This is a genomic window from Gordonia sp. CPCC 205515, assembly GCF_048537925.1.
Classification (GTDB): Bacteria; Actinomycetota; Actinomycetes; order Mycobacteriales; family Mycobacteriaceae; genus Gordonia.
The window spans coordinates 229,025-285,200 of the sequence record NZ_JBCLVJ010000004.1 but is presented as its reverse complement, the minus strand read 5'-3'; the positions used below and the strand labels follow the sequence as shown (position 1 = coordinate 285,200).

The window sequence follows — 56,176 nt, the reverse complement described above, 5'->3', positions numbered from 1 at the left end:
GAGGGCGCGGACGGCGCGGTCGGCGTCGGCCACGATGCCGACGGTGGCCGGGTAGACCCGTCCGACGGTGTCGGCCTCGATGTCGATCTGGATCATCTTCTCGGGCAACGGGAGGTGGTACGACGCGGTCTCGTTGGAGCGGAAGTGGGTGCCGATCGCGAGGAGCACGTCGGCGTCGGCGAGGAGTTCCCGAACCGCGGGGGTGGTGGCGAAGTTGCCGATGACCAGTGCATCGTTCTCGGTGACGACGCCGCGACCGGAGTTGCTGGTGAGGATGCCGGCGCCGAGACGGTGGGCGAGGTCGGTGATCGCCGCGGTGGCACCGGCAGCACCGCCGCCGAGCCAGATCAGCGGTGCGTTGGCCTGCGCGAGAAGCTCTGCCGCGCTCGTGATCTGGTTCGCAGCGGGTTCGACAGTCGGCTCGACAGCGATGTCGTAGGGGCGCTGCGCGTCCGGGGTGGCCAGGTACTGTAGGTCGGTGGGCCATTCGACGCTGGCCGGCCCGGTGGGTGCGGTCCCGATCCGGGCGATCGCCGCTTCGAGTTCGGCGGCAACATCTTTGGCGTCGGTGATGGTGGCCGAGTAGGCGGAGATCGCCTCGAGCATCGCCGGTTGCGCCGGGAACTCGTGGATGACCCCGCGGCTGGTGGCGGGTCGTCCGGGAGTGAGGTACTCGCTCTCGATCTGCCCGGTGATGTGCAGGACGCGGCTGCCGGCGGTGAGTGCCTCGACCATCGATCCGGCCGCGTTGCCGGCACCGGTTCCGGTGCTGGTCAACGCGATTCCGATGCCGCCGGAGGCGCGGGCGAAGGCGTCGGCGGCGTTGACCGCAGCGGCTTCGTGGCGCATCTCGACGAAGGTCAGGTCGCGGTCGACGGCCTCGACGAGGGGCAGATTGTGGATGCTGATGACGCCGAAGGCGGTGGTGATGCCGTGGCGGCGCATCACCTCGACGAGGACGTCACCGCCGGTGGGGCGCTTCCCCCCGCTGGTTGAGCCGCCCGAAGCGCTAGCGGAGGGCGAGTCGAAACCCGGTGAGTCGACGGTATTCTCAGGCTGATCGGTCATTGGTGTGCTCCTGGAGTGAGGCGTGGGTGTCAGACGTACCGGTGGACGCCGCCACCCACGTCGAGGGAGGCGCCGGTCATGTAGCTGTTGCGCGGCGAGAGCAGGGTGGTGATCGGGAAGGCGAGTTCGTCGGCGGTACCGAAGCGGCCCAACGCGATTCCGCGGTCGCGGGCGATCTCGGCGCTCCACGCGTCGAAGTCGACGCCCGAGTCTGCTTCGGTGTAGCGGCGCTGCCACTGTCCGGTGTCGATGAGCCCGAGAAGCACCGAGTTGACCCGGATGCCGTCATCGGCGAGGTCACCGGCCAGCGACCGGGACAGGTTGAGCAGTGCGGCGCGGGCGGCGGCGGTGGCCGCCAGGCGCAGTTCCGGCTGCCGGGAGAGGATCGCGTTGACGATGACGATCGATCCGACGCCGGAGTCGGCCAACGCTTTCCGGGTGGCGCGGACGAGGTTGAGGGCCCCGAAGATCTTCAGGTCGAACTCGTCGCGGATCTCCTCGTCGGTGGTCTCGTCGAGGGTGCGCATGAGCGAGCGGCCCGCGTTGCAGACGAGTCCGTCGAGGCCACCGAAGCGGTCGGTCGCCTGCCCGACGAAGGTGTCGACGGAGGCGCGGTCGGTGACGTCGCAGGATGCGGTCAGCACGTCGGTGATCTCGGCGAGGTCGGCGGTGGCGGCGCGCAGGCGTTGCTCGTCGCGCGCGCAGAGGGCCAGGCGCGCACCTTCTTCGGCGAGCATGCGGGCGGTGGCGAGTCCGATGCCGGAGCTGGCGCCGGTGATCAGAATCCGGCGGCCGGTCAGCTGCAGATCCATGAGTTCTCCTGTGGGTTGGGCTGAGTGGGGGGCTGGGCTGGGTGATCAGCGGAAGATGAATCCGCCGTCGACGACGATGGTCTGTCCGGTGACGAACGCGGCGTCGTTGGAGAGCAGGAAGCGTACGACGCCGGCCACATCCTCGGGGGTCTGCTCGCGTTTGAGGGCGCGGCCCTCGGAGTAGGTGCGGTAGCGCTCGTCGGGGACCGACTCGGTTGCTTCCACCCGGATCAGGCCGGGTGCCACCGCATTCACACGGACGCCGTGCTCGCCGGCGTCGCGGGCCATCGAGCGGGTCATGCCGATCACCGCGGCCTTCGACGAGACGTAGTGCACCAGTCGCGGTGAGCCGTACATCGCGACATCGGAGGCGATGTTGACGATGGCGCCCTGCGCCGACGACAGCAGCGGCCACAGGTACTTGGTGACGGCCCAGGTGCCCTTGACGTTGACCTCGGTGAGGCGGTCGAACTCGTCGTCGGCGAGGTCGAAGAACGTTGCGCCACCGACCCCGTCGGCGATTGCGGCATTGTTGACCAGACCCACGACCCGCTCGTTGTCGCGCTCGAGGCGGGCGGCCAGCGACTTCACCGACTCGATGTCGCCGATGTCGGTGACGACGGCGGTGACGTCGTATCCCGCTGCGGTGAGCTCATTTTCGGTGGTCCGAGCGGTGTCCGGGTTGCGCTCGGCGATCACGACGCGATAGCTGTCACGGCAGAGCCGTTCGGCAATCGCACGGCCGAGGCCGCGTCCGCCGCCGGTGACGACGATGGTGCCGGCGTTCATGAAAGTCCTCCGAGAAAAGCACCGACGAGGTCGGCGATGGCTGCGGGTTGTTCCTGGATGGCGACGTGGCCGGCCGCATCGATGATGTGCAGGGTGGCGCCGGGAATCCGGTCGGCGAGCAATCGGGATTCGTCGACGCCGGTGATGGCGTCGTGTTCGCCGACGAGAACCAAGGTGGGGCAGGCGATCTCGGCGAGTCGAGGGCCGAGGTCGGTGGCCGCCATGAACTCGGCGGCGGCACCGAATCCGGTGGGACGCAGGGCCGCCATCGAGGTGCGGACCGCGGCGGCGATCGCCGGATCGGCATCGGGTGCGGTCAGACGCGGTGCCCGTGCGGCGGCGACCTGGTAGGCGCCCTGCTCGAACAGCTCGGTGACCCGGGCCCGCATCGCAGTGGCCTTCTGCTCGGTGGTGCCCGAGCCACGGGTGCTGTCGGCGAGCACCAGGCCGGCCACCAGGTCGGGTCGACGCAGTGCGACGGTCATCGCCACGACACCACCGAAAGACGTGCCGAGCAGCACCACCGGCCGACCGGCCCACTGCTGCTCGAGCAGTTCGCTGATCTCGTCGGCAGTGTCGGTACCGGTGATCGGGTCGGCGGACTGCCCGTATCCGGGGGCGTCGACACACCAGGCCGGGTGTCCCTGTGCCGCCAGCCGTTCGGCAAGCGGGGCGCACGACTGTGCGGAACCGCCGATGCCGTGCAGCAGCACGACCGGGACCTCGCTGCGGATCTCCCGGCGCGACGGGTGCGCGACGACGTGGAGTCGAGCGACGGCCGTGGTCATGATGCGGCCACCAGTTCCGTTGCACCGTAGAAGTAGTCGGCGTTGGCGGTGACAAGAGCGCGGGCACCCAGATCCGGGACACCGGCCATCGCGGTACGGATCGTGGTGGTGGGCGGACCGGCGGTGCCCCACTGGTCGGACAGTTCCGGGGTGCGTCGCCAGGTGCGGCACAGCCAGGCGTCCTCGTCGACCTGTGCGACCTCGGAGGTGTACTCGCACACCAGGCCGGCGGGATCGGTGAAGTAGGAGAAGGTGTTGTCGCCGGGTCCGTGGCGGCCGGGGCCCCACTGTGGCGCGATGCCATGGGTTTTCAGGCTGCCGATGCCGCGCATGAAGTGATCGATCGAGGTCATCTCGTAGGCGATGTGGTTGATCGACGGCCACGCCGCCTGATTCAGCGCGATGACATGGTGGTCGGAGTTGCAGCGCAGGAACGTCATCTGGCGTTCAGACCAGTCGGATATCCGCATGCCGAGGATCTGGGTGTAGAACTGCGCGGTGCGTTCGATGTCGGTGGTGTTGAGCACAACGTGCGCGATCTTGCGCGGGATCGCCCGGCGTCCGGCCGGTTCTTGCTCGGCGACGGCGAAGGTATCCGCGGACAGTTCCACCACGCGACCTTCCGGATCCACGAGCTGCAGGCCGTAACCGCCGCCGGCGTCGTCGAGCAGGCCGGGTGCCCGTAGCAACGGCACACCGAGGCGCTCGAGGGCGATCGCGGCCTCGTCGACCTCGCGGGGGGTGCCGAGCGCAAAGCTGATGCCGCCCAACGCGTTGATGTCGCCGGCGCGCAGATCCAGGACGTGATGCTCGGAGCCGGTGGCGCGTAGCCAGAACCGGTCGCGGTCCTCGTCGACGGTGGTCAGGCCCCACACCTCGTGGTAGAAGTCGGCCGAGGCCTGCGGGTCCGGGACGGTCAGCGCGACCGACCGCAGGCTCCGCATCCGGCAGACGGGCTGCTCGGCGAGTGGGGGTAGCTGTGAGTAGAGCACGGTGGTCCTTTGCGTTGAATCAGAGGTCGAGGACGAGTTCGGCGGAGCGGCAGCGGGATACGCACGGGAACATGGTCTTGTTCGCGGCGTGTTCGCCCTCGCTGAGCAGGAAGTCGCGGTGGTCGACGTCACCCTTGATGACACCGACTTCACAGGTGCCGCAGATGCCTTCGGTGCAGGAGCTGTCAACGTCGATGCCGGCGTCGAGCAGGGCGTCGAGGACCGAGATGTCCGGGCCGACGGTGATACGGTCGCCGGTGCGGTCGAGGACGACGTCGAAGGCGGTGTCGTCGCTGGTCGGGGCGGCGGCAACGGGTGCGGCGAACCGCTCGGTGCGCAGCGTCGCGCCCTCGGGGACGACCGCGGTGACGGCGTCGAGCAGCGGCGCGGGTCCGCAGCAGTAGACGACGGCGCCGCGTGCGGCGGAGCCGATGACGGCGGCGAGATCGGGCAGTCCGCCCTGCTCGTCGTCAGCGTGGATGATCGAATGGGGCTGTGCGGCAACTTCGTCGATGAAGGCCATGGTGGCGCGGGACCGTCCGGCGTAGAGCATGCGCCAGGACTTGCCCTCGGTGTGCAGTCGTCGCATCATCGCGACGATGGGGGTGATGCCGACGCCCCCGGCGACGAGCACGTGCTCGTCGGCATCCGCGTCGAGCGCGAACGCGTTCCGGGGTCCGTCGACCTCGATCTCCGCACCGACCGACAACCGATCGTGGACCAGAGTGCTTCCGCCCCTGGACTGTTCGGCCCGCAGCACGGCGACGGTCCATTGGCTGGTATCAGCCGGGTCCGAGCAGAGGGAGTACTCGCGGGTCAGCCCGCCTGGGAGCTGCAGCGCGATGTGCGCTCCGGGCTCCCAGGTCGGCAGCGGAGCACCGGTCGGGTCGACAAAGGTGATGCTGGTGATTCCCTCTGCCTCCCAGGTCTTCTGGTGGACGCGAAGGACTCTCGTGGTGTCCGTGCTCATGGCGGGCGTTCCTTAACGGTCGGTTGGGTCGGTGTGGCGGGTCAGCGGGTGACGCCGAACATTTCCGAGCTCGGCGGGTAGGTCGGCAGTTCCGGCTTCTTGGAGCCGATGATCACGCAGAACAGGGCGTCGACGTCGCCGACGTTGGCCAGGCTGCGGGGCACTCCGGCGGGCACGCGGATCAGGTCGCGGTAGCCCAGGCGACGCACGGCCTTTCGGGTGCCGTCCTCGACGTCGTGCACGGCCACCTCGAGCTCACCTTCGAGGACGAAGAAGACCTCTTCGACGTCGTGGTGGGTGTGCTCGGGGCCGACGGCGCCGACGGGGAGCCGCATGTTGGAGAAGGTGAAGTGCTCCGACGGAAGGGTGCGGTTGTCACCGTCGTGGTTGCCGGTGGCGCCGGAGCCGATGTAGCGAACCTGGGCGCGCTTGAAGCGATCTCCGCCGGCGGCGGCCTGGAAACCCAGGGTGTCCCAGTCCTCGAAGCGGGTCTCCCGGCTGGCGATGCAGGAGTCGATGAGGGCGTCGAGGTCGACGGCGGTCTTCTCGGGTGCGGTCATGATGTGTGTCCTTTCGATGTGTTCTAACCGGGCGGCTGTCGGACGCCGTTGTCCGACAAACGTTTACTCAGGCGACGTGCGCGATGGCTTCGATCTCGACAGTGGCGCCGTAGGGCAGGGCGGCCACCTCGACGAAGGAGCGGGCGGGCCGCGGTGCGTCGAAAATCTTCTGGTAGTGGCGGTTTGCTGCGTCGCGCAGGGTGACGTCGGTGACGAAGTAGGTGGTCTTGACGACGTCCTCGAGTCGCATGTCTATGGTCGCGAGGCGTTCGGTGAGGCGGGCGACGGCGGCGTCGAGGGCGGGTTCGATGCCGTCGACCGCGGTGCCGTTCTCGTCGACCGACAGTGCGCCGGAGACGAATCCGAATCCGGCCACCTTGTAGGCGGGGCTGTAGGGGTGGGCGTCGGTGGCGACGGTGGTGGTCATGTCGGAGATGTCCTTTCCTTGGAGGGCTTGGTTTCAGCGGGCCCGGCCCCAGCCGAGCGGGGAGTCGCTGCGGTCGAGGTAGAAGCTCTTCTGGTCGCAGTATTGGCGGACGGCGTCGCGGCCCTTTTCGGTGCCGAGTCCGCTGTCGCGCAGGCCGGTGAACGGCGTCGAGATGGAGAACTGCTTGTAGGTGTTGACCCAGACGGTGCCGGCGTCGATGGCCTCGCCGACCCGCAGCGCGCGGCGGTAGTCCTCGGTCCAGATGCCGCTGGCGAGTCCGAACACGGTGTCGTTGGCCTGGGCGATGACGTCGGCCTCGTCGTCGAACGGCATGATCACCGCGACCGGTCCGAACACCTCGTCTTGGGCGATGGTGTCGGCGTTGGTGACCCCGGCCAGGATGGTCGGCGGGTAGAAGCTGCCGGCGGCGAGCGCCGGGTCGTCGGGAATGGCACCACCGCAAAGGATCTGGGCGCCGGCGCGAACCGCGTCATCGACCATGGTGGCGACGGAGTCGCGGTGGGCGCGGGTGATCATCGGGGCGACATCGGTGGCGGGGTCGGCGCCCGGGCCGACGCGCAGTGCGGAGGCGCGCCGCACGAGTTCTGCGGTGAAGTTGTCGAAGATGCTGCGCTGCACAAAGATCCGCGACCCGGCGATGCAGCTTTGACCGCTCGAGGAGAAGACGCCGAACAAGATGCCCTGTAGCGCGCGATCGATGTCGGCGTCGTCGAAGACGATGGTGGGCGACTTGCCGCCGAGTTCCAGGGTGATCGGCATCAGCTTGTCGGCGGCGACGTGGGCGAGGTGCCGGCCGGTCGTGGTGCCGCCGGTGAAGCTGACTTTGGCGACCTGCGGGTGGCGTACCAGGGCTTCGCCGACGGTGCGGCCGGGGCCGGGGAGCACGGAGAGCAGGCCGCGCGGCAGGCCGGCGTCCTCGGCCAGGCGGGCGAGCAGCAGCGTGACCCAGGGCGCCCACACCGGCGGCTTGCTGACCACGGCGTTGCCGGCGGCCAGGGCCGGCGCGATCTTCTGCGCGTCCGACGCGATGGGCGAGTTCCACGGGGTGATGGCGCCGATGACGCCCATCGGACGGAAGGTGGACAGGGTCATCCAGGGGCCGCGCGGGGTGGTCAGCGAGCCGTCCATGGTCTCGAGGGCGGCCGCCATGTAGCGGAAGGTGTTGGCGGCGCTGCCGGCCAGGGCGCGGGTCTCGGTGAGCGTCTTACCGGTGTCGAGGGTCTGTAGTGCGGCGATGCGGTCCGCGTTCGCCTCGATGGCGTTGCCGATGCGGTGCAGCACCGCGGCCCGCTCATGCGGCAGCATCGTCGTCCAACCGCTCTGCTGCGCGGCAGCGAGACCTTCGCGGACGGCGACGTCGACGGTGTCGGCGGTGGCGCCGTGCAGCGTGGCGAACACCTGGCCGGTCGCCGGGTTCACCGACTCGATGATGTCGCCGGTGCCGATCTCCCACCGACCGGCGACGAAGATCCGGTCGAGGAGGTCTCGGTCGGCGTCGACGGTCGAGGTGGAGGCGATTTCGGCGGTGCTCGCGACAAGCGACATGCGATGTCCATTCACGGGGGCTGACTGTGGGGGCTGGGTGCGCTCCGAACCATTTATCTTTGCGCTAAGACATGTCTAACGTCTTAGCGCTAAGAGGTCAACCCCAAGAAGTGCCTGCGCAGAGCTTTGTTACACCCGATTTACCCGCCAGAAATAGAAGCGATGCAGGTCACAGTGCATGTGTCGGCCGTCACGGCCGTCGCGAAAAGAGTTGAGAAATTCTCGTCAGGCCGAGGCAGCGGGGTCCGATTGCCCCGGATCCATGCCGTCGCCCAGCACCGCGGACCGCGCCGAGTCCTCCAACCGACCGAGCAACTGCGTGAGTTCCGTGGCGTCGACATCGGAGAGACCGTCGAGCATGATCTGCAGTTTGGCGAAGTGGTCGTCGGCGATGCGGTCGACCAGCGCGGCGCCCTCGGGGGTCAGTTTGACGTACACGACCCGCGCGTCGGTGGCATCGCGGCTACGGGTGACCAATCCGGCTTCTTCGAGTCGCTTGACCCGCAAGGTGAGGCCCCCGGTGGTGACCAGGGTCTGCTCGGCGAGTTCGCCCGCGGTCAGCCGATGGTCGGGCACGGACCGGCGCAGGCAGGCCAGCACGTCGAAGCCCGACTCGGTGATGTTGTAGTGCTCGAAGGTCTCGGCGATTCGCGCACGGTAGACCAGGAAGCTGCGGTGCAGGCGTCCGAACACCTTCATCGCGGACACATCCAGCTCCGGACGCGCCACCGCCCAGTTCGACACGATCACATCGACTCCATCCATGATGGGACGAGAGTACCCAAGCGACAGGCTTATCCGAGCGTTTGCGGTGCCGTGGGCGTCGGATCGGACAGTCGCGAGTGCAGTGCCTCGGACGCCTCGTTGAGCCCGCGGAAGGTGACCGACTTGCCCAGGACGTGGTAGCGGTCGCGGATTCCGTCGAGTGTCGCGACGGTCGTCGCGTCCCAGATGTGGGAGCCCGAGAAGTCGATGATCACCTGGTCGGGGTCGCCCGTGTAGTCGAACTGATCGGTGAGCCCATGGCTGGACGCGAAGAACAGATTTCCGGTGATGCGGTAGGTGCGGACCGGCCCAGATGCCGTCTCGTCGTCGTGGTGGTCGACGCCCTCGACCGACGCCCGACCGGCCGCACGCTTGACGAAGATGGTCATCGCGCCGATCACCCCGACGATGACGCCGTAGGCGAGGTTGTGCGTGACCACCGTGACGACGACTGTCGAGGCCATCACCAGTGACTCGCCCAGCGGCATGCGGCGCAAGGTCTTCGGTGAGATCGACGACCAGTCCATCGTCGCGAACGCCACCATGATCATGACGGCGACGAGCGCCGCCATCGGGATCGCGGCGAGCACGTCGCTGCCGAACGCGACCATGCACAGCAACGCAGCGCCCGCGACGAACGTCGAGATCCGGGTGCGACCGCCGGTCTTGACGTTCATGATGGTCTGGCCGATCATCGCGCAGCCGCCCATGCCGCCGAAGAAGCCGGTGACGATGTTGCCGACGCCCTGTCCCCAGCTCTCGCGCTTCGGATCCGAGGTGGTGTCGGTGAGGTCGTCGACGAGTTGCGCGGTGATCAGCGACTCCAGCAGTCCGACCAGCGCCACCGCGATCGCGTACGGGAAGATGATGCGCAGTGTCTCCAGGGTGAACGGCACCCCGGGAATCCCTAGCGTCGGCATCGCCGACGACACCGTTCCTTCGTCGCCGACCCGGGGGACGCCGAACCCGAAGACCACCGCGACGACGGTCAGGATCGCGGTCGCGATCAGGGGGGCGGGGATCGTTGTGGTCAACTTCGGCAGCAGCACCATCATGATCAGTCCCGCGGCGACCATCGGATAGACCAGCCACGGCACCCCGATCAGGTGCGGCAGTTGCGCGGTGAAGATGAGGATGGCGAGGGCGTTGACGAAGCCGGTCATCACGCTGTGCGGCACGAACCGCATGAGTTTCGCGACCCCGAGCCAGGCCATGACCATCTGGAGCAGCCCGGCGAGGATCACCGTGGCTATGAGGTAATCGACACCGTGGTCGCGCACGACGGGCGCGACCACCAGGGCCACCGAACCGGCCGCCGCCGACACCATCGCCGGACGTCCGCCGACCACCGCGATGGTCATCGCGAAGATGAACGACGTGAACAGGCCGACTGCCGGCCCGACCCCTGCGATCAGCGAAAACGAGATGGTTTCCGGGATCAGGGCGAGCGCGGTGACCAGTCCGGCGAAGATCTCGGTGCGGAACTGTCGCGGGCTGCGCAGCGCCGCGATCGTCGATGACCCCCTCATCGTTTAGCCTTCCTTACTTCTTATGCAGACGGTGGATCGTTTCACGACCGACGGTGCGGAAGCCAATCGGTGATGGTCGGTAGCCAAAACCGCCCCGTAGGTCCGCCCTCGCCAGAGGTGTCGTGCCGGATGGGTTGATGGCGTCGTTGTCTGGGGCGGTTTTCGACGATGGGCGGGTTTGTCGGGCGGGTTTGCGGGGCGGAAGTGCTGTCGCCCGGGTATGCACATCCGACGACCTGTCCACAGATCTCCGGACTTCGCCGGTTCCGCGCCCACTTCGCTCTCGGTGAGCTGCACCCTCGAACTCATGGACTTCGAGGCACTCGTGACCAGATACTGCGGCGTCATGTCCACCCGCCAACTGCTGCAGGCCGGGTACGCCGCGAAGGATATCCACGACGCCGTCGACAGCGGCGCACTCGACCGCCTCCGACACGGCTGGTACGCGACACCGGATGCCGTGCCCGGCGTCGTCGAATCGGTCCGCGATCACCATGGTGTGCACTCATGCATCTCCGGCCTCCGAACACACGGCGTGTGGATACCGCAGGGCTACGACGGCACTCACTCACGTATCACCCGGGATCGACGACGATCCGCCCCGAACCGCTGCCTACGCTATGGGCGACCAACGCCGCCGGTGGGCGCCATCGATGACCCGCTGACGTGCGTCCAGTACTGCGCGCGATGCCTGAGCGAAGAAGACTTCATCATCGTCTGCGACTCCGCGATGCAACTCGGGAAGTTCACCCCCGCCGACCTTGCCCACGCCTTCCGTCACGCCCCCGATCAGATTCGCCGCGCGATCACGAAGTGTGACCGCCTCGCCGGGTCCGGGACCGAGACTGCCGCACGTCTCCGACTCCGCAGCGCCGGAATGAAAGTGGAAGTGCAGCACCATGTCCCGGGTGTCGGGTATGTCGACCTGCTCGTTGGCGACTGTCTCACGCTCGAGCTCGACAGCCGCGATCACCACACCGGCGAAGAGAATTATGAATCCGATCGGGAACGCGACCGGAAACTGATCGCACAGCACTACATACCGCTGCACCTCACCTACCGTCAGGTGTTCCGCGAGTGGGCGGAAACCTTCGCCGACATTCAATTGATCGTTCGGCAGCGCATTCATCGGGGGCGACGATCCGCTTGATGGAACGCGAAAACCACCCGGGCAACCCGCCCCGCAAACCCGCCCAGTGGCAAAAACCGCCCTCACCAGCGTGGCCAGAGGGAAGACGACGATGACGTTCCGCAGGAGGGCGGAGTTCCTGGGTGGTTTTCGCCCACCCTAACGGCTCGCTCAGCCTGCCGCGGCCGGCACCGGGAACCCACCCGCATGCAACACCGACGACGGGAGTCGGCGTCCGAAGCGCTCCTCGAGCCACTGCCCCGCCTCGGCCAAGGCTGCGGTGTCCAGGCCGTGCGACACACCGGAGCGTTCGAGTGCGTAGGCGAGGTCGTCGGTGGCGATATTGCCGGTCGCGTTGGGCGCGAACGGGCATCCGCCGATGCCGCCGAGGCTGGCGTCGAGAATGCGGACCCCGGATTCGACGGCCTCCAGCGCGTTGCCGATGCCGACACCCCGGGTGTCGTGGAAGTGGGCGCGCAGGGCGGTGGCCGGGGAGACGAGGCCGGTGGCGACGGCGAACCGTTCCCGCACATCCCGCGGCACCGCGACGCCGATGGTGTCCGCCAGCGACAGCTCGGCCGGTGGCGCCTCCAGCACCCGCTCCAGGATCGACGCCAGGCGCAGCACCGGCACCTCGCCCTCGAACGGACAGCCGAAGGCGACCGCGAGAGTGAGGTTGGCGGTGACCCCGGCGTCGGCGGCGGCGCGGGCGATGTTCTGCCAGATCGTGATGCCGCCGTCGATGTCGGTGCCCTGGTTACGCCCGCTGAAGGTGTCGGTGCAATGCACCACCGCGTTGACCTCACGGACACCGGCAGCGATCGCGCGATCCAGTCCGCGTTCGTTGAGAATCAGTGCGCTGTAGGTGATTCCGTCGTCGTCGGGCAGCCCGGCGACGACGTCCTCGGCATCGGCCATGGCCGGTACCTTCTTCGGGTGGACGAAGCTGGTGACCTCGACGTTGCGCGCACCGAAGGCCACCGACCGCCGGATCAACTCGAGCTTCTCCGCGGTGGAGAGCTCGACCTTCTCGTTCTGCAGTCCATCCCGCGGGGACACCTCGACGATGGTCACCTGGGAAGCATTCTCGGCCACGCTCATAACCGCACCCTACTACCGCGCTGTCCACCCGCCGTCGACGGCGAGGGTCTGCCCGGTCAGGAAGGTGCTCGACGGCGAGGCGAGCAGCAGTAGGGCACCGTCGAGTTCCTCGAGGCGGCCGGGCCGGCCGACCGGCGTGTTGCGCTTCACCCAGTTCAGCGCACGCTCGTCGGCAAACATGTCGTCTGTCTGCTCGCTCGGAAACCAGCCGGGCGCAATGGCATTGACGCGGATGCCGTCCTTGGCCCATTCGGTGCCGAGTTGTCGGGTCAGGTTGACGACACCGCCCTTGGCGGCGCAGTAGGCCGCCTGGTGGATCGGCCACGCAGCACCCAGCCCGAGGATCGACGCGATGTTGATGATCGAGCCGCCGTCGGGCATCGCGTTCGCCGCCGCCTGCGCGACCGCGAACGTGGCGGTGAGGTCGACGTCGATGGTCCGACGAAAGTCGTCCATGGGCACGGTCTTCGCAGGTTGATCGTCGCCGAATCCTGCTGCGTTGACCACGATGTGCGGGCCACCCAGGCGTTGTGCGGTGGCGATCAGGGCGGCCACGTCATCGGCGTCGACGACGTCGCATTCCACCGCGATCGCGGCCGCGCCGTCGGCCACGAGCTTGTCGAGACGGTCCTTGCGCCGCGCCGCAGCCACCACCTGCGCCCCGTTGCGGGTGAGGACCGAGCAGAAGTGCCGGCCGATGCCGCTCGACGCCCCAGTGACCACGGCAACCAGACCGTCGAGGTCTGCGCTGATGGTCATGCGTCGACCCCTACGCCGTCCACGACCGCTCCCCCATCCACTCGGTGATGGTGCCGACGGCCTGCTTGAGGTACGGAATCTGCTCGCGCCCAGCATAATAATGGGTCGCGCCGTCGATGGTGCGCATCGTCTTGTCGTGGTGGCCAACAGCGTCGAACAGACGTTGCGTGTGACTCGGGGTGCACGCGTTGTCGGCGGAGTTGCCGATCACCAGCGTCGGGATCTCGAGATCCGCGGCGCACCGCGGGCCGTCGCCGTTGGCCTCGTCGTAGCTCCACTGCGACAGCCAGCTCCGCAGTGTGGTGAACCGCGCGAGCCCGACCGGCCCCATGTTGACGATCCGCGGATCCCCCAGGTAACACCCGAGTTTCCGGTCGTTGGGGTCGAGTGTGAGGTCGAGCCAGCGCGGATCGGCCATGGTTCTGTGCACGATGAACCCGCGCTCCATCAACGGCTCTCCGCTGTTGCGCAGGTCCTCCAGTTGGTCCTTGACCCACGCGGTGATCCGTCGGTTGCGATCGATCTGCGCCGCCCGGTACCGCTCGAGGAACTCAGGCGTGTACGGGGCCTGATTCGGGTTGTTGGGGTTGTAGATGTCGAGTTCCGGATCGCGCTTGGACGGGTCGTTCTCGTCGAGGATCGACGGGTCCATCCACTCGGTCAGCGTGCCGTGGCGGCTGACATGCGCAGCGAGGAGCATCATGCCGTCGGCCGCGGGCAGATCGAGCTCGGTGAGGTCCGGATATTCGCCGGCCGGGGTTCGAGTGATCGTCGCATGCTGCGCCTGCTGCTGATAGAAGAGGCTCAGCGCGCCACCACCACTCCAGCCGGCGAGCACAACGTTGCTGTAGCCCAGTCGTTCTCGCGCATCCTTCACGCATGCGCCGAGATCTTGGACGACCTTCTCCATGATCAGCGCGCTGTCGACTCCGCGGTAGCGGCTGTTGCAGTAGATGACGTGGTGTCCGGCCCGCGCGAGGGCGGTGGTCATCGGCAGGTAGGCGCCACCGCCGATCGGATGCATGAAGATGATCACGGTGTCGGCCTTGACGCCCTTGGGCTGCAACAGATAACTCTCGAGCACCACGCTCTCGGTGACACCGCCGTAGGTGTCGCGGTAGGCGGAGGTGTCGTCGAAGACGACGAGATAGGGGATGCGGTCGTAGTCGAACCTGGTGTCACTCACACCTGAACCTCTTCGGCAACCTCGACCGGAGTCGATGCGGACATGGCGGGGGTGGCGATCAGCCGTTTGCGGGTGTCGATGGAGATGACCTGCCATTCGACTCGCTGGTCTTTGTCGAAACGACGACGTGCACGTTCCCGGGCACGTTCCGGCAGACCGTGGTGAATGCCTTGTGGGGCATGCGAAATGAGACCGGGCGGCATGTCGACACCAAATATGCTGCCGCCGTGGAAGAAGGCGATCTCGTCGAAGTCGATGTTGCGGTGGTACCACGGTGGCCGTTCGGCACCCTCCCGGGTTTCGGCGGGACGGGGCAGGAAGTTCATCACGTACACGCCGGTCGCCTGCATGAACAGGTGCACGGTCGGCGGGAGATGCACTGTCTCCGAGGTGATCACGTCGTAGTCCTCGAGATTGAAGGCGAACGCGAAGTTGTCGCCCCGCCAGCCCTCGACGTCAAGTGGGTTGAATGGGTAGAAGATCGACGTCTTGCCGTCGCGCTGCCGGAACCGGACTTCGTACTCCTCGCGGCCGTCGTCGGGGAATACCTCGGCCTCGGGCACCACCACCAACGACGAGTCGAACGGGAAGAACCGGCCCAGCACACCCGCGTCGGGCACTCGGAACTCCTCGACGGCCTCGATGATCAGGAAGAAGCAGGGACCGTCGGGGATCTGCCGGTAGGTCGTGCCCTTCGGGAGGTAGACGTAATCGCCGGCGCGGTAGGGCAATCTGCCGAACTCGGTCTCGAAGTAGCCGTTGCCGGCGTGGACGAAGATGAGTTCGTCGCCGTCGACGTTGCGCGTGTAGAACGGGGCGACCTCGCCGCGGCGGCTGAGCAGGATGCGGCAGTCGTCGTTGTAGAACATCAACAGCGGTTCACCGGCCGGGTCGATCTGGTCGGTCGGCGTCAGATCGGGTGTCATGCGGTCGAGGCCGGCGAGATCACCGACGGCCCGATACTGCGTCGGGTCGTTGCGGCGATACAGGTGCGCGGTGCGACCGGTGAATCCGTACCGGCCGAGTTCGTCGTCCTTGAGATCCTCGACATCCCGATGGATCTGCCGCGGGGTGCGCCCCTTGCGGTGTTGGATGAATGACTCCATGGTGGTGCGCTCCTCGAGCAACATGATGCGGGTTGTAGGCGAACAGACCTTGCACGTGTTTTTCTGATGTTAGATTCAGGTTCAGAAAATGACAATACCGGGATCGGTCCGGCGAGGATGCATAATTCACGACACGGATGCGAGTCAGCGACAGAGCGGAGCGAAACACGTGCCACCCACCACCAAGGGCCGGCGGACGGAGGCGGCATTTCTCGATGCCGCACGTCAGTGCTTCGCCGAGAAGGGGTTCCTCAACACCAAGATCTCCGACATCGCGGCCGCGGCCGGACGATCGACGGGTTCCTTCTACAACTATTACGACAGCAAGGAGCAACTCCTCGAGGCGTTGCTCGAGCAGTTCAGCGCCGACGTCGTCGAGGCCTCGCTGTCCGACCGGCCCACCGACCCGGAGGCCGCCGTGCGGGCCGCGGTCACCGCGTACTGGACGAACTACCAGAAGTACATGCCCGAGATCATCGGGCTGTTCCAGATGTCCATGCTCGACGACACCTTCCGCCAGCGCTGGTTCGACAACCGTGCCTCCGGCATCCGGCAGGTCCTGCACGGCCTCGAGGTCGCCGACCGCAGCGGCTACCGCATCGACCTCCCCCTCGAACCCCTGGCCGCCGCCCTGGTCTCCACGCTCGAGTCCACCTGCTGGGCCTGGATAGCCAGCGGCGGCGACCCCGGCGTCCATCGCCCCGACGACGACACCGCCATAGAGATTCTCACCGCCATCTGGTACCGCACCGTCTACGGGCGCGGCCCCGTCTGACGCGGACCGAGCGCACACTGGAACAGTGTCCCTCACCATCCGCCCCGCCACCCGCTTCGCCGATGTCCGCACCATGGTCGGCCCGAAACGCCCCGACGCCAACGTGTGCTGGTGCCTGAGCTACCGAATCCCCAACAAGCTCAATCAGGAACTCGCCCGCGAAGAACGCGGCGAGTACGTGCAGAAACTGTGCCGCCGTAAGATCCCGCCGGGTGTGCTCGCCTACGACGGCGACGAGGTGGTGGGCTGGGCCGGGGTGCACCCACGGCGTGACACCACCTTCGCCACCAACCGCAGAATCCCCCACGTCGACGACCTGGACGTCTGGTCGTTGTGGTGCATGCGGATTCGTCCCGGACACCGCAAGCAGGGCCTGCTGCACCCGCTGCTGGCCGGGGCCGTCGAGTTCGCCCGCGACAACGGGGCACCGGCGATCGAGGGCTATCCCGTCGACAACCAGGGCGAGAAGGTCGACCTCACCATGGCCTACGTCGGGACGCGGAAGGTGTTCGAGGAGGCGGGGTTTCATCATGCTGCGGATACGACGTCGGTCTTGGCGGGATTTCCGCGGGTGCTGATGCGGCTGGATCTACGCGACCACTAACGCATCGAGTTCGCACACCGGGACATGAATCCATCCCTCCCGACGAGCCACCTCCAGATCGTTCGGCTCGGGCAGATGCGTCTTCCCCAACGCCACCGCCCGCGCGATGAGCGCCGTGATCACCGCATCAAACGCATTGTCATCCTGGATCATTCGCTCGCGATGAACGCCGAGTTCCAGCCACGGCGCCGCCTCACCCAACCTCTCGACCAACTCGCCGAGCCGCGCCCGGTTCGCCACACCCTTGTAGCCACGCGATGTCAGCCCCCACCGTTTCAACGCCGCCGCCGGATACGCCTCGACCGTCCACCCGTTCACCCGGTCGTGCACCCCGAGATCGGCGATGAGTCCGGCCGCGCGGAAGGCAACATGCGCGATCTGATCTGCCGACACCGACAGCGGTCGACCCCAACCCTTGTCGACCACCACCCGATCGGTGAGCCGATAGGCCAGGGGACGTCGGTTCTCGATATTGTCGAGCCCGCCACCGGTGTCGAGCTCACCACGGTGCTGCGCAACAACGAAACTCACGAACGCGTCGGGCCAGCCGAAGGGTGCGTCGATGCCTACCCTGTCGACGTGACCAAGTTCAGTCCCGTAGGTCGATTCCGAGGGGCATTGCCCCTCGGAAGCCTCTGTCGGCGCGGTTCTCAGTAACTCATGAATCCGACTGTCGTCGGCGGGCATCACCAGGTCGGTCAGCCGCGCCGAATCCACCGACCACTCAATCACCGCGACCGCGGTCAGCCGGGGTGATGCGGCGAGATCCACCCCGGCTGTGCGCATGTCAGAGAACTCAGAACTTGCCGTCGAGGAACTCGGCGTACGCGGGCAGATCCAGTTGACCGTGGCCGGACAGGCCGATCACCACGACCTCTTCCTTGTCGGAGTCGGCGACGTGTGCCGCACACGCGGCGATGGCATGTGTCGACTCGGGTGCCGGCACGATGCCCTGCGCCCGTGCGAACTGCACACCGGCCGAGAACGCGTCGTGCTGCGAGATCGCAACGCCCTGCACCAGACCGAGTTCGACGGTGTGGCTCAATGCGGGTGCCATGCCGTGATAGCGGAGTCCGCCTGCGTGGATCGGGTCGGGCACGAAATCCATGCCGAGCGTGTGCATCTTGAGCAGCGGGGTCAGGCCGGCGACGTCGCCGTGGTCGTAGCGGTACTCACCCTCTGTGATGGATGGGCAGGCCGCCGGTTCGGCGGCGACGATCCGCGGATTCGACCGGCCGTGGATCTTCTCCCGCAGGAACGGAAAGGCGAGTCCGCCGAGATTCGAACCACCGCCCGCGCAACCGAACACGACGTCGGCACCGTTGGCCTCCACCGCGTTGAGCTGGTCGACCGCCTCCTGACCGATCACACTCTGATGCAACACAACGTGATTCAGCACGCTACCGAGGGCGTACCGGGTGTCCTCGGCACCGGCCGCGACCTCGACCGCCTCACTGACCGCCATCCCGAGGCTGCCGGTGGTGTTCGGGTCCTTCGCCAGCATCGCCCGGCCCGACTCGGTGAGATCCGAAGGCGACGGGTGCAGCGTGCCGCCGTAGGTGCGGATCAGGTGACCGCGATAGGGCTTGGAGTCGTAGGACGCACGGACCTGCCACACCTCGATGTCGATTCCGAACTGGGCGCCGGCGAAGGCGAGAGCGCTGCCCCACTGCCCGGCGCCTGTCTCGGTGGTCAGGCGACGTACGCCGTCGACACTGTTGTAATAGGCCTGTGCAACAGCCGAGTTCGTCTTGTGGCTACCGACAGGGCTGACGCCCTCGTACTTGACGTAGATGTGCGCCTTGGTGTTCAGCGCCTCCTCGAACCGACGCGCACGGATCAGCGGCGACGGCCGCCACATCCGGTAGATCTCTCGGACCGGTTCGGGGATCTCGATGTAGGTCTCGGTCGACACCTCCTGCGCGATCAGTCCGGCAGGAAACAGTGCGGCAAGATCCTCGGGGCCGACGGGTTCCTTGGTGCCGGGATGCAGATGCGGCGGGATCGGGGTGTCGAGTTCGGCCGCGAGGTTGTACCAGTGGGTCGGCACCCCGACGGTGACCAGATCCGGGTTGGTGGCGTCCACATTCATCGTCATGGCAGACACCATAGACCCCGGTCAACAACCCGCTGCGAGGTTCCGTCGGTATCTATTGCCTTCCCGCCGAGTGGGCGCCCGGTCGACGAGTCACCGGTTGAGCCGGTACTCCTGCCGCGGCCGCCCCGTCGAGCCGTATTGCAGCGACATCGCCAGCTTTCCCGACGACACCAGGTTGGCCAGGTGCCGTCGTGCCGTGGCCGCGGAGACACCGAGGGCAGCCGACACCTCGTCGGCGAACAGTGGGCCCTCCCGCGAGCCGAACAATCCGAGGATGCGCTGCTCGGTCTGCGACCCGGCCTCGGGTCGGTCCGAGCCACGGGTGCCGAATCGCAACGCGGACAGCGCAGAGTCGACGGAGTGCTGGTCGACGTGCTCGGCGGCCAACACGCGGCGGTATTGGGCGTACCCGGCGAGGCGGCGGGCGAGTTCGGTGTCGTCGAACGGTTTGATCAGGTAGGCGAGGGCACCGGCGCGCATCGCGGTGCGGACCGCGGTCGCGTCGGTCTCGGCACCGACAATGAAGGCGTCACAAGGCAATTCGCTGACCAGGTCGATACCGGAACCGTCCGGCAGGTAGACATCGAGCAACGCGAGATCCAGTGCCGCAGCGTGATCGGTCGCGGCCTGACGCGCCTGCGCCATGCTGCCTGCCCGCGCAATCACCCGAAAACCCCGCACGGCGTCGACGATGGCCGCGTGCAGGTTGGCGACGCGGAAGTCGTCGTCGACGATCAAGACACCCAAATCGGTCATCCCAGAACACCTTCCGTCTCCAATACGCCCGGCAACTGCGCGACCAGCACTGCGCCACCGGATTCGCCGCCGGGGTCGGCGACCCTGATGTCCCCGCCGATACGTCGACTGATCTGTCGTGCCAACGCCAGACCCATGCCGCGGCCGCCCGGCACGGTCGGATCGGTCTTCGTGGTGGCTCCCTCGGCGAAGATCTCTTCCGGGTCGTCGAACGCGATCCCGGGTCCGGAGTCGGCGACGGTGATCAGCAGTGTGTCGCCGTCGGTGATCAACTCGGCCTCGACAACCGCCGGCACGGCTCCAGCGGCTGACGGATCGACGCCGGCGGGATCGGGCGCAGACGCGTCGATGGCGTTGTCGACGAGGTTGCCGAGCACCGTCGTGGCGACCACCGGATCGCGAAGCGCCCCGGCCACCCACGTCTGATCGCCGAGCCGCAGCGTGACGCCGCGTTCGCGGGCGTGCGCAGCCTTGGCGTCGAGGAAGGCGTGGAGGTGGGGTTCGGCGATGTTGTCGAGGCCGTCGAGGCGCACTCCGCGGGTCCCGGCGCCGGTGAGTTCGTCGAGGTAGGAGATCGCTTCATCGGTGTGCCCGTGCCGCAGCAGTCCGGCGAGCACGTGCATCCGGTTGGCCGTCTCGTGGCGCTGGGCGCGCAGTGCGGTACTCATCGACTTGATCGAATCGACTTCTCGGGTAAGGCGTTCCACGTCGGTGCGGTCGATCACCGACAGCACCATGCCCAGGTCTCGGCCGTCGGCCTCCACCCGGTGCGAGGTCAGCAGAACCACCCGATCCCCGACCGTCGCGGCGACCGGCACGTCGTTGGGCACGTCGAGCACGCCACGGATGCGAGGGCTCAGGCCGAGAGTGTCGACCGGCGTGCCGACCGGTGCAGTGACGTCGAGGAGTCGTCGTGCGGTGTCGTTGACGACGCGGACCACACCTGTGGTGTCGACGGCGAGCACCCCGTCGGCCATCGAATGCAGCACCGCACCCTGCTCGCGGACGAGTTCGGTGAGTTCGTCGGGTTCGAGCCCGAGGGTCAATCGTCGCCAGCGGCGTGCCAGCAGGACCGAGCCGACAGCTCCGACACCGAGCGCGGCGAGCGCGATGAGCAGCGTGGCCACTGCATCCCGACGGGTTTCCGATGCCAACTTCTCGGTCGACACCCCGACACTGACGAACCCGACCACCCGTCGCTGGTCGTCGAAGACCGGGACCTTGGCGCGCACCGACTCGCCGAGGGTGCCGCGGTCCGTGTTGACATCCTCTGAGCCGGCGAGCACCACCGACGGATCGGTGGATACCCGTTTGCCCAGTTCACCCACCTCGGGGTGGGCCAGGCGCAAGCCGAGGTCGTTTCCGATGACGACGAACAGAGCGCCGGTGCGCTGTTGCACGGCGACGGCTTCCGCCTGCAGAGGTCCGTTGGCCAACCCCGCACGATCGAGTTGCTGGCCCTGGTGGGCGGCCACTTCCGAGCGGACCTGTTGATCGGCGGCCACCGACTGCGCGATGGCCCGGGCCCGCTGCGCGTATTCGTCGCGGACGCGGTCGTCGGCGCCGGAGAGCACCAAGCCGAAACCGACGCCCAGGCTGATCGCGATCACCACGAGCTGCAGGAGAAGAACCTGCGTTCGCAATCGCATATCGATCAGCCTAGGCGCCGGCGTCGGTGAGTCAGTTCAATCAGGTCAGAACGGGATCGCCCCGACGAGGCAGCCGGTGACCAGCATGGCCAGTGACACCAGGGTCGCGCGCCACAGCACCTTCTTGTGGTGGTCGGCCAGGCTCACCCCGGCAAGCGCGACCAGCAGCAGGATTGCCGGCACCAGCGGGCTCTGCATGTGGACGGTCTGGCCGGTGATCGATGCGCGGGCCATCTCGGCGGGATCGATGCCGTAGCGGGTCGCGGTCTCCGACAGCACCGGCAGCACTCCGTAGTAGAAGGCGTCGTTGCTCATCAGGAAGGTCAGCGGGATCGACAGGATGCCGACGACGACGGCCATGTGCGGACCCATCCAGGTGGGGATGCCGTCGGCGAGCCAGTGGGCGATCGCGTCGACCATGCCGGTGCCGGTGAACACACCGGTCAGTACCGCGGCGGCGAGAACCATGGCGACCACCGAGACGATGCTCGACGAGTGCCGGGTGATGGCCTCCTGCTGATCCTTCACGTGCGGGAAGTTGATGGCCAGGGCGAGGCCTGCGGCGATCATGAACAGCACCGGGATGGCGACGATGTCCATGCCGAGGACGGCCAGCAGCGCGACGGTCAGACCGGCGTTGACCCAGAACAGCTTGGGGCGCAGGGTTTTACGGTTGGGGTCGAGCACGCCGGTGAAGGTGGTCTCGCCGTCGTCGTTGTATTCCTCGATGTGCAGGTCACGGGTATCGGTGGTGTCGTCGTCGGAACCTGTTGCCGACGAACCCGTTCCGGCAGATCCGCCCTTCGAGACGCTCGGTCGCTTCGCGCCCGGGCTGCTCAGGGACCGGGAGCTGCGCGAGCCGCCCGCGTTCGTGCCGGTGCCCGAACCACCGCCGGCCGCGACGAGCACCTCGTCGCTCGGCATCAGGATGGACTCCTTCAGCTCCAGTTTGCCGATCCGACGACGTTCCATGATGCCCAGGTGCAGCGAGAACAACAGGACCACGATCATCGCGACGATCAGCGCCGGAACCATCGGCAGGAACACATCATTCGTCTCGATCTTCAGCGCGCTGGCGGCGCGGGCGGTCGGGCCGCCCCACGGCAGGATGTTCATCGTGCCGTTCGCCAGGCCGGCGACGACGGTCAGCACCACCGGGGACACCCCGAGCTTGAGGTACAGCGGCAACAACGCCGCGGTGGTGATGATGAAGGTGGTCGAGCCGTCGCCGTCGAGGGACACGACGGCCGCGAGTACCGCGGTGCCGACGACGAGTCGGGCCGGGTCCTGTTTGACCATCCGGATCACGAATCTGACTATCGGATCGAATAATCCGACGTCGATCATGATCCCGAAGAAGATGATCGCGAAGAACAGCATCGCCGCGGTGGGCGCGAGTTCTTTGATGCCGTCCTTGATCATGTCGCTGATGTCGAGGCCGGCGCCGGCAAAGAGTCCGAACGCCACCGGCACCAGGATCAGCGCGACGACGGGCGTCGCGCGCTTGGTGATGATCAAGAACATGAAGGTGGCCACCATACCGAGGCCGAGTGCTACCAACATTGTCTGCTCATTTCTGCGTGTGGGGACGACCGTGGAGTGCGGATCGCGTTCCATGCCGGCCGTTACAAGAGCACTATTCGGGTAAGCCACGTCACAGTCACGCTTGTGCTCATAAGTCGTGTTTTGCGCATTTCGCGCACGCACGAAACCCCGCCCTCAGTCGGGCAACATCGGCGCGTCATCCCCGTGATTACGCCCGATCAGCACCGCCCGGGTGACCGCGTCCCGCCCGAATCGGTCGCGCAGTTGGTCCATCGCGATGTCGAGCTCGACGGCGTGGTCGGTGTCGAAGGGCAGGGCGAGTTGGACGTTGTCGTGGTCGTCGAGGTTGGTCAGCGACAACCCGATCAGGGTGCAGCCGCGGTCGCGGATGAGCGGCAGCGCGTCGTCGAGGAGACCGCGGGAGACGGCCATGATGATGTCGGTGCGATCGGTGGACTCCAAGAACGAGCGAGATCGGGTCGCGCGGCTGAAGTCATCGAACCGCAGGCGCAATACCACGGTGCGACAGACACGTTCGGCGCCGCGCAGCCGCTTGCCGAGCCGGTCCACGATCGCGACGAGGGTGGCCTCGAGGTCGGACTCGGTCTTGGGGCGACGCCCCAGCGCCCGCTGGGATCCGATCGATCGGCGACGACGACCGGTCTCCACCCGCCGCGGATCGCGCGCCATCGACAGTGCATACAGATGCCGCCCGGAGCCGCGTCCGAGCAGGCCACACAGCCCGTGCTCGCCGAAACTCGCAAGCTCCCCGACGGTGGAGATGCCGGCATCGGCGAGCTTGCCCTCGGTGACCGCACCGACGCCCCAGAGGCGGCGCACCGAGAGCGGATGCAGGAAGTCGAGTTCGGTGCCGGGCGCTACCTCGAGCAGCCCGTCGGGTTTGCCGACCGCACTGGCGACCTTGGCGAGGAACTTGGTGCAGGCGATACCGACCGTGATCGGCAGGCCCACCTCGGTGGCGATACGTGCCCGTAGCGTCGTGGCGATCTCCACCGGCGACCCGCTGACCCGCCCCAGTCCACCCACGTCCATGAACGCCTCGTCGACCGAAATGCCCTCGACGATGGGGGTGGTGTCGTGAAAGATCTCGAACACCTGCCGGCTCGCGTCCATATAGGCGTCGAAGCGCGGCCGGACGACCACCGCCTCGGGGCACAGGGCTCGGGCGTCTCGTCCACCCATGGGGGTGCGCACGCCGAACGCCTTGGCCTCGTAGCTGGCGGCCAGCACCACCCCGCCGCCGACGATGACGGGCCGTCCGCGCAGTTCGGGATTGTCACGCTGTTCCACCGACGCGTAGAACGAGTCGAGGTCGGCATGCAGGATCGTCGCCTCGGTTCGTTCCTTGCGCTCGATCCGCACGACGCCGCTCCCACACTTGTATCGAACATGTGAGCGAAGCCTAGCGCGGCCCTCCGACAACCGTCAGCAGCAGTCGCAATCGTCGTCGTCGCATGCAGTGGAGCAGGCGTCGGACCCGGCCCCGGACGGCGCGCAACACAGCCGCCCCCTCCACGCCTCGGTGCCTTCACGCACGGCGATGGCGGCAATCATCAGCCCGGCGATCGGGTCGGCCCACGACCAGCCCCACCAGTAGTTGACGAGCAACCCGATGAGCAGCACGGCCGACAGATAGGTGCACAGCAGGGTCTGTTTGGAGTCGGCGACCGCCGACCGCGACCCGAGTTCCCGCCCGGCCCGCCGCTGCGCCCACGACAGCACCGGCATCACGGCGAGGCTCGCCGTCGCGAGCGCGATTCCGACGATCGAGTGCCGAGCCTCCGCTCCGACGCCCAGCAAGGTGCGTACCGAGTCGATGGTGACGTAGGCGGCGAGGCCGAAGAACGAGAACGCGATGATGCGCAGGGCGGTCTTCTCCCTCGCTTCCGGATCGCTCCCCGCGAACTGCCAGGCCACCGCGGCGGCCGACGACACCTCGATCACCGAATCCAGGCCGAAGCCGACGAGCGCTGTCGAGGAGACCCGCGTGCCCTCGGTCAGCGCGACCAGTGCTTCGATGACGTTGTAGCTGATGGTGGCGGCCACGAACCAGCGGATTCGACGCGCCAACAACTGCTTGCGCGCCAGGGACAACCCCGGTGCGGGCACGCCCAACGGAGTACTCATCAGCAACAGGCGTGTGCGTCGGCGTCCGGGCAGCATGCCGGGTCCACCGCGAGCACCAGCCCGATGAGGTCGTCGAGTGCGTGTCCGATCCGGGGGTCCGCCAGGTCGTAGCGCGACCGTCGACCCTCGGGCACAGCGACGACCAGTCCGCATCCGCGCAGGCACGCCAGGTGGTTCGAGAGCACCTGTCGCGACACCCCGATCGCCTCGGCGAGGTCGGCGGGATAGCTCGGCGCGTGTCGCAGTCGCAGCAGGATCTGGGTGCGGGTCGCATCCGAGAGCGCATAGCCGAACCGGGCCAACGCGTCGGTGTGCATCAGCGTTTCCACCCCCTGACGGTACAGAAAAATCTGTATTCAGAAAAGGGTGAACCGATACCCACTACAGTCGACCCATGGGTCACGAGCACAGCGACACACCAACCGGCCCCACTGGCCACTCCGCTGCCGAATGGGATCAGCGGTATAGCAGCGCCGACCGACTATGGACCGCCGACGTCAACCCGGCGCTGATCGCCGAGGCATCGGGCCTGACCGCCGGCACCGCGCTGGACGTCGGTTCCGGCGAGGGCGCCGACGCTCGATGGCTCGCCGATCACGGCTGGCAGGTGACCGCCCTCGACATTTCCCAGGTCGCCATCGACCGTGCCCGCGAGATCGATCCACGACCCGAGATCACCTGGCTCCAAGCAGATCTCACCGCCGACGACATTCCGGGCGTCGACTTCGGCCTGGTGTCGCTGCAGTACTTCCCCATCGACCGCAACGACACGACGACCGTCCGCAAACTCGTCGACGCGGTTGGCCCGGGTGGGTCACTGCTCGTCGTCCAGCACGCGCCGGAAGGCGTTCGCGCACATGGGTACAACCCCGACGACTATTTTCAGCCCACCGACTTCGCCGATCTGCTCGGTGACGAGTGGACCATCGTCACCAACGACACCCGCGAGCGCGGCGTGGCCGCCGGCGGCGGTGCGCACACCCACGACGTCGTGGTGCGGGCACAGCGCAACTAACCCGAGACCCCGTACCGCTTGTCCAACAAGCGAATTCGGCCACCGACGACAGCCCGGTCCGGATGCCCCGGCGGCAATCGATGCTCGAGGCGCCGCCACGCGACGAGGTCGTCGCGGCCGTGCGCCGACGACGTCCACCTGCGCAGCACGTCGACGCGGCCTTCGGCGATGAGCCGCGACCGCAGATCCTCACGGATCTCCTCGAACATTTCCGCCACTCCCGGCGCTGACGACTCGGCCAACAGCCCGCCGCGGCCCAGTGCGTCGATCACCGCACCCAAATCGGTTCCGGCAGCGATCTTTTGCCGTAGTTCCGACACATCCGACCGCAGATCCACCGTTAGTCGGTAGGGTCGCGACTCCACGACGTCGGGCCCGAGATCGCGTCGCAGGCGCGATATCTCGGCGCGCACGGTGACCGGGTCGACGCCGTCCTCGGCGAGCTGCAGCGCGAGTTGCTCGGTGTTGAGTCCTTCCGGAAATGCCTGCAGCAAAAGCAAAATCTCTGCGTGCCGCCGCGACAGGGTCCGTTCCCCGGTCGGATCGCCCTCACGGCGCCAGCGATAGGTGTTGCCGCTCAGCACGGTCAGCCGCGCGCCGCCCGGCGTCTCGAAGGTCGCCGGATTGGCGAGATCAACCGCCTTGGACTGCAATTCGCGTTCGACGGCAGCGACCACCGAGCGGACCGCGGCCAGCGCGAACGGCGCGGCCACCTCGCGGCCACCGGTGACGTCGATGACCCCGATGACGTGACCGTCCGGGTCGTGGACCGGAGCGGCCGCGCAACTCCAGCCCTGCACCGGTCCGGCGAAATGCTCCGGCCCCACCACCTGCACGCTCCGGTCGACCGCGAGGGCCAGCCCCGGCGCGTTGGTGCCGACGACGTCCTCGCTCCACACCGAGCCCTCGACGAAGTTGATGTGCGAGGCCTTGTCGCGGGCTTCGGTCGACCCCTCCACCCACAGCAGACGTCCTTGCTGATCGGTCAGCGCGACCACGACACCGGCGTCGGCGATGTCGTCGAGCATGAGGGACTGCACGAGCGGGCGTACCGCGGTGATCGGATGGTGATCGCGGTAGCTGGTGAACTCGTCCGACGACATCCCCGAGTCGACTTCCTCGGGTTTCGGCTCGCCAGGGTTGATGCCCCGCTTGACCGAGCGCGCCCACGAGTCACGCACCACCGACCGCACCGAATCGTCGGGTGGGGTGATGCCAGACAGGAAGTCCTCGTACGCACGGCGAACCTTTGAGGACGCCGAAGCCGCGTCGGTCATACGTCCTCCGTGTTTCTGCTCATCTGCCTCGATTGTGCCGTGACCGGTGTGACCTCGGCAACATGGGTCCGGTTCTGACCCGCGGTCACCCGTCGAATCGCGACGCGAATTGGCCCGGGGTCATTCCGGTGACGGTGCGGAAATCCCGCACCAGATGCGCCTCGTCGGCGTAGCCGAGTTCGGCGGCGATCAGCGCGAGCGTGGTGTCGGGTTCGCGGAGCCTCTCCGCCGATTCCTGGAGGCGACGACGCTGGATCAGCCACTTCGGGTGCAGTCCGAGTCGTCGGTGGGTGAGTCGTTGCAGGGTGCGTTCGGTGAGGTGGAACCGGTCGCAGATCTGGGCGACCTGGGTGACCGTGGAGTCGGTTTCCACGTAGTCGACGACGGCGTTGATCAGGAGGCCGTCGTCGTCGACCGGCAGGTGATGACGCATCCAGTCCTCGACGAGGTCGGTGGCCGCGCGCTGCACCGTTTCGTCGGTCGGGTCGGTGGCCATCGTCGCGCGGATCGCGGTGGTCAGGTCGGCGCCGGCGTCCCCGGCGACCTCGCCGATGTCGGCGAAGCGATCGGTCCACTCCGCGACGGGTCCGCCGGTGATCAGCGACCCGGCGGCGGGAGCGAACATGGTGCCGATCGCCCAGCCCCGACCGGTGAGCACCGTCTCCGACAGTCCGGTCACCACCCCGTAGAAGCGGGCGTAGTCGGCGGTGACGACGACCAGGCACACCGGGTACTGCAGCACACGCTGCGGCGCCGACGCCCCCTCGGGCACCGACCACACCGGCACCCAGAACCGGCGGATGAGGTCGGACAGATCGGGCGCGGGTGTCCACCGGCCGATGCGGAACGACGTGTCCGCCGGGTCGACCAGGTGCGCCCGCTCGACATCGTCCATCCGGGTGCCGACCTGGTCGCGGGATCTGTCGGGTTTCATCAATCCTCACTGGGGTTGCGGCTCGTACGGTTCCATCATGACCACTTCATCTGACATCACGCCCGACTCCGCCCTCGCCGACGACTACCGACGCCTCGCCGACGGCTTCGTCGCCATCCTCGACGACGTCCCCGCCGACCGCTGGAGCGCACCGTCACCGTGCGACGGCTGGACCGCCCGCGACGTGGTCGGCCACGTCATCGAGACCCAGCGCGACTTCCTTTCCCGCCATGAAGTCGACCTCGGTGACCAACCCGATCTGGCCGACCCGCCCGCCGCGTGGCGCTCCCACAGCGGCCTCGTCGCGACCGCGCTGGCCGACCCGGCGATCGGCGACAAGTCCTTCGACGGACACTTCGGCCCGACGACCGTCGGCGAAACCCTGCTGCGCTTCTACGGTTTCGACATAATCGCGCACCGCTGGGATGTCGCGGCCGCCGCCGGCCAGTCCGTCACCTTCACCGACGACGAACTCGACACGCTGGAGACGGCCGCCGCGGGCTTCGGGCCGGCTCTCTACGCCGACGGAGTGTGCAAGGAGGCGCTCGACGTCCCCGCCGATGCCGACCGCCAGACCCGCCTCCTCGCGACCCTGGGCCGCTCTGCCTGAGCGGTCACGGAATCCACCCGTTCCGTCGCGGATGCCGAGCCCGCAGAAAGCTGTAGATATAGGTACTGACCAGCAGCACGACGCCGGTGATCACCGACGGCCACAGGAAGTCGTTGTTCAGCGATGACCGCACCGCGACCACGACCCACCCGATCACCAGGAGCACCAGCGCGATCGTCGCGATGATCCGCACCACCAACACAAGTGTGGTCAGCAACGCCAGCACCACGTCCCGTCCCCGCCCGGCTTGCCCCGCCATGCCGTCAGAGTAGCGAGGATCGGCGTCCCGCATTTGGTGGCGCCGTGTCCCCCGCACGGCGACAATGGACACATGAAAGCAATCCTGAACGTGATCTGGCTGTTGCTGTGCGGGTTGTGGCTGGCGATCGGGTACGTACTCGCCGGCATCGTCTGCTGCATCCTGATCATCACCATCCCATTCGGCATCGCATCGTTCCGGATGGCGAGTTACGCCCTGTGGCCGTTCGGCCGCACCGTCGTCCGCAAGCCGAACGCGGGCGCGATGTCGATGATCGGCAACGTCATCTGGATCGTCCTTGCGGGGTGGTGGCTGGCGATCGGTCACATCGCCGCGGGGATCGCGATGTGCATCACCATCATCGGGATTCCGCTCGGCATCGCGAGCTTCAAGATGGTGCCGATCTCCCTGCTGCCGCTCGGCGCGCAGATCGTGTCGACCGACGCCCCGATCACCGCCGGCTACGCGGCGCCGCAGACCTACTGACCCATCCGAATCGGCACCGGATCCGAACACCGGGCATGGATTGCTCTACGTCGCGATCAGTGGCCGTGATCGGCAGTGGTGTCGCCGGACTCACTGCTGCCCACTGCCTCGCGAAGACCCACCGGGTGAGCCTGTTCGAGGCCGACAGCCGCCTTGGTGGGCACGCCCACACCCATGACGTCCCGCAACCCGACGGCAGCACCCTCGCCGTCGACACCGGCTTCATCGTGCACAACGAGCGCACCTATCCGACATTGCTACGCCTGTTCGACGACCTCGGCATCGCGACACAGGACACCGACATGTCGATGTCGGTGCGCTCGGAGATCAGCGGCCTCGAATACGCCGGCGCCCTCGGCATCGGCGGCCTGTTCCCGACGACCCGCACCCTGACCCGCGGTCGCTACCTTGCGATGCTCGGGGAGGTGGTGCGCTTCCACCGGGCCGCCCGACGTCTGCTGGATGTCCCCGACTCCGACGAGCCGCTCTCCGAATTCGTGGCGCGCGAGAGGTTCTCGCCGTACTTCGTGGACAACTTTCTGGTGCCGCTGGTGGCCGCGGTGTGGTCGTGCCCGGCCGAGCTGGCCGGCGAATATCCGGCGCGCTACCTGTTCACCTTCCTCGAACACCACGGCATGCTCTCGGTGTTCGGGTCGCCGACGTGGCGCACGGTGGTCGGCGGCTCCCGGGTGTATGTGGACAAGATCGCCGCCGGTGTCGAGTCGGCCGGTGGCTCCATTCACCGCGGTACACGGGTACATTCGGTACGTCCGGTGCCGGCCGGTGGAGTCGACGTGACCGCCGGGGACGCCGGGCCCCAGCACTTCGACGCCGTGGTGATCGCCACCCATCCGCATCAGGCCCTGGCGATGCTCGCCGAACCGACACCGACCCAGCAACGCATACTGTCGGCCATCCCTTACTGCCCGAAACATGCTGTGCTGCACACCGACACCGCACTCATGCCGCGCGCCCGTCGCGCGTGGGCGTCGTGGAACTACCAGATCCGCGCGGACGGATCGGATGTCGCCGTCACCTACGACCTGACCCGGCTCATGCGTCTGCCGACCACCGGCCCCCGCATGCTCGTCACGATGGGTCGCACCGACCTCGTCGACGACACCACCGTCATCGACGAGATGACCTACGAGCATCCCGTGTACACCACCGAATCGGTTGCTGCCCAGGCACTCCTGCCCGATGCGAACACCGACGACATCGTCTTCGCCGGCGCCTATCACGGCTGGGGCTTCCACGAGGACGGTGCCCGCTCCGGCGTGGCCGCGGCCGCCCACCTCACCCACAGCACCCACTTTCCCGCCCACAGCAACCACTTTCCCGCCCACAGCAACCACTTTCCCGCCCACAGCAACCACAATCTCCCCCACAGCAACCACAATCTCGCCGACAGCAACACCCCACACCCGGTTCTGCCCTCGATCGTCGACACCCGCATCCGCCATCAACGCCAAACCCCGATCCAGCACGGCTTCGACTATCGCAGCACCTCGTGGCTCGTCGACGTCGATCACCTGCCGCAGCCCCGAAAACTGCTGCGCCCCTTCGCCGAGTTCCGCCCTGCCGACCACTTCCCGGAGCCCCCACACTCCGGCCAGACACTTCGCGCGCGCCTCACCGCACACCTCGCCGGCGCGGGCATCGATCTCCCCGCCGACACGCGGATCGTCGCACTGACCTCCCCGCGCGTCGCCGGGTACGTGTTCAATCCGCTGTCCGTGTTCTGGTGTCACCGGGCCGACGGCACCGTCGGACCGGTGATCGCGGAGGTCCACAACACCTACGGCGAGCGGCACGTCTACGTCGTCGAACCCGATGATCAGGGAAATGCGCAGGTGCCCAAGGAGTTCTACGTCTCACCATTCAACGACGTGTCCGGGGACTATCACCTCCACGTGCCGCCGCCGACCCCCGACGGGCGTGTGCAGGTGTCGATCACCCTGCAGCGCAATGGCCATCAACCGTTTGTGGCGACCCTCACCGGGCAGACCCGTCCGGCGTCGACCCGCGCCGTGATCGCCACCCAGCTCCGCACGCCCCTGGCACCGCTGGTGGTGTCCGCGCGCATCCGCTGGCAAGGTATTCGGCTGTGGCACAGTAGACTTCCGATCGTTGATCGACCCCAGCACCGGGTCACCACCACCATCGACGACGCCCGACGCACCCCCATCGACCAGGAGACACCATGAACGCGCCGCTTCGGGATCGACCGGGCGACCTGCCACCCGACGAGGCAGCCCGCTGGCCCGACATCGCCCACGTACCACACACCCCGTCGTCCAGAATCCGCAGTGCCGCCGCAGCATTCCTGTTCCGCAAAGCTTCCCGCCTGGTGGACGTCCGCGTCGAGTACCCGGACGGCGTACTCGCCGGACGCCGCAGGAGCGGAATACAGCCCCGCGTGATCATCCGCAGGCCCGACTCCTTCGCCCGACGCGTCGGCGCCCACGGACTCATCGGATTCGGCGAGGCATACATGGCCGGCGACTGGACCACTGACGACCTGGTGGGCGTCCTCACCCCGTACGCCGCCCGCATGGCCCAACTCGTACCTCGACCACTGCAATTCCTTCGTTCCGCGGTACTACCCAAACATCCACCCGCCGAGGAGAACACGACAGCCAACACCCGGTCGAACATCGCACGCCACTACGACCTGTCCAACCATCTGTTCGCCACCTTCCTCGACGAGACGATGACCTACTCGAGCGCACTGTTCGACGGACTCGAACCGGGCACGCGACCACCCTGGTCCGACCTGGCCGATGCACAGCGACGCAAGATCGATCGGCTCCTCGAACTCGCGGACGTCGGTCCGGGCACCCGCGTACTCGAGATCGGAACCGGCTGGGGTGAACTGTGTTTGCGGGCCGCCGCCCGCGGCGCGACGGTCCGGTCGGTCACCCTGTCGGTCGAACAACGAGATCTCGCGCGAGAACGCGTCGCCGAGGCCGGGTTCGCCGACCGCGTCACCATCGATCTGCTCGACTACCGACAGGTCGAGGGCGAGTACGACGCGGTGTTGTCAGTGGAGATGATCGAGGCGGTCGGCGAAAAGTACTGGCCCACCTACTTCGCCACCATCGACAATGTTCTCGCGCCGGGTGGCCGGGTCGCGATCCAGGCGATCACCATGCCGCACAAGCGCATGACCGCGTCCCGCAGCACCTACACGTGGGTGCACAAGTACATCTTCCCGGGCGGACAACTCACCTCCCTCGACGCACTCGAGTCGGTCACCCGCCGCGAGACCTCACTGCGTCTGGAGTCGACGTTCGCCATGGGACCGCACTATGCGGAGACCCTGCGCCTCTGGCGTGAACGCTTCCTCAGCCGCCGCGACAGCGTGATCGCGTTGGGCTTCGACCCCACCTTCATCCGGATGTGGGAGTTCTACCTCGGTTACTCCGAGGCCGGTTTCCGCTCCCGATATCTCGACGTCCACCAACTCCTGTTCACCCGTGACTCGACACCTGGCCAGCTCCAATGATCACCGGAATGAACGCGTGGGCCGCGTTCGGCATCATCACCGTGGCGTCACTGCTGTTCCTCGTTGTCCTGCAGGGGGTCACACTCCTGGTGGGCCAACGGATCGGGCGCTACAACGTGGTCGACGTCATCTGGGGCCTCGGGTTCGTCGGCATCGCGGTCGTCGCGCTGGTCCTCGGCCCCGGCGACGGCTTCCGCCGCTGGCTCGTGGCGGTCCTGGTCGCCATCTGGGGGCTCCGACTCAGCTGGCATGTGTGGCGCAAGACCGCAGGCAAGGGTGAAGACCCGCGTTACGAGGAGATGCTCGAGAAGCGCGGCGGTGGTCTCGGTGTGGTCGTCCGGAAGGTCTTCGTCACGCAGGGGGCTGCGCAGTGGTTCGTATCCCTGCCGATCCAGGTGTCGGCGGTGGTCGGCCCCACCCACGGTGTCGGTGTCGTCGTCCTGATTGTCGGTGTCGGACTGTGGGTTCTCGGGTTCACGTTCGAAGCCGTCGGCGACGCCCAACTGCGACGGTTCAAGGCCGACCCCGCCAACAAGGGCGAGATCATGGATCGCGGTTTGTGGGCGTGGACGCGTCACCCCAACTACTTCGGCGATTCCAGTGTGTGGTGGGGCGTGTGGCTCATCGCGGCGAGTGCCTGGCCCGGCGTGCTCACCATCCTGTCCCCGGCGGTGATGACCTACTTCCTCGTCTACGCCACCGGCGCCCGACTACTCGAACGGTCGATGAGCAAACGCCCCGGGTATCCGGAGTACCAGCAGCGAACGTCCTACTTCCTCCCGCGGCCGCCGCGTCGCACGTCCGCGCGCACCTGACGATGGCTGTCCTGATGTCCGCCCCGCCCGGAACGACCGACTGGTTGAGCAGCAGTCGGCCGCGGGATAGGCTGACCGTCGATGAGCACGGAGAGACCGCGATGACGGCCGACCCCACGTCCGATGTGGGTGCGCTGCCGGTCTTGCTCGGCCAGATCGCCGACGGCGACTCCGAGGCCTTCGCCCGCTTCTACGACGCGACATGTGATCGGGTCTACGGCATGGTCGTCCGCGTCCTACGCGACCCGGGCTACAGCGAAGAGGTCACCCAGGAGGTCTTCCTGCAGGTCTGGCGGTCGGCGAACAACTTCGATCCACAGTCGGGGTCGGCGCTCTCCTGGCTGATCACCCTCGCCCACCGCCGCGCCGTCGACCGCGTCCGATCCGAATCGGCGGCGTCCCGGCGCGATATCGCATACGGCCGCAGTGCACAACCCTCGACGTTCGACGAGGTGACCGAAACCGTCACCGCCCGCGAATCGGCCCGCGAGGTGCGCGGCTGCCTCGAGACCCTCACCGACGCCCAACGCGAGTCGGTGGACCTCGCCTACTACCACGGGTTGTCCTACCGCGAGGTGGCCGAACGGCTGACCGTCGCGCTGCCGACCGTGAAGTCCCGAATCCGCGACGGGATGCGTCGGCTGCGGCAGTGCTTGGGAGATCGTCATGCCTGAAGACGACGAACTCCTCGACCTCGCACCGGCCGTCGGTCTCGACGCGGTCCACGGCACCGAACTCGACAGCGTGACACGGGCCGTCGACGCCGCACCCGACGAGGTGCGCGCACGGTTCGAGCAGCAGGTACAGGCGACGCGCGAGGCGATGGCACAGGTCAGCGGGGTCACGGCGACCGCACCGCCCGCTACGCTGCGCGAACGGGTCCTGGCTGCCGCACAGGCGGAATCGACAACCGAGACAACAGCTTCACCACCCGCCGACACCGCGGAGATCAACACAACCGACACCGACACCACCGCGACCGTCACCCCGCTGCACCGCGGACGCCGACGTCTCGCCTATCTCGCCGCCGCCGCGGTCGCCGCGATCGCCATCGGGGCGGTGGGCTGGGCGATCGGCGCGTCGTCGGATTCCAATACGCCGCAACAGGCGACGGCCGAGCAGGTGTTCGCCGCCAACGATGTGCGCTCGGCCTCCGCCGATGTCGCCACCGGGCACGCGACGGTCACCTATTCGCCGTCCGAGGATGCCGGGGTGCTGGTGATGAACGACGTCCCGCCGCCCAAACCCGGGACCGTATACCAGATGTGGCTGTCCGGCCCCGAGGGCATGACCTCGGCCGGAACGATGACCGACAAGGACGTCGCGCCGTCGACCACTGCGGTCATCGATGGGCTACACGGCGCAAATGCCTTGGCATTCACCGTCGAACCGCCGGGTGGTTCGACGCAGCCGACCGGCCCGGTCGTCGCCGAGGTCCCACTCAGCTGAGTGGTGTGGGCAGCAACGCGCGCAACGTGTCGATGGTGTCCGCCTCCGCCGCGGTCTTGTCCGGCCGATAACGCACCACTCGGGCGAATCGCAGTGCGACCCCGCCCGGGTACCGCGAACTGCGTTGCACACCATCGAGTTCGATCTCCACGACGATCTCCGGATGCAGGTACACGGTGTAACTGTCGCGACGCGTCTCGTGTCGCGGGAACTCCTCGGTCTGCCACTGCAACAGCGCGTCGGTGAGTCCCTTGAAGGTCTTGCCGACCATGATCGGCGGCCCGCCCTGCGGATCCCGGGCGCCGAGATGAAGATTCGACAGAAATCCGGTGCGCCGCCCGGACCCCCACTCCGCACCGAGGACGACGAGGTCGAAGGTGTGCACGGGTTTGACCTTCTGCCACGCCTTTCCGCGTCGCCCGGCGGCGTACGGTCCGTCGAGGGACTTCACCATCACGCCCTCGTGTCCGGCGGCGAGGGCGGCGTCGAAGAACTCCTGCGCGCTGTCGACGTCGGGGTTGCGGACCGACGGAATCCGCAGCTCCGGCGCGAGCGCGTCGAGTGTGTCGAGCCGTTCGACGAGCGGCCGGTCGATCAGGTCCACCCCGTCGAGGTGGAGGCAGTCGAAGAAGAAGGGGCGCAGGATGTTCGCCGGATCGGCGAGGTCGCCGGCGGAGCCGAATCGGCTCATCGTGTCCTGGAATGGGCGGGGGCGTCCGTCGTCGTCGAGGGTGAGGGTCTCGCCGTCGAGAATTACCTGCCGGCAGGGTAATCCGCGTACGAGGTCGACGATGTCGGGTACCGCGGAGGTGACGTCCCGCAGCGTCCTGGTGTACACCGCCACGGCGTCATCGTTGCGATGCACCTGAATCCGGGCACCGTCGAGTTTGTAGTCGATCACGAGATCCGGGCCGAGGTCGGTGACGGCCTGCTCCAGCGAGTCGGCCGGGGTGGCGAGCATCGGCGACACTCCGCGTCCCACTTGAAGGCCGACGGCAGCAAGGCTTTCCGCGCCGCCGCGGACCGCGAGGGCAGCGGTCTCGGGGACCGATCCGGTCAGCATGTGCGCGCGGCGGACCAGAGCGAGTGGTTGCCCGGAAGCGGCGGCGACGGCGTCGACCATGACCCCGATCAGCGCACCTTGGCGGAGTTCGCCGGTCAGCAGTCGACGCAGGAAGCTCTGCTCCGATTCGGTTGCCGCACCGAAGAGTTCGTCGAGTATCTCACGGCGGAGTGCCGTGGAACCAGCACCGTGGACCGCGACGAGGCGGTCGAAGCGCTCGTCGACGGCGGCGACGGTCAGCGTGGGTTCGGGTGCCGGCGCCACAGTCAGAGACGCCAGCGACCGCCAGCCCACCCCGATGCGGCCCTGCCGGGTTGCCCCGGTCAGCCAGGCGACCACCACCGGGATGTCGTTATCAGCGCAATCGGTGAGCAGCGCGGCGAGTTCGGCGGTCTTCAGCTTGCGTGACCGGGTGGCTGCGACCGCCTCCGAGACTTCCACTATCCGTTGCAGTTTCATGACTTCGGCACCGATCCGGGAAAGGCGTTCTCGTAAGCGCGAACCGCTGCGCCGACGGTGGGAAAGACGTGATCCGGGTTGAGATCGGCGAGCACCCCTTCGGAGAGGAGCGTGCCCTGCAGTTCCGGATCGACTCCGGCCAGGACGAAATGCGCGTCGCGGGAGTGCACGAACGTGATGAGGTCGGCCAGCATGGTCGATGCCGAGTAGTCGACGTCGCTGATGATCGTGCAGTCCAGCACGAGCCAGCGCACCGGGTCCGGTGCCGCACGGACCAGGTTCATCACATCGTCGGCGAAGCGACTGGCGTTGGCGTAGAACAGGTCCGCATCGTAGCGAAAGACGATGAGACCGGGAAGCGATTGCTGTCCCGGCGTGGCGGGCTGGTATCGCCGCTGCCGTCCGTGATCGCCGACGCCGACCACGAATCGCTCCGGACTGTATTGCCGCCGAACGATTTCCAGCAGTGAGACGGCCATCGCGGTGAGGATGCCGTTCTGCACACCGAAGACGAGCACGACCACTGCACTGAAGACGGCGATGGCGAACTCGGGTTTGCGGATCTGCCACATCCGACGGAACGCGTGCACGTCGATGAGGTTGACCGCCACCAGCGCAACGATCGCGGAGAGGACGGCGTGCGGGAGATTGGCGAGTGCCTGGTCCAGGAACACGACGACGATGAGGGTCACGCCGGCCATCGTGAGGTTCGCCACCTGGGTGCGTCCCCGTTGTTCGTCGAGCAGTTGGGTCTTGGTGGGGCTGCCGTTGACCACGAAGGTCGAACTCAGCCCGGCGATGATGTTGGCCGCGGACAATCCGACAATGTCACGGTTGACGTCGGCGGTGTCGCCGTGTCGCTGGGCGAAACTTCGTGCGGTGGCAGCGCTTTGCGCGAGGATGACGATGGAGCAGCCGAGCGCGACGGTCGCGGCCTTTCCGATGTCGCTCCAGACCATCCCGTCCGGTAGTCCGATCTGCGGGAGGCCGCCGTGCAAGGCGCCGACGACGGGGAGGTCGTCGGACCAGCCGAACACCGACACCAGCACGATCGAGGCGACCACCACGATGATGGCGATCGGCAGCCTGGGTGCGTATCGGCGCGCACCGATCAACGCGACGAGCGCAGTTCCGGCGAATGCTGCTGCGGCCCAATCGATCGTGTCGAGTTCGCCGAGAACCTTCGCCCATCGCTCCCAGACACGACCGTCGGATCCTTCGATGCCGAGCATCCCGGGTATCTGTCCGGTCAACACGCTGATCCCGGTACCGGCGAGGAAGCCGACGAGTACTGCGGTGGAGAGGAAGTCGCCGAGGAAGCCCAGGCGCAGCATCCGGGCGACGAACAGGAAACCCCCGGTCACCAGGGCGATCAGACCGGCCCAGGCCAGCCATTCCGGCGAATCCGGCTGCAGCCCGGCCACTCCCAGCCCGGCGATACCCGAAGCCAACAACGCTGCGGTGGCCGAGTCCGCGCCGACGACCATCAGCCGCGATGCGCCCAAGAGCGCGAACAGGATGGTCGGCAGGATGATCGTGTACAGTCCAGCCACAATCGGAACGTGCGCAATTGAGCTGTAGCCCATGCATTCCGGGATCGCGACCGCCGCCAAGGTCACCCCGGCCAGCAGGTCGCGACGCAACCACGCGGGTTGGTAGCCGCGGAACGCGGGAGGTACGAGCGAGGTAACGCCGGTCACCGACCTGACGTTACCTCGCTACCGAGCCGAACCACCCGATCCCACTCGATCCCTGAGGAGCGAGGCGATAGCCGAGCCACCCGATCCCTGAGGTGCGAGGCGATAGCCGAGCCACGAAGGGCCCGTCACCAGCCCCTTCGAGACGCTCGCTCCTCCGTCGCGGGCTCCTCAGGAAGCGAGATCCGCTCGCTTCTCAGGAAGCAATATCTGCGCGCTCCTCAGGGAGCACGACGTCCTCTTCTGCCACCCGCCGCGCAGCAAACACATTCTCCAACGCGAACTTTCCGGACCCGATGAACACGAGCAGCAGCAACGACCAGCAGAACAGCGCCGCGCTGTCACCCTCGTTCTGGATCGGGAACAGCCCGTCGGGCTGGTGCTTCCAGAAGTAGGCGACGGCCATCGTGCCGGACCCGATGAGCGCGGCGACCCGCGTACCGAGTCCGAGCACGATCAGCACGCCGGCGACGAGTTCAATGGCTCCCGCCCACCACGACGGCCACGCCCCGAAGGACGCGGTGCCGCCGCCGTAGGGCTCGGTCGGCCACGCGAGCAGCGTGGTCGTGCCGTGGCACAGGAACAGGAAACCCACGACGATCCGGAAGATGCCGATCATCCACGGGGAGTAGCGCTCCAACGAAGTTAGCATTGCCTAATTAGAGCAGGCTTACCTAACTTCGTCCACCAGAGCGCCACTTCCGGTGGATCAACTGCCGCGCTTGATCCACTCCTCGAGGTGCGGCGCCTCGGCCGCGACCGTGGTGCCGTCACCGTGACCGGTGTAGACCTTGGTCTCCGGGTCGAGGGTGAAGATTTTGTCCCGAATCGACTCGATGATCGTCGGGAAGCTCGAGAACGAACGACCCGTCGCCCCGGGTCCACCCTGGAACAAGGTGTCACCGGAGAACAGCACACCGGCCTCGGGCGCGTAGACCACCGACGACCCCGGCGAATGCCCCGGCGTATTGATGACCTTCAGCGTCGTACCCGCCACCGAAATCTGTTGTCCGTCTTCGAGATTCTCGTGCTCGACATCGGGATGTGTCTCGTTCCAGAGCATGTCGTCGCCCGGATGCAGCAGGATCGGCGCACCCGTTTCCTTCGACAGTTCCGGCGCGACGGTGATGTGGTCGTTGTGCCCGTGGGTCAACAGGATCGCCTTCACCGTGCGACCGCCGACGGCGTCGAGGATCGGCTTGGCGGAGTGCGCCGCGTCGATGATGACGACCTCCTCGTCGTTGCCGACGATCCAGATGTTGTTGTCCACATCCCACGTGCCGCCGTCGAGCGAGAAGGTTCCCGAGGTGACGACGTTCTCGATACCCAAGCTCATGACTTCAGCTCCACAACCGACCGCAGCACCTTGCCGGCCTTCATCGCATCGAACGAGGCCTCGACGTCGTCGAGCCCGACACGTTCGGTGACGAACTTGTCCAGCGGCAGACGACCCTGCTCGAAGAGATCGATGAGCATCGGGAAGTCGCGCTCGGGCAGGCAGTCGCCGTACCACGACGACTTCAGCGAGCCGCCGCGGGAGAAGAAGTCGACGAGCGGCATCTCCAGGGTCATCTCCGGCGTCGGGACTCCGACGAGCACCACGGTGCCGGCGAGATCACGCAGGTAGAACGCCTGCTTGTAGGTTTCCGGGCGGCCAACCGCGTCGACGACGACGTCCACGCCGTTGCCGTCGGTCAGGTCCTGCACCGCGGTCACCACGTCGTCGACCTCGGAGCCGTTGACGGTGTGGGTCGCGCCGAGATCCTTGGCCCAGTCCAGCTTGGCCGCGTCGCGGTCGATCGCGATGATCTTGGTCGCGCCGGCGAGTCGGGCACCGGCGATCGCCGCGTCGCCGACGCCGCCGCAGCCGATGACCGCGACCGAGTCGCCGCGGCCGACGTTGCCGGTGTTCATGGCGGCACCGAGGCCGGCCATGACGCCGCAGCCGAGCAGCCCGGCGACGGCCGGATCGGTGTCGGGGTTGACCTTGGTGCACTGGCCCTCGTGGATGAGGGTCTTCTCGATGAACGCGCCGATACCCAGCGCCGGGGTCAGCTCGGTGCCGTCGGTCAACGTCATCGACTTGCTGGCGTTGTGGGTGTTGAAGCAGTACCACGGGCGACCGCGCTTACACGCGCGACATTCACCGCACACGGCGCGCCAGTTCAGCACGACGAAGTCGCCGACCTCGACGTGACTGACCTCGGAACCGACGGTCTCGACGATGCCCGCCGCCTCGTGGCCGAGCAGGAACGGGTACTCGTCGTTGATGCCACCTTCTTTGTAGGCCAGGTCGGTGTGGCACACGCCGCACGCCTGGATCTTCACGATCACATCCCGGGGACCGGGGTCGGGCACCACCACATCGACCACCTCGGTGGCCGCGCCCTTGCTCCGCGAGATGACTCCCTTGACCGTCTGCGACATATGCGCTCAAACCTCTCGACTACTGATGACTCGTACTCGACCCAGTCTTGTGGGCGGCCGCAACACATGCATCCATCCGAATGGATGGTTCTACCTAGACCAAAGTCGAGTCCGGATTTGACCGGTTTCGACCAGCGTCGGGCTCGCAGGCTCGCTCGTCGCGCTCAACCAGCGGTGGGGCCGCTGCGAGCCGTGTCGAAAACGTCGCGCTCAACCAGCGGTGGGGCCAATCCCCGCCCGCACCGCCAGCAACCCCGCCTCCCCCCGATTCGACACCCGGAGCTTCTGCAGGATGGCCGTGACGTGGAACTTGATGGTGCTCTCGCTGACCCCGAGTTCGGTGGCGATCTGCTTGTTCCGCTGCCCCAGCGCGAGGTGGCCGAGGACTTCGAGTTCCCGCGGGTTGAGGCCGGAGATGAGGTCCTCGTCGGGTCGGGCGGTCGGCGTCGCGAGAGGGATGCGCGCGACCACGCGGCTACCCCACCCGGGCAGCGATTCCACGTCGAGCCGCCCGTCGAGCGCTCGTAACCGGCCGGAGAGCTGCCGCTCGAGTCCTTCCCCGTCGAGTTCGCCGTCGCCCTGATCCCGAATGTCGACGACGAGGTCGTCGGCGTGGCATTCCCACGAGATCCGCAGTCGGGTGAGCTGCCGTTGCGTGCCGAACGCCACCGCGACCGCCCGCACCACAGCCCGCGCGGCGTGCGCGATCTCCCCGGGCAGCGAGAGATTCTCCCCGGTCGGGGCGACGTACTCGACGTCGGCCGCCAGGTCCCGCAGCACCGGTTCGAGTTCGCCCTGCAACCGACCGAACGCCACCGCCAGCGGTTCCGTCGCCAACCGGCGATCGGTGTCACCGACCCCGCGCAGCGCGATCAGCGCCGACGAGGCGGCGTCAGCGGCGACCGTGCGGGCTGTCCGATCGTCGAGGTCACGGGCCCGCAGTGTCCCGAGGATCGCGGTCAGGGTGTCCTCGTGGGAATCGGTCAGTTGGGTGATGGTGCGGGCCCGTTCGCTCGACGCCGCCCGCGACTCGGCGAGGTAGTCGGGGCTCGCCTGCGACACCTGCTGTTTGATCGACGTCGCGACGATCGCGAACCACGCCCGCAGCATTGCCTCCGACACTCCCGCCGACAACGCGGCGGTCCGCGTGGGTCGCACCGCGGTCCGCGGCATCACCACGAGCAGGGTCCCGGTTTCGTCGAGCACTGCTCGGATCGGCCGCGGACTACCGCCGACGACGGCGTCGGTGCGGGTCATCGTCGCGCGGTCGGTCTGCTCCTTGATGGCCTCGAGTTCGTCGATCGTCACCCGGTCGACGATCGACGGATCGCCGGCGACCTTGCGTGGCCGCCCGGTGCACTCGCGGGTGAAGATGACCAGTGCATCGTGCGGCCACATCGGGGTCAGGAACCGGGAGAAGCGGGCGGCGATCTCGGGGAGCGGACCGTCGATCACCGCCCGGAACTGTTGCCACTGCCGAATCGCCGGATCGTCGACAGCCGTCTCGATCGTCTCGTCCGACACTCGCCGCCGTCCTCTCGCCGCTCTCCCTCGTCGGCTTGAGCGTATCGGGCGCGGTCAGTACGTGACCGGTCAGTAGGTGATCAGGGGCTTGATGATCCCGTCCTGTTTCTCGGCCATCATCGTGAAGGCCTGCTCGACGTCGTCGAAGCCCACACGATGGGTGGTCATCGCGGTCGGATCCACTTTGCCGGTCGCCATGAGCGTGAACAGCCGACGCATCCGGTCACTACCGCCGCTGCACAATCCGGTGCGGATCGTCTTGTCCCCCATGCCCAATCCGAAGGCCGGCAGATCGAGCTGCAGCGGCGACGGATTCTCGCCGTGGTAGCCGATGTTGGACAGGGTGCCGCCGGCCTTCAGGCAGGCCAGCGCCGCCTCGAACGTCTGCGGAAAGCCCAGCGCCTCGATCGACGCGTCGGCACCGACCCCGCCGGTGAGATCCATGATCTGCTCCACCGGGTCGCCGTCGGTGAAGTCGACGACATCGTCGGCACCGAAACGCTTGGACAATTCGATGCGTTCCGGAATCGATTCGACGGTGATGATCCGGCCTGCACCAAGCAGTTTCGCCCCGATCGTGGCACACAGCCCGACCGCCCCCTGGGCGAACACCACCACGGTGTCGCCGACGGTGATCTGCGCGTGCTCGGCACCCATGATCCCGGTGCTCAGCATGTCGCACGCGTAGACCGCGACCTCGTCGGGCAGATCGTCCGGGATGGGGGCGAGATTGGCGCGCGCGGCCGGTACCAGGAAGTACTCGGCCATGTTGCCGTCGACCTGCGCGGTGTACTTGTAGCCACCGAGCAGTCCACCGCACTGACTGGTGAATCCCCGTTGACAGTAGGAACATTCGTAGCACGGCGTGACCGCGTTGACGGCCACCCGCTGCCCTTCGGTGAATCCGGTGACCTCCGAGCCGAGGGCGGCGATCACCCCGACCGACTCGTGTCCCAGGGTGCGCCCGTTCTCCACGGGCAGCGCCCCTTTCACGGTGTGCACGTCGGAGGTACAGATCAGCGAGGCCGTCGTCTTGACCAGCGCCTCATTGGGACCTGGTGTCGGAATGGGCTTTTCGACGATGGCCGTCTTGCCGATCTCGAGCATGGTGAACGTCTTCATGAGTTGAGACATATCTATTCCTTTGCTACGCAGCTCAACCGAGCGCGTCGTAGAACGCGGTCTCGAGTTCCATGTACTTCGTGAACGAGGTCGCATCACCGAACGGCAGGATCTGGGTGGCCCAGAAACCGCCGAACCCGTTCTCCCGGTCGATCCAGTAGAAGAGGTTCGCCAGGCCGGCCCAGCCCTGTCCACCTGCCGGACGACCCGTGGGCGCCTTCTCATTGTTGATCATGAACGCCAATGACCACGACTTCGATTGTCCCGGAAAGAACTCCGCATCGTTGGACAGGGTCGGGATGACACCGGGCAGCGCGGTGACGGGCAGGTCGCCCAGGTGATTGCGCACCGCCATCTCGACGGTGTCGGCGGCCAACACCCGCCCGTGCTCACCGGCACCGTCGTTGAGCCACATGCGGATGAACTTCATGTAGTCGCCAACCGTGCCGTAGAGACCGTGTCCACCCATGTCGATATCCGGGGGCGAAGGCAACTCGAAATCCGTTGGGGTCAAGGTCCCGTCGGGTTCTCGCTGGTGCATGCCGGCCGGTCGCGTCCGGAAGTCCGGTCGCAACTCGAAGCTCATGTTCGCGATGCCCAGCGGCGTGAAGATCCGCTGCTCGAACACCTCACCGAGTCGTTGCCCGGCAATCTGTTCGACGATCTGTCCGACCCAGTCGATGTTGCTCCCGTACTCCCACTTCTCGCCCGGGTCGAACAGCAGCGGCGTGGTCAGTGCCGCTTTCGTCGCGGTGATCACGCTCGGCTGCCCATGCCCTTCAGCCAGTCGATGGTAATCGTCGTCGAAGAAGTCGTAGCCGAATCCGCCCGAGTGCGTGAGCAATTGACGTGTGGTGACCTGACTCTTCGGTGCGCGCAGCTTCGGCTCGCCTGCGTCGTCGAAACCGTCGAGGACCTGGAGCTCACCGATATCCGGCGCATAGTCGCGGGCCGGAGCGTCGAGGTCGAGTTGCCCGGATTCGACGAGTTGCAATGCGGCGGTTGCGGTGAACGCCTTGGTGGTGGAGAAGAGGGCGAATACGTCGTCGACGGCCATCGGGGTGTCACCGTCGGTACGACGCACCCCGGCGGCGCCCTCGTAAATGTTGCCGCCGCGATCGGTGACCATCGCGACGACGCCGGGCACCCGCGCAGGGCCCTCGGTCGCCGCAGCGAGAATCTGATCGGCCGATGACGTGAACCCGCTGACATCGATGGCAGGAGTTGTGCTGGTCATTGAACAGTCCTTCCGGTGACTGTGTGGAGGCTCGGGGTGATCATGAGAGCGCGAAACCCTTGTAGCCGGCCGCGGCGGCCTCCAGTGTCGCGGCCCGATAGGCGCCCACGCCTCCAACGTACGACAGCACGCGCCGCGGTTTACCCGGAACGTTGGAGCCGACGTACCACGAGTTCGTCTTGGAGATGAGGTTGGCATCGGCGAGTTCGTCGTGATGCGCCACCCACGCCGCCTCCCCCTCTTCGGTGGGCTCGATGACGGACTTGCCGTTGGCGAGCACGTGGCGGATGGCCTCGTTGATCCACTCGGTCTGCTGCTGCAGACACGTGGTCATGTTGCACAGCGCGGCCGACGGCGCGAGCGGCACCGCGGTGGTCAGCATGTTCGGATACCCATGCACCATCAGGCCCATCGTGCTGCGGATGTCGCTGAACCAGTCCTCCTTCAGGGACCGTCCACCGCGGCCCCGGATGTCGATGCGGGTCAGGGCTCCGGTGCCGGCGTCGAATCCGGTGGCCATGATGATGACGTCGAGGTGGTGCAGGGTGCCGTCCTCCAGGAGGAGACCCTCGGGGACGATGCGCGCGATCGGGTTGTCCTTGACCGACACCGCGGTGACGTTGTCGCGGAGATAGACCTCGAGATAGTCGGTCTCCAGCGGTACCCGGTGCGTTCCGAATCCGTAGTCACTCGGGATGAGCAGGTCGCACAACTCCGGGTCGCCCAGGCGCGTCCGCATCTTGGCCCGCACGAACTCCGACACCTCCTCGCTGACCTGTTCGTCGGAGAAGATCTCGGCGAACGACGCCAGCCACAGCCTGAGCGAGCCGTCCTCGTAGATCTCCTCGAGTCGCGCAAGCCGTTCCTCCGGGGTGAGATCGGCCCACTCGACCGTGAAGTCGTATTCGAAGCCGGTGAAGGTGTTCGGCAGCGTCTGCTGGAATTCGGCGAACCGCGACTTGTAGTGCTCGACCTCGTCGGGCCCGTAGCTCGGGTTCTTCATCGGCAACGCGTACTGCGGGGTGCGGATGAAGACGGTGAGGTCGCCGACCTCGTCGGCGATCGTCTGGATGACCTGGATACCGGTGGCGCCAGTGCCGATCACGCCGACTCGTTTGCCTGCGAGTTCCACACCCTCACGCGGCCACCGCGCGGTGTGGAAGATGTCGCCCGTGAAGTCGGCCTGCCCGGGGAAGAGTTCGTTCATCGGCGCGGACAGCATGCCGCAGCAGGTGATCAGGAACTGGGTGTCGATGGTTTCGCCGTCGCGCGTGGTGACGGTCCAACGGTTGCTGCTCTCATCGAACACGGCCCGTTCGATGGTGGTGTCGAACTGGATGTCGCGACGCAGATCCAGGGCGTCGGCGACGTAGTTGAGCCACTGCTCGATCTCCGGCTGCCCGGGGAATCGTTGGCTCCAACTCCATCCCTTGTAGAGCTCTTCGTCGAAAAGATACTGGTAGATGTAGGCCTCGGAATCGAACTTCGCGCCGGGGTAACGGTTCCAGTACCAGGTTCCGCCGACACCGGAGGCGGTGTCGTACGCACGGACGTCGAGTCCCTGTTCGCGTAGCTGATGCAGCTGGTAGAGCCCGGCGACGCCGGCTCCGATGACGAGTGCGTCGAGTGTTCGATCTGCCATGTCAGTGCCTTTCGGTGTGTGAGTGCGGTCACGTGCCACACATTGTTGGTGCTGTCCCGTCGAGCGGTGGCGTCCCAAATTGGGACAGTCGACCTGACCGTTCGGGTGGTGCCGACGAGTGCCCGGCGCTGGATAATCGGGTGTGGTACGCCTCACAATGGGGGGGTGGCCTGAGGAGAGGAAGTCCGACGTCGATGACCGAACTGCGTGAGCACCAACTCCGTATCGCCGCAGCTCGCGCCGACTTTCTGGAGTACGGCCCGGCGGGTGCTGCCGGGGTGGGAAACGTGGTGGCCGCGTCGTGGGAGCGGAGCCAGTCCGCCGGAGTCGACGCGGACCGTTACCGCGTCACCTTCCACGAGGACATCGACTTCGATTCCCGGCTGGCGCGATGCTCACGTCCGGTGATCGAACGGCTGACCGACGACATGGCGGATGTCCCGGTCACCATCGCCCTCACCGACTCACGCGCGCGGATCATCGACCGCCGCGACTGCTCCACGGCGGTCGGTCGCGTCCTCGACCGCGTCGACTTCCAGCGCGGCTTCTCGTTCGAGGAGACCGGTTGCGGCACCAACGGCGTCGGCACCGCCTTCGAGGTCGGCGCCCCGGTCAGCGTCGTCGGCTGCGAACACTTCAACCAGACGTTGATCCAGTTCGCGTGCACCGGGGCGCCGATCTTCGATCCTCTGACCGGGCGTGTCGCCGGAGTGCTCGACGTGAGCATGCTGGCCGATAGTTGGACGACACTGGTCGAGGCCTTGGTGCGGTCCGCGGCCACCGAGATCAGTCGCAATCTGCTGCTCGACCGCAGTCAGGCCAAACGCGCACTCTTCGAGACCTACCTGCGGGCCGATGCCCGGCCCCGCCAGTCAGTGATGGCCGTCGGCGAGTCCATCATGGTGAATGAACATGCCCGCCATCTGCTTTCGCCCGACGAACAGCACACCGTCGCCCAGTACGCCGAGTTCCTGATGACCAAGCACGATCGCGGCCTGCACACCGTGACCCTCGAGAACGGGCGCGCGATCCGCCTGCGCACCAGTCGCATCACCTGCGACGGCGACCCGGTCGGCATGGTGCTGCTGCTCGACGAGGTACACCCGGATATCGGCTTGCACGTCCAACCCGCCCTCGCCGCACCGCAATCCGTCGCGACGCCCACATCGTCCGCGCACCAGATGCACACCCCCGCCTGGCGGTCGGCCCTGACGCAGACGACCGACGCGCTGGCCACCCACACCGCCGTCCTCGTGCTCGGCGAACCCGGCACCGGACGCCTGTCGGCGATCTCGGAGGCTTTCGGTGAACTGCACGGATCGGCACCGGTCGTGATCGTCGATGCCGCACGGATCGAACGGGGAGAGCAGGTCAGCACACTCCGCCGAGATACCGCCGGACCTGCGCTCGTCGTCATCCGACATCTCGACCAGGTCGGTCCGCACGGCCACGCCGAACTCACCGCCCTGGTCGCCCACGCCGTCGCAGCCGGTCACCACATCGCGGCGACGGCCGCGCCGATCGACGGTGACGTCGTCGGACCTTTCGCCGACCTCCTCGACCATTTTGGCAGTTCGGTCACCGTTCCACCGCTGCGCCTGCGGAGCCGCGATCTCTCGACCCTCACCGCGCGGATCGTGAAAACCCTGGCTCCCCAACGCTGTACGCGGATCAGTCCGCAGGCGTCCCGAGCCATCAGCGCATTCTCCTGGCCGGGCAACATCACTCAGCTCCGGGACGCACTCGGGACCGCGCTACGACGACGACCGGTCGGCGAGATCCAAGTGGCCGACCTTCCGGGGTACTGCCGCAGCAACAGTTCGCGCACACTGACCCAGCTCGAGACCGCCGAACGCGATGCGATCATCTCGGCCCTCGACGAATCCGGGGGCAACCGGATGCGGGCCGCCACCGTACTGGGTATGTCGCGCAGCTCGCTCTACCGCAAGCTGCACACCTACGGCATCAGCAGCGTCTGACGGTTACCGCCCGAGCGCGGCGAGCAACTCCGCCTTGTTCATCGTCGAATAACCTTTGACGCCTTTGGCCTTGGCTTCGGCCTTCAGTTCGGCGACGGTGGGTCCGCTGCGGGCGGCCTTCTTCGGCGCACCGGCGGGGTTGGCGGTCGCCGACGCCGGTTTTTCTGCGGCGGGCCAATTCGCGACGGCCTTGCGCGCAGGCGACTCGGTCGGCAGCGGTTTCGGCGCCTCGACCTTGGGAGTGGAGGCGGGTGGTGGGGCAGCCGGTTTCGGAGTTGTCTTGGGCGACGCCGCCTTTGGTGCAGTCGTCTTTGGTGCCGTAGGTCGCGGTGCCTCCGCCCTTGGTACCACGGGCTTGGCCGGCTCGGCGGTGCGCGCCGCGGGTTTGTCGTTCTCCGGCTTCGCCTTTGACTCCGGCTTCGGCTTCGCCTTGGCTCCAGTCTTGGCCCCGGCAGGCTTTTCCAGCGCAGCCTTGTCCGCCGGCGTCTTCTTGTCGGACGCCTTCTTCCCGTCGCCGGAGTCCTTCTTCCCCTTGCCGCGCTGCGCGATGAACTTCACCAGTTCCTCACGCGCGGTCGCCGCGTCACGTTCGGCACGCTTGATCCGCTTGCGCAACCGCTTGTCGACGTTGGCGAGTTCGCCCGTCAGCACCTCGATCTGCGCTTCGAGTTGCTCGATGAGCTTGTTCTTCTTTGCCATGCCTGGCACCCCATCCTCGGCGTTGAGCGTTACCGCAAGGGTAAAACGCCGCGCGTCATTCGTTCGGCAGACTCGCGGTAACGGCCAGTTCGCGCCGCGCGACACCCAGGTGGGTCGGAACGCCAATGTCACCGGAGAAACCACCACCGGAGGTCCACATGTCACGCAGCCGTACCGCACTCCTGTCCGCCATCGCGGCCATCACGTTCGCCGTCACCCTGATCGCCCCCGCGGCCTCCGCCGCGCCCCGCACTACTCCCGGTACCGCAGCCAACGGTCAATGTCTGAGCCTGACGTCGTCGGAAGTGCAACGCGGATTGCGCAGCATCGGACCACCGCTGGGCCGCCGCGATCTGCACTGGGTGCCGCGCAACCGGTCGACGAACCGAACTCCGAACTGCCCGCCGATCATGTTCGCCGTCTTCGACACCTCGGGCGGGACGGTGTCCTCCCCGGTTGCGGTGCTGTTGTTCCGGCCCGGCAAGTATCTGGGCGCGGCCAACAAGCCGACCGGTTACACCACCGCCTCGGCCCCCACACCGTTCTTCGTGCAGGTCACCTACCGCTGGCCGCTGCCCACCGATCCCAACGCCGCGCCGAGTGGCGGTCCGGTGACGTCTTACTTTGTGGCACTGGGTGATACCGTGCTGCGGTTCGGCCAGTTGCCACCCGGCGTCACCTCGAGTTACTGAGGCGCGCCGCCCTTGGCCTCGACCTCGGCCTGGTACTTGCGGGTCATGTGATCGACCGCCTCGAGTTGCTTCTTCGCGTAGCCCTCGCGCACGAGTCGCGCATGCTCGGCGGCGTCGAGCGTCGCCTGCGCCTGCTCCTGGAAGTGTGGCATCACCTCATCGGCGAACAGTTCCGCGGATCGGCGTGAGTCTTCGGGATTGGCCCAGTCATGGCCCATCTGCAGCATGCAGCCGAACCCGCCGGACTGGTCCCACAGACGCTGCACCTGGGCGCGTGCCTGTTCCGGTGTGCCGATCACGCCGATGCCGGCCTCGGTGACGTAATCGATCATCTCGGTCAATCGGCTGCCCGAGACAGCCATCTGCGGAAACGCCGCGACGTGCTGGAAGTAGTCGAACCACTGCTCGATCCCGTACTCGACCTGTTTGCGCGCCTTCTCCTCGGTCTCGGCGATATGGAACGGCCCGACCAGCCGCCACTGCGACCGGTCCACCGTCGTTCCATGCGCGGCGGCACGCTCCTCCATCACGTTCCAGTGGTGGGACAAGGCGTCGAACCCGTCGGCCGAAAGCGTCGCGCCGATCGAGAGGAGGCCGAGGCCGTAGGTGCCGGCAAGGCGCGGACCGGTCGGGGAGGCGACGGCGGCGAGCGCGATCTCGATACCGCCCGGGGTGAACGGCGCGAGTTGCAACTTGGCGTCGATGAGTTCGTGGGTACGGGTCTTGGCGCTGACCGTCTCACCACGCAGGAGCTTGACGACGATATCGAGGTTCTCCGACAACAACTCTCGCGTGTCGGTGGGATCGAGTCCGATCATCGCCGAATCGGTCGGCAGCGATCCCGGTCCGATACCGAAGATGGCGCGGCCGCGGGTCAAGTGATCGAGCTGCATCATGCGGTCGGCCGCCCACAGCGGATTGTGGTACGAGAGCGACGTCACTCCGGTGCCGAACTTGATCCGGTGCGCTCGCTGCGACGCGGCAGCGATCATGATCTCCGGCGACGCGATGATCTCGCTGCCCGCCGAGTGATGCTCGCCGTACCAGATCTCGTCGTACCCGAGCCGATCGAGATGGACCGCGAACTCGAGATCCCGCTCCATCGCTGACGTGGGATTACGCCCAGGCGCGTGGAACGGCGCGACAAAGTAACCGAAACGAAGCCTGCTCACGAAAATCTCCTCTTCCCGATCCGGACGTCTCGTCAGCGACCCTAGACGTTTGTGAGCTGGGCCACGCCGACATTCGACGAGTAGCGTCGAAGAAGCACTCGGTTGAGCCCACAGGCGAGCCACTGTCCGATCGTCAGCACAGGAGTAGCCATGCCCACCGAAGATCCCGGTCCCTCGGTCAAGGACGACGAACTCTACGAGAAGCTGCGCGATGAGGGGAACTCGAAGGAGAAGTCCGCCCGCATCGCCAATGCTGCGGCCAACACCTCCCGGTCGGAGGTCGGGCACAAGGGTGGTGCGTCGGGCTCGTACGAGGACTGGACCGTCGACGAACTCCGTTCGCGGGCAAAAGAAATCGGGCTGACCGGATACTCCGACCTGAAGAAGGCTGAGCTCATCAAGGAATTGCGGGAGCACTGACGACGCCGGCATCAGCCACACTCAGCCCGGCAGCAACCCCATCCGCCGCGCCGTCACCACGGCTTCCAACCGCGTGGACGCACCGAGCTTGCCCATCGCGTCCTTCATATAGCCCTTGACGGTGTACACGCCGAGGCCCAGATCTTCGGCGATGCGGGCGTTGCTGCGGCCGAGCGCCGCCAGGGCCAGAACGTCCTCTTCCCGCCGCGTCAGCGCCACCGGGGATTCCTCGGCCGACGCCCCGTCGAGCAGCAGATCGGTGATCCGCGCGATCTCGCCGGCCAGGGCGTCGTCGTCCACCGACCGCCCGAGCTTTCGGAGCTGGCCGTAGGCCTGGGTCAGCCGATCCCGCAGCTCATCGACACCCGACGGTCCGGTCACCGCCAGCCGCGCGGCGACGATCTGCTGCTCGAGCGCCCGCGCTTCGCCGGCCAGGACGTCGAAGGTTCGGGGGCCGATCGGGTCGTCGCTGTGCAGGGCTCCGTAGAGCACGGCGAGGGGTTCGCGGTCGACGATCACCGGCACCGCAGCCATCGCCCGCAGACCCTCCGATGCGATGAACGTGTTGTAGCGGTGGGTGATTCGCGGGGTGCGGAGGTAGTCGTCGACGGCAACCGGCCGGTTGACCGAGATGACCTTGCCGCCGAGTCCGTGTCCTTCGTCGACGCTGACACCCGAGAGTGCACCGCGGGTGTTGCCGACGAAGTGTTCGAGCCGGAGGGTCTGTAAGTCGCGGCGCGGGTCTTGGCGCACCATTCCGGCGAAGGCCAGCGACACCCCGCTGGCCTTGCGGACCCGACGCAGCGCATCGACGACGAGATCTGGCTCCGTCATGTCGCCTCCTGCGCTCCCGACCCCTCTTCCGGGGGTGTTCTCCGCGCCGAGTGACGTGAAGAATGTGACTCAGCTTACCGAGGATCGGCACGCGCCGGTTCTGCGCACGTTCTACCGGAGGAACTCGGCATGACTCAGACCGCTCCCGCCCCGTCCGTTGCGGCCCACCTCGACGAATGGGTGGCCACGTTCGGCGCCCCGGATGCGAACGCCGCCGAACTGCTGGTCGACCGGCACGATCCGGCCGCGGTCGCGTTCACCACCATCGACCTCGACGGCGACGCGCTGGTCACCGTCGATCTGACCTACGGCGAGCTGGCCGAGTCGTCGAAGCGTTTCGCCACCGCGCTGGCCGACCTGGGTATCGGTCGCGGCGACACCGTCGGCGTCCTGATGGGCAAACGCACCGAGCTGGTGGTGGCGCTGCTGGCGATCGCCCGCCTCGGCGCCGTCTACATCCCACTGTTCACCGCGTTCGCGCCGCCGGCCATCGAGATGCGGCTGACCGCAGGCAACGCGCGGGTCGTGATCACCGAACCCAGCCAGGCCGACAAGGTGGCGGGCCTGGACGTGACCACCGTGGTGGCGGGTGAGCAGTTCGACGACCTCGTCGCCGCCAGCGAGCCGATCACGGATTCGGTGGCGGTCGGCGGCGACGGCCCGCTGATTCTGCTCTTCACCAGCGGCACCACCGGCGCACCCAAGGGTGTGCCGGTCCCGGTGAACGCATTGGCCTCGTTCTGCTGCTACATGCATTACGGCCTCGACGTCGCCGCCGACGACGTGTTCTGGAACGCTGCCGACCCCGGCTGGGCCTACGGCCTCTACTACGGGGTGCTCGGACCGTTGGCGCTGGGTCGTCGAAACCTGTTGCTGCACGCCGGTTTCTCCCCCGAAGTCACCGCCAAGGTCTTGCGCGAGCTGGGCGTCACCAACTTCGCCGCCGCACCGACCGTGTACCGATCGCTGTCCAAGGATCCCTCGTTCAGTGGCTTTCAGCTCCGACGGGCATCGTCGGCGGGCGAACCGCTCACGCCCGACGTGATCGACTGGGCGCGCGAGGCGCTGCACACCGAGGTGCGGGACCACTACGGCCAGACCGAGCACGGCATGTTCATCAACAACCACTGGCATCCCGACGTCGCCGAACCGCTGGTGCCCGGGTCGATGGGCAAGCCGATGCCCGGATTCGCGGCCGGCATCGTGGACGGGCAGATCGCCATCGACGTCGCCCACAGTCCGCTGATGTGGTTCACCGGCTACCTCGACGCCCCGGACAAAACCGCCGCCCGCTTCACCGAGGACAAAGCCTGGTACCTCACCGGCGACACCGGCCGCATGGACGACGACGGCCGCTTCTACTTCAGTGCCCGCGACGACGACGTGATCATCATGGCCGGCTACCGCATCGGCCCGTTCGACGTGGAGAGCGTCCTTATCACGCACCCGTCGGTGATGGATGTCGCGGTCGTCGGCCGCCCGGATCAACTACGCGGCGAGGTCCTCGAAGCGTTCGTGGTGCTCGCCGACGGCGTCGCCGGCACCGACGAGCTGGAGAAGGAGCTGCAGCAACTGGTCAAGACCGGTTTCGCCGCCCACGCCTACCCCCGGGCCGTGCACTTCGTCGACGCCCTGCCCAAGACCCCGAGCGGCAAGATCCAGCGCTTCATCCTGCGTAAGCAGGACTGACCCCCAAGCCTCGAAGGCTCACCGGATAGCGCGGGTCAAGCGTTGACAGCGCCTCAAATTTCATCGACAGCGCCCACACTCGACCGCGACACCGGATAGCGCGCGAGTCAAGCGTTGACAGCGCCGCGAATTTCATCGACAGCGCCCATCCGGCCTCGAAACCGCCACATCGCCCAAAGCCATGGGCGCTGTCGATGAAAGGCGGGGCGCTGTCAACGCAACTCCCGGCGTCAGCCGGGCACAACGCAACCCCTGCCAAAGGCGCAACTCCGCCAAAGCCCGGCCCAAAAACAACGCGGACCGAACCTGTCCGCAATCCCTCGTAACGTGGTTCCCGAAGCACCGAGAAGACCACCACCGAGAGGACCGATCATGGCCGGCACATACACCCCCGTCACCCTGACCGTCGAGGTCACCAGCGAGCGCGAAGACATCCTCACCCTGCTCAACGATCAGCGCGCGATGTTCCTCGTCCCGATGCGCGGACTCACCGAGGAACAGGCGCGCTTGAAGACGACGGTCAGCGATCTGACGCTGGGTGGCCTCCTCAAGCACGTCACCCTGGTCACGCAGAACATCGCCGACGAGATCCACAAGCGCGACGAGAACGCGACGGTCGACCTCGAGTCCCTCGGCGACGCCTACGTCCTGACCGATGACGAGACCGTGGACCAGTGGCTGACCGCCTATGCCGAGGCCGGCGCCGCCATCGAGCGACTCGTCGCCGAGGCGGACTCCCTTGACGACCTCATTCCGCAGGCCACCGCCCCGTGGGCGCCCGAGCGGCAGTGGTGGCCAATCCGCAAGATGATCCTGCACCTGCTGCGCGAGATCGCCCATCACTCGGGTCACGCCGACATCCTCCGCGAAGCCCTCGACGGCCAGACGACGATGGCGGCGCTCTACGACGGGCCGCTTCCCTGATCGCTCTTCGCTTTGGGTGAACCTGTTCCAGTTCTGCCCCGTAGGTCGTAGTGTCGAGTCCCATGACGGGGTTTGACGACATCTATGACGTGATCATCATCGGGGCGGGACTGTCCGGTATCGACGCGGCCTACCGGCTGCGGGAGGAGAACCCGGCGCTGCGCTACCTGATCCTGGAGCGCCGGGAGCGGATCGGCGGCACTTGGGATCTGTTCCGCTACCCCGGAATCCGTTCGGACAGCGACATTTTCACCCTCAGCTTCCCCTTCGAGCCGTGGCGTCGCCCCGAGGCGATGGCCCAGGGCGGCGATATCCGCGACTACGTCGAGGCCACCGCCCACAAGCATGGCATCTACGAGCACATCCGCTTCGGGCACCGGGTGCAGTCCGCCGACTGGGACTCGACCACCGACACCTGGACACTTGCGGCCGAGGCCGACGACGCACCGCAGACCTACCGCACCCGCTTCGTTTACTTCGCGACCGGCTACTACGACTACGACCATCCCTACCAGGCGCGCTTCGCCGGGATCGACGACTTCACCGGCACCGTCGTCCATCCACAGCACTGGCCGGAGGATCTCGACTACACCGGTAAACGAGTCGTCGTCATCGGTAGCGGCGCCACCGCGGTCAGCCTCATCCCGGCGCTCGCCGAGCAGGCCGGGGAATTGACGATGCTGCAGCGGTCGCCGTCGTACATCGCGTCCATGTCGCAGCGTCAGCGGATCAGTCCGATCCTGCGAAAGGTGTTGCCGGCCAAGCTTGCCCATCAACTGATCCGCAGCCGCTATGCGGCCCAGACCGCCGCCATCGTGCACGGCACGCACCGCTTCCCCACCGTCGGGCGCAAGCTGATCCGCGCGGGGGTCGCCAAAGAGCTGCCCGAGGACTATCCCATCGACGTGCACTTCAACCCCGCGTACAACCCGTGGGAGCAGCGGATGTGCATGGTGCCCGACGGCGACCTGTTCGTCGACATCCGCGAGAACCGGGTGGAGATGGTCACCGACCACATCGACCGCTTCGACGCCACCGGCGTCCTCCTGAAGTCCGGCCGCCACCTCGACGCCGACATCGTCATCACCGCGACCGGCTTGAATCTCCTGGCGTTCGGTGAC

Annotated in this window: 55 protein-coding genes and 1 pseudogene (2 of these 56 cut by a window edge); 18 read left to right on the top strand and 38 right to left on the bottom strand. The window is 67.1% G+C overall.

Annotation, left to right across the window (positions count from 1 at the left end; genetic code table 11):
- The 11 genes from AAFP30_RS06550 to AAFP30_RS06500 all read right to left on the bottom strand — a co-directional run.
- A protein-coding gene (locus tag AAFP30_RS06550) for a thiamine pyrophosphate-binding protein (protein ID WP_419229062.1) crosses the window boundary here: on the bottom strand, window positions 1-1,068 show its 5' portion. It extends 693 nt beyond the left edge of the window; 1,068 of the gene's 1,761 nt are visible here — the first part of the coding sequence; its start codon is at window positions 1,066-1,068; the stop codon falls past the left edge of the window.
- A gap of 29 nt (window positions 1,069-1,097) precedes the next feature.
- Window positions 1,098-1,880, bottom strand: coding sequence for an SDR family oxidoreductase (locus tag AAFP30_RS06545; protein ID WP_419229061.1), 783 nt, complete (start codon window positions 1,878-1,880; stop codon window positions 1,098-1,100).
- Between the two features lie 45 nt (window positions 1,881-1,925).
- Window positions 1,926-2,669: an SDR family oxidoreductase gene (locus tag AAFP30_RS06540; RefSeq protein ID WP_419229060.1), complete on the bottom strand. Its 744-nt coding sequence runs from the start codon at window positions 2,667-2,669 to the stop codon at window positions 1,926-1,928.
- A complete protein-coding gene (locus AAFP30_RS06535) occupies window positions 2,666-3,457 on the bottom strand; it encodes an alpha/beta fold hydrolase (protein ID WP_419229059.1) in 792 nt (263 codons plus the stop codon). Before AAFP30_RS06535 ends, AAFP30_RS06540 begins: the two co-directional genes overlap by 4 nt.
- Entirely contained in the window at window positions 3,454-4,449 is a 996-nt protein-coding gene (locus AAFP30_RS06530) for a VOC family protein (RefSeq protein WP_419229058.1), read from the bottom strand. The genes AAFP30_RS06535 and AAFP30_RS06530 overlap by 4 nt, the downstream gene beginning before the upstream one ends.
- A gap of 19 nt (window positions 4,450-4,468) precedes the next feature.
- Window positions 4,469-5,419 (bottom strand): PDR/VanB family oxidoreductase, encoded by a 951-nt coding sequence (locus tag AAFP30_RS06525; RefSeq protein WP_419229057.1) that lies wholly within the window; start codon window positions 5,417-5,419, stop codon window positions 4,469-4,471.
- A 41-nt stretch (window positions 5,420-5,460) separates the two neighbouring features.
- Window positions 5,461-5,979, bottom strand: coding sequence for a cupin domain-containing protein (locus AAFP30_RS06520; protein WP_419229056.1), 519 nt, complete (start codon window positions 5,977-5,979; stop codon window positions 5,461-5,463).
- A gap of 67 nt (window positions 5,980-6,046) precedes the next feature.
- The gene (locus tag AAFP30_RS06515) at window positions 6,047-6,406 is read right to left on the bottom strand and encodes a RidA family protein (RefSeq protein ID WP_419229055.1); all 360 of its coding nucleotides are present in this window, start codon (window positions 6,404-6,406) and stop codon (window positions 6,047-6,049) included.
- A gap of 33 nt (window positions 6,407-6,439) precedes the next feature.
- A complete protein-coding gene (locus AAFP30_RS06510) occupies window positions 6,440-7,972 on the bottom strand; it encodes an aldehyde dehydrogenase (protein WP_419229054.1) in 1,533 nt (510 codons plus the stop codon).
- A 225-nt stretch (window positions 7,973-8,197) separates the two neighbouring features.
- Window positions 8,198-8,737: a MarR family winged helix-turn-helix transcriptional regulator gene (locus AAFP30_RS06505; protein ID WP_419229053.1), complete on the bottom strand. Its 540-nt coding sequence runs from the start codon at window positions 8,735-8,737 to the stop codon at window positions 8,198-8,200.
- Between the two features lie 29 nt (window positions 8,738-8,766).
- On the bottom strand, window positions 8,767-10,266 hold the full coding sequence (locus AAFP30_RS06500) for a SulP family inorganic anion transporter (protein WP_419229052.1): 1,500 nt from the start codon (window positions 10,264-10,266) through the stop codon (window positions 8,767-8,769).
- Window positions 10,267-10,573: 307 nt separating this feature from the next.
- Between AAFP30_RS06500 and AAFP30_RS06495 the strand changes: the two genes are divergently transcribed.
- Window positions 10,574-11,416, top strand: coding sequence for a type IV toxin-antitoxin system AbiEi family antitoxin domain-containing protein (locus tag AAFP30_RS06495; RefSeq protein ID WP_419229051.1), 843 nt, complete (start codon window positions 10,574-10,576; stop codon window positions 11,414-11,416).
- 150 nt (window positions 11,417-11,566) lie between these two features.
- On the opposite strand, the gene AAFP30_RS06490 is transcribed toward AAFP30_RS06495, so the two are convergent.
- From AAFP30_RS06490 to AAFP30_RS06475, 4 genes are read right to left on the bottom strand one after another with little or no spacing between them, the layout of a single operon-like run.
- Window positions 11,567-12,496 carry a hydroxymethylglutaryl-CoA lyase gene (locus AAFP30_RS06490; RefSeq protein ID WP_419229050.1) on the bottom strand — a complete coding sequence of 310 codons (930 nt, stop codon included), beginning with the start codon at window positions 12,494-12,496 and terminating at the stop codon, window positions 11,567-11,569.
- A gap of 12 nt (window positions 12,497-12,508) precedes the next feature.
- On the bottom strand, window positions 12,509-13,255 hold the full coding sequence (locus AAFP30_RS06485) for an SDR family NAD(P)-dependent oxidoreductase (protein ID WP_419229049.1): 747 nt from the start codon (window positions 13,253-13,255) through the stop codon (window positions 12,509-12,511).
- A 10-nt stretch (window positions 13,256-13,265) separates the two neighbouring features.
- Entirely contained in the window at window positions 13,266-14,441 is a 1,176-nt protein-coding gene (locus AAFP30_RS06480) for an alpha/beta hydrolase (RefSeq protein WP_419229048.1), read from the bottom strand.
- Window positions 14,438-15,547, bottom strand: a complete 1,110-nt coding sequence (locus AAFP30_RS06475) for a homogentisate 1,2-dioxygenase (protein WP_419229215.1) — start codon at window positions 15,545-15,547, stop codon at window positions 14,438-14,440. Before AAFP30_RS06475 ends, AAFP30_RS06480 begins: the two co-directional genes overlap by 4 nt.
- 169 nt (window positions 15,548-15,716) lie before the next feature.
- Here AAFP30_RS06475 and AAFP30_RS06470 point away from each other — a divergent pair, with 169 nt between their 5' ends.
- Both AAFP30_RS06470 and AAFP30_RS06465 read left to right on the top strand, forming a co-directional pair.
- Window positions 15,717-16,322 carry a TetR/AcrR family transcriptional regulator gene (locus AAFP30_RS06470; protein WP_419229047.1) on the top strand — a complete coding sequence of 202 codons (606 nt, stop codon included), beginning with the start codon at window positions 15,717-15,719 and terminating at the stop codon, window positions 16,320-16,322.
- A gap of 73 nt (window positions 16,323-16,395) precedes the next feature.
- The gene (locus tag AAFP30_RS06465; protein WP_419229214.1) at window positions 16,396-16,926 is read left to right on the top strand and encodes a GNAT family N-acetyltransferase; all 531 of its coding nucleotides are present in this window, start codon (window positions 16,396-16,398) and stop codon (window positions 16,924-16,926) included.
- On the opposite strand, the gene AAFP30_RS06460 is transcribed toward AAFP30_RS06465, so the two are convergent.
- The 8 genes from AAFP30_RS06460 to AAFP30_RS06425 form a co-directional block, all read right to left on the bottom strand.
- Window positions 16,912-17,712, bottom strand: coding sequence for a DUF429 domain-containing protein (locus tag AAFP30_RS06460; protein WP_419229046.1), 801 nt, complete (start codon window positions 17,710-17,712; stop codon window positions 16,912-16,914). The two genes, AAFP30_RS06465 and AAFP30_RS06460, sit on opposite strands and share 15 nt — an antisense overlap.
- 10 nt (window positions 17,713-17,722) lie before the next feature.
- Complete coding sequence (locus AAFP30_RS06455; protein ID WP_419229045.1) at window positions 17,723-19,024, bottom strand: TrpB-like pyridoxal phosphate-dependent enzyme; 1,302 nt, start codon at window positions 19,022-19,024, stop codon at window positions 17,723-17,725.
- Window positions 19,025-19,114: 90 nt separating this feature from the next.
- Window positions 19,115-19,780: a response regulator gene (locus tag AAFP30_RS06450; protein WP_419229044.1), complete on the bottom strand. Its 666-nt coding sequence runs from the start codon at window positions 19,778-19,780 to the stop codon at window positions 19,115-19,117.
- Entirely contained in the window at window positions 19,777-21,429 is a 1,653-nt protein-coding gene (locus AAFP30_RS06445; RefSeq protein ID WP_419229043.1) for an ATP-binding protein, read from the bottom strand. The genes AAFP30_RS06450 and AAFP30_RS06445 overlap by 4 nt, the downstream gene beginning before the upstream one ends.
- A 45-nt stretch (window positions 21,430-21,474) precedes the next feature.
- Window positions 21,475-22,992 (bottom strand): CitMHS family transporter, encoded by a 1,518-nt coding sequence (locus AAFP30_RS06440; protein ID WP_419229042.1) that lies wholly within the window; start codon window positions 22,990-22,992, stop codon window positions 21,475-21,477.
- A gap of 156 nt (window positions 22,993-23,148) precedes the next feature.
- The gene (gene dinB / locus AAFP30_RS06435; RefSeq protein WP_419229041.1) at window positions 23,149-24,357 is read right to left on the bottom strand and encodes a DNA polymerase IV; all 1,209 of its coding nucleotides are present in this window, start codon (window positions 24,355-24,357) and stop codon (window positions 23,149-23,151) included.
- Between the two features lie 63 nt (window positions 24,358-24,420).
- Window positions 24,421-25,122 (bottom strand): cation transporter, encoded by a 702-nt coding sequence (locus AAFP30_RS06430; RefSeq protein WP_419229040.1) that lies wholly within the window; start codon window positions 25,120-25,122, stop codon window positions 24,421-24,423.
- Window positions 25,122-25,451, bottom strand: a complete 330-nt coding sequence (locus tag AAFP30_RS06425; RefSeq protein ID WP_419229039.1) for an ArsR/SmtB family transcription factor — start codon at window positions 25,449-25,451, stop codon at window positions 25,122-25,124. The genes AAFP30_RS06430 and AAFP30_RS06425 overlap by 1 nt, the downstream gene beginning before the upstream one ends.
- Window positions 25,452-25,516: 65 nt before the next feature.
- On the opposite strand from AAFP30_RS06425, the gene AAFP30_RS06420 reads away from it, so the two are divergent.
- The gene (locus tag AAFP30_RS06420; protein WP_419229038.1) at window positions 25,517-26,137 is read left to right on the top strand and encodes a class I SAM-dependent methyltransferase; all 621 of its coding nucleotides are present in this window, start codon (window positions 25,517-25,519) and stop codon (window positions 26,135-26,137) included.
- Here the strand turns inward: AAFP30_RS06420 and AAFP30_RS06415 are convergent.
- Both AAFP30_RS06415 and AAFP30_RS06410 read right to left on the bottom strand, forming a co-directional pair.
- On the bottom strand, window positions 26,134-27,414 hold the full coding sequence (locus tag AAFP30_RS06415; protein ID WP_419229037.1) for a GAF domain-containing protein: 1,281 nt from the start codon (window positions 27,412-27,414) through the stop codon (window positions 26,134-26,136). The two genes, AAFP30_RS06420 and AAFP30_RS06415, sit on opposite strands and share 4 nt — an antisense overlap.
- Before the next feature lie 85 nt (window positions 27,415-27,499).
- Window positions 27,500-28,348 (bottom strand): helix-turn-helix domain-containing protein, encoded by an 849-nt coding sequence (locus AAFP30_RS06410; RefSeq protein WP_419229036.1) that lies wholly within the window; start codon window positions 28,346-28,348, stop codon window positions 27,500-27,502.
- A 37-nt stretch (window positions 28,349-28,385) separates the two neighbouring features.
- Between AAFP30_RS06410 and AAFP30_RS06405 the strand changes: the two genes are divergently transcribed.
- Window positions 28,386-28,958 carry a TIGR03086 family metal-binding protein gene (locus AAFP30_RS06405; protein WP_419229035.1) on the top strand — a complete coding sequence of 191 codons (573 nt, stop codon included), beginning with the start codon at window positions 28,386-28,388 and terminating at the stop codon, window positions 28,956-28,958.
- 4 nt (window positions 28,959-28,962) lie between these two features.
- Here the strand turns inward: AAFP30_RS06405 and AAFP30_RS06400 are convergent, their stop codons facing one another.
- Window positions 28,963-29,217: a hypothetical protein gene (locus AAFP30_RS06400; protein ID WP_419229034.1), complete on the bottom strand. Its 255-nt coding sequence runs from the start codon at window positions 29,215-29,217 to the stop codon at window positions 28,963-28,965.
- 72 nt (window positions 29,218-29,289) lie between these two features.
- Between AAFP30_RS06400 and AAFP30_RS06395 the strand changes: the two genes are divergently transcribed.
- The 7 genes and pseudogenes from AAFP30_RS06395 (at window position 29,290) to AAFP30_RS06365 (ending at window position 35,475) form a co-directional block, all read left to right on the top strand.
- The gene (locus AAFP30_RS06395) at window positions 29,290-29,703 is read left to right on the top strand and encodes a YccF domain-containing protein (protein WP_419229033.1); all 414 of its coding nucleotides are present in this window, start codon (window positions 29,290-29,292) and stop codon (window positions 29,701-29,703) included.
- Window positions 29,704-29,738: 35 nt separating this feature from the next.
- Window positions 29,739-31,001: pseudogene (locus tag AAFP30_RS06390) on the top strand (NAD(P)/FAD-dependent oxidoreductase); the annotation flags it as partial.
- Window positions 31,002-31,133: 132 nt separating this feature from the next.
- On the top strand, window positions 31,134-31,910 hold the full coding sequence (locus AAFP30_RS06385) for a DUF1365 domain-containing protein (protein ID WP_419229213.1): 777 nt from the start codon (window positions 31,134-31,136) through the stop codon (window positions 31,908-31,910).
- Window positions 31,907-33,211, top strand: a complete 1,305-nt coding sequence (locus AAFP30_RS06380) for a class I SAM-dependent methyltransferase (protein ID WP_419229032.1) — start codon at window positions 31,907-31,909, stop codon at window positions 33,209-33,211. Before AAFP30_RS06385 ends, AAFP30_RS06380 begins: the two co-directional genes overlap by 4 nt.
- Window positions 33,212-33,219: 8 nt before the next feature.
- Complete coding sequence (locus AAFP30_RS06375; protein WP_419229031.1) at window positions 33,220-34,026, top strand: DUF1295 domain-containing protein; 807 nt, start codon at window positions 33,220-33,222, stop codon at window positions 34,024-34,026.
- A 101-nt stretch (window positions 34,027-34,127) separates the two neighbouring features.
- Window positions 34,128-34,700: an ECF RNA polymerase sigma factor SigK gene (sigK, locus tag AAFP30_RS06370; RefSeq protein WP_419229030.1), complete on the top strand. Its 573-nt coding sequence runs from the start codon at window positions 34,128-34,130 to the stop codon at window positions 34,698-34,700.
- On the top strand, window positions 34,693-35,475 hold the full coding sequence (locus AAFP30_RS06365; RefSeq protein WP_419229029.1) for an anti-sigma factor: 783 nt from the start codon (window positions 34,693-34,695) through the stop codon (window positions 35,473-35,475). Before sigK ends, AAFP30_RS06365 begins: the two co-directional genes overlap by 8 nt.
- Here AAFP30_RS06365 and AAFP30_RS06360 read toward each other — a convergent pair.
- From AAFP30_RS06360 to AAFP30_RS06320, 9 genes are all read right to left on the bottom strand, one after another.
- A complete protein-coding gene (locus tag AAFP30_RS06360; RefSeq protein WP_419229028.1) occupies window positions 35,468-36,997 on the bottom strand; it encodes an ATP-dependent DNA ligase in 1,530 nt (509 codons plus the stop codon). The two genes, AAFP30_RS06365 and AAFP30_RS06360, sit on opposite strands and share 8 nt — an antisense overlap.
- Window positions 36,994-38,697, bottom strand: coding sequence for a SulP family inorganic anion transporter (locus tag AAFP30_RS06355; protein WP_419229027.1), 1,704 nt, complete (start codon window positions 38,695-38,697; stop codon window positions 36,994-36,996). The genes AAFP30_RS06360 and AAFP30_RS06355 overlap by 4 nt, the downstream gene beginning before the upstream one ends.
- A gap of 193 nt (window positions 38,698-38,890) precedes the next feature.
- Window positions 38,891-39,346, bottom strand: coding sequence for a DoxX family protein (locus tag AAFP30_RS06350; RefSeq protein WP_419229026.1), 456 nt, complete (start codon window positions 39,344-39,346; stop codon window positions 38,891-38,893).
- Between the two features lie 57 nt (window positions 39,347-39,403).
- On the bottom strand, window positions 39,404-40,030 hold the full coding sequence (locus tag AAFP30_RS06345) for an MBL fold metallo-hydrolase (protein WP_419229025.1): 627 nt from the start codon (window positions 40,028-40,030) through the stop codon (window positions 39,404-39,406).
- The gene (locus tag AAFP30_RS06340) at window positions 40,027-41,121 is read right to left on the bottom strand and encodes an S-(hydroxymethyl)mycothiol dehydrogenase (RefSeq protein WP_419229024.1); all 1,095 of its coding nucleotides are present in this window, start codon (window positions 41,119-41,121) and stop codon (window positions 40,027-40,029) included. Before AAFP30_RS06340 ends, AAFP30_RS06345 begins: the two co-directional genes overlap by 4 nt.
- 210 nt (window positions 41,122-41,331) lie before the next feature.
- Complete coding sequence (locus tag AAFP30_RS06335; RefSeq protein WP_419229023.1) at window positions 41,332-42,645, bottom strand: LuxR C-terminal-related transcriptional regulator; 1,314 nt, start codon at window positions 42,643-42,645, stop codon at window positions 41,332-41,334.
- 69 nt (window positions 42,646-42,714) lie between these two features.
- Window positions 42,715-43,779: an NAD(P)-dependent alcohol dehydrogenase gene (locus AAFP30_RS06330; protein ID WP_419229022.1), complete on the bottom strand. Its 1,065-nt coding sequence runs from the start codon at window positions 43,777-43,779 to the stop codon at window positions 42,715-42,717.
- Between the two features lie 22 nt (window positions 43,780-43,801).
- Window positions 43,802-45,004, bottom strand: a complete 1,203-nt coding sequence (locus tag AAFP30_RS06325; protein WP_419229021.1) for a serine hydrolase domain-containing protein — start codon at window positions 45,002-45,004, stop codon at window positions 43,802-43,804.
- A 40-nt stretch (window positions 45,005-45,044) separates the two neighbouring features.
- On the bottom strand, window positions 45,045-46,646 hold the full coding sequence (locus AAFP30_RS06320; RefSeq protein ID WP_419229020.1) for a flavin-containing monooxygenase: 1,602 nt from the start codon (window positions 46,644-46,646) through the stop codon (window positions 45,045-45,047).
- A gap of 194 nt (window positions 46,647-46,840) precedes the next feature.
- Here AAFP30_RS06320 and AAFP30_RS06315 point away from each other — a divergent pair, with 194 nt between their 5' ends.
- Window positions 46,841-48,625 carry a sigma-54-dependent Fis family transcriptional regulator gene (locus AAFP30_RS06315; RefSeq protein WP_419229019.1) on the top strand — a complete coding sequence of 595 codons (1,785 nt, stop codon included), beginning with the start codon at window positions 46,841-46,843 and terminating at the stop codon, window positions 48,623-48,625.
- Window positions 48,626-48,628: 3 nt separating this feature from the next.
- Here AAFP30_RS06315 and AAFP30_RS06310 read toward each other — a convergent pair whose 3' ends face one another.
- A complete protein-coding gene (locus AAFP30_RS06310; RefSeq protein ID WP_419229018.1) occupies window positions 48,629-49,324 on the bottom strand; it encodes a hypothetical protein in 696 nt (231 codons plus the stop codon).
- A 158-nt stretch (window positions 49,325-49,482) separates the two neighbouring features.
- Between AAFP30_RS06310 and AAFP30_RS06305 the strand changes: the two genes are divergently transcribed.
- Window positions 49,483-50,016, top strand: a complete 534-nt coding sequence (locus tag AAFP30_RS06305) for an LppP/LprE family lipoprotein (protein WP_419229017.1) — start codon at window positions 49,483-49,485, stop codon at window positions 50,014-50,016.
- Here the strand turns inward: AAFP30_RS06305 and AAFP30_RS06300 are convergent.
- Window positions 50,010-51,188, bottom strand: a complete 1,179-nt coding sequence (locus tag AAFP30_RS06300; protein ID WP_419229016.1) for an LLM class flavin-dependent oxidoreductase — start codon at window positions 51,186-51,188, stop codon at window positions 50,010-50,012. The two genes, AAFP30_RS06305 and AAFP30_RS06300, sit on opposite strands and share 7 nt — an antisense overlap.
- 150 nt (window positions 51,189-51,338) lie before the next feature.
- Here AAFP30_RS06300 and AAFP30_RS06295 point away from each other — a divergent pair, with 150 nt between their 5' ends.
- Entirely contained in the window at window positions 51,339-51,608 is a 270-nt protein-coding gene (locus tag AAFP30_RS06295) for an SAP domain-containing protein (RefSeq protein WP_419229015.1), read from the top strand.
- Between the two features lie 21 nt (window positions 51,609-51,629).
- Here AAFP30_RS06295 and AAFP30_RS06290 read toward each other — a convergent pair whose 3' ends face one another.
- Complete coding sequence (locus tag AAFP30_RS06290; protein WP_419229014.1) at window positions 51,630-52,442, bottom strand: LuxR C-terminal-related transcriptional regulator; 813 nt, start codon at window positions 52,440-52,442, stop codon at window positions 51,630-51,632.
- Window positions 52,443-52,571: 129 nt separating this feature from the next.
- Here AAFP30_RS06290 and AAFP30_RS06285 point away from each other — a divergent pair, with 129 nt between their 5' ends.
- The 3 genes from AAFP30_RS06285 to AAFP30_RS06275 form a co-directional block, all read left to right on the top strand.
- Complete coding sequence (locus AAFP30_RS06285) at window positions 52,572-54,131, top strand: AMP-binding protein (protein WP_419229013.1); 1,560 nt, start codon at window positions 52,572-52,574, stop codon at window positions 54,129-54,131.
- A gap of 372 nt (window positions 54,132-54,503) precedes the next feature.
- Entirely contained in the window at window positions 54,504-55,055 is a 552-nt protein-coding gene (locus AAFP30_RS06280) for a DUF664 domain-containing protein (protein WP_419229012.1), read from the top strand.
- A gap of 62 nt (window positions 55,056-55,117) precedes the next feature.
- On the top strand, window positions 55,118-56,176 hold the 5' portion of the coding sequence (locus AAFP30_RS06275) for a flavin-containing monooxygenase (RefSeq protein WP_419229011.1). It continues 414 nt past the right edge of the window; the window shows 1,059 of its 1,473 coding nt (coding positions 1-1,059); its start codon is at window positions 55,118-55,120; its stop codon lies off the right edge, out of view.

Coding starts and splice junctions, on each gene's coding strand:
- AAFP30_RS06545 (WP_419229061.1), bottom strand. CDS start 1,880: ATGGATCTGCAGCTGACCGGCCGCCGGATTCTGATCACCGGCGCCAGC.
- AAFP30_RS06540 (WP_419229060.1), bottom strand. CDS start 2,669: ATGAACGCCGGCACCATCGTCGTCACCGGCGGCGGACGCGGCCTCGGC.
- AAFP30_RS06535 (WP_419229059.1), bottom strand. CDS start 3,457: ATGACCACGGCCGTCGCTCGACTCCACGTCGTCGCGCACCCGTCGCGC.
- AAFP30_RS06525 (WP_419229057.1), bottom strand. CDS start 5,419: ATGAGCACGGACACCACGAGAGTCCTTCGCGTCCACCAGAAGACCTGG.
- AAFP30_RS06520 (WP_419229056.1), bottom strand. CDS start 5,979: ATGACCGCACCCGAGAAGACCGCCGTCGACCTCGACGCCCTCATCGAC.
- AAFP30_RS06515 (WP_419229055.1), bottom strand. CDS start 6,406: ATGACCACCACCGTCGCCACCGACGCCCACCCCTACAGCCCCGCCTAC.
- AAFP30_RS06510 (WP_419229054.1), bottom strand. CDS start 7,972: ATGTCGCTTGTCGCGAGCACCGCCGAAATCGCCTCCACCTCGACCGTC.
- AAFP30_RS06505 (WP_419229053.1), bottom strand. CDS start 8,737: ATGGATGGAGTCGATGTGATCGTGTCGAACTGGGCGGTGGCGCGTCCG.
- AAFP30_RS06500 (WP_419229052.1), bottom strand. CDS start 10,266: ATGAGGGGGTCATCGACGATCGCGGCGCTGCGCAGCCCGCGACAGTTC.
- AAFP30_RS06495 (WP_419229051.1), top strand. CDS start 10,574: ATGGACTTCGAGGCACTCGTGACCAGATACTGCGGCGTCATGTCCACC.
- AAFP30_RS06490 (WP_419229050.1), bottom strand. CDS start 12,496: ATGAGCGTGGCCGAGAATGCTTCCCAGGTGACCATCGTCGAGGTGTCC.
- AAFP30_RS06485 (WP_419229049.1), bottom strand. CDS start 13,255: ATGACCATCAGCGCAGACCTCGACGGTCTGGTTGCCGTGGTCACTGGG.
- AAFP30_RS06475 (WP_419229215.1), bottom strand. CDS start 15,547: ATGGAGTCATTCATCCAACACCGCAAGGGGCGCACCCCGCGGCAGATC.
- AAFP30_RS06465 (WP_419229214.1), top strand. CDS start 16,396: ATGGTCGGCCCGAAACGCCCCGACGCCAACGTGTGCTGGTGCCTGAGC.
- AAFP30_RS06460 (WP_419229046.1), bottom strand. CDS start 17,712: ATGCGCACAGCCGGGGTGGATCTCGCCGCATCACCCCGGCTGACCGCG.
- AAFP30_RS06455 (WP_419229045.1), bottom strand. CDS start 19,024: ATGACGATGAATGTGGACGCCACCAACCCGGATCTGGTCACCGTCGGG.
- AAFP30_RS06450 (WP_419229044.1), bottom strand. CDS start 19,780: ATGACCGATTTGGGTGTCTTGATCGTCGACGACGACTTCCGCGTCGCC.
- AAFP30_RS06445 (WP_419229043.1), bottom strand. CDS start 21,429: ATGCGATTGCGAACGCAGGTTCTTCTCCTGCAGCTCGTGGTGATCGCG.
- AAFP30_RS06440 (WP_419229042.1), bottom strand. CDS start 22,992: ATGTTGGTAGCACTCGGCCTCGGTATGGTGGCCACCTTCATGTTCTTG.
- AAFP30_RS06430 (WP_419229040.1), bottom strand. CDS start 25,122: ATGAGTACTCCGTTGGGCGTGCCCGCACCGGGGTTGTCCCTGGCGCGC.
- AAFP30_RS06420 (WP_419229038.1), top strand. CDS start 25,517: ATGGGTCACGAGCACAGCGACACACCAACCGGCCCCACTGGCCACTCC.
- AAFP30_RS06415 (WP_419229037.1), bottom strand. CDS start 27,414: ATGACCGACGCGGCTTCGGCGTCCTCAAAGGTTCGCCGTGCGTACGAG.
- AAFP30_RS06410 (WP_419229036.1), bottom strand. CDS start 28,348: ATGAAACCCGACAGATCCCGCGACCAGGTCGGCACCCGGATGGACGAT.
- AAFP30_RS06405 (WP_419229035.1), top strand. CDS start 28,386: ATGACCACTTCATCTGACATCACGCCCGACTCCGCCCTCGCCGACGAC.
- AAFP30_RS06400 (WP_419229034.1), bottom strand. CDS start 29,217: ATGGCGGGGCAAGCCGGGCGGGGACGGGACGTGGTGCTGGCGTTGCTG.
- AAFP30_RS06395 (WP_419229033.1), top strand. CDS start 29,290: ATGAAAGCAATCCTGAACGTGATCTGGCTGTTGCTGTGCGGGTTGTGG.
- AAFP30_RS06380 (WP_419229032.1), top strand. CDS start 31,907: ATGAACGCGCCGCTTCGGGATCGACCGGGCGACCTGCCACCCGACGAG.
- AAFP30_RS06375 (WP_419229031.1), top strand. CDS start 33,220: ATGAACGCGTGGGCCGCGTTCGGCATCATCACCGTGGCGTCACTGCTG.
- sigK (WP_419229030.1), top strand. CDS start 34,128: ATGACGGCCGACCCCACGTCCGATGTGGGTGCGCTGCCGGTCTTGCTC.
- AAFP30_RS06365 (WP_419229029.1), top strand. CDS start 34,693: ATGCCTGAAGACGACGAACTCCTCGACCTCGCACCGGCCGTCGGTCTC.
- AAFP30_RS06360 (WP_419229028.1), bottom strand. CDS start 36,997: ATGAAACTGCAACGGATAGTGGAAGTCTCGGAGGCGGTCGCAGCCACC.
- AAFP30_RS06350 (WP_419229026.1), bottom strand. CDS start 39,346: ATGCTAACTTCGTTGGAGCGCTACTCCCCGTGGATGATCGGCATCTTC.
- AAFP30_RS06345 (WP_419229025.1), bottom strand. CDS start 40,030: ATGAGCTTGGGTATCGAGAACGTCGTCACCTCGGGAACCTTCTCGCTC.
- AAFP30_RS06340 (WP_419229024.1), bottom strand. CDS start 41,121: ATGTCGCAGACGGTCAAGGGAGTCATCTCGCGGAGCAAGGGCGCGGCC.
- AAFP30_RS06330 (WP_419229022.1), bottom strand. CDS start 43,779: ATGTCTCAACTCATGAAGACGTTCACCATGCTCGAGATCGGCAAGACG.
- AAFP30_RS06325 (WP_419229021.1), bottom strand. CDS start 45,004: ATGACCAGCACAACTCCTGCCATCGATGTCAGCGGGTTCACGTCATCG.
- AAFP30_RS06320 (WP_419229020.1), bottom strand. CDS start 46,646: ATGGCAGATCGAACACTCGACGCACTCGTCATCGGAGCCGGCGTCGCC.
- AAFP30_RS06315 (WP_419229019.1), top strand. CDS start 46,841: ATGACCGAACTGCGTGAGCACCAACTCCGTATCGCCGCAGCTCGCGCC.
- AAFP30_RS06310 (WP_419229018.1), bottom strand. CDS start 49,324: ATGGCAAAGAAGAACAAGCTCATCGAGCAACTCGAAGCGCAGATCGAG.
- AAFP30_RS06305 (WP_419229017.1), top strand. CDS start 49,483: ATGTCACGCAGCCGTACCGCACTCCTGTCCGCCATCGCGGCCATCACG.
- AAFP30_RS06295 (WP_419229015.1), top strand. CDS start 51,339: ATGCCCACCGAAGATCCCGGTCCCTCGGTCAAGGACGACGAACTCTAC.
- AAFP30_RS06290 (WP_419229014.1), bottom strand. CDS start 52,442: ATGACGGAGCCAGATCTCGTCGTCGATGCGCTGCGTCGGGTCCGCAAG.
- AAFP30_RS06285 (WP_419229013.1), top strand. CDS start 52,572: ATGACTCAGACCGCTCCCGCCCCGTCCGTTGCGGCCCACCTCGACGAA.
- AAFP30_RS06280 (WP_419229012.1), top strand. CDS start 54,504: ATGGCCGGCACATACACCCCCGTCACCCTGACCGTCGAGGTCACCAGC.